The sequence below is a fragment of the Ancylobacter gelatini genome, assembly GCF_022601675.1.
Classification (GTDB): Bacteria; Pseudomonadota; Alphaproteobacteria; order Rhizobiales; family Xanthobacteraceae; genus Ancylobacter; species Ancylobacter gelatini.
This window is the reverse complement of sequence record NZ_JAKVIL010000008.1, coordinates 1-57671: the sequence shown is the minus strand read 5'-3', so window position 1 is coordinate 57671 and position 57671 is coordinate 1. Positions and strand designations below refer to the sequence as shown.

General features: G+C 66.0%; 51 protein-coding genes (1 of these 51 running past the window's edge). 24 read left to right on the top strand and 27 right to left on the bottom strand.

The annotated features are described in order from the left end of the window. Nucleotides 1-276, top strand: partial view of a DMT family transporter gene (locus MKI84_RS14630; RefSeq protein ID WP_241620661.1) — the 3' portion only. It extends 672 nt beyond the left edge of the window; the window shows 276 of its 948 coding nt (coding positions 673-948); its start codon lies off the left edge, out of view; the stop codon is at nt 274-276. 7 nt (nt 277-283) lie between these two features. On the opposite strand, the gene MKI84_RS14625 is transcribed toward MKI84_RS14630, so the two are convergent. From MKI84_RS14625 to radA, 5 genes are all read right to left on the bottom strand, one after another. After that, entirely contained in the window at nt 284-1039 is a 756-nt protein-coding gene (locus tag MKI84_RS14625) for an SDR family NAD(P)-dependent oxidoreductase (RefSeq protein ID WP_241620659.1), read from the bottom strand. 10 nt (nt 1040-1049) lie between these two features. Next, nucleotides 1050-1472: a VOC family protein gene (locus MKI84_RS14620; RefSeq protein WP_241620657.1), complete on the bottom strand. Its 423-nt coding sequence runs from the start codon at nt 1470-1472 to the stop codon at nt 1050-1052. Nucleotides 1473-1479: 7 nt separating this feature from the next. Next, nucleotides 1480-2979, bottom strand: a complete 1500-nt coding sequence (gene purF, locus MKI84_RS14615) for an amidophosphoribosyltransferase (protein WP_241620656.1) — start codon at nt 2977-2979, stop codon at nt 1480-1482. A 110-nt stretch (nt 2980-3089) separates the two neighbouring features. Further along, a complete protein-coding gene (locus tag MKI84_RS14610; RefSeq protein ID WP_241620654.1) occupies nt 3090-3668 on the bottom strand; it encodes a CvpA family protein in 579 nt (192 codons plus the stop codon). A gap of 84 nt (nt 3669-3752) precedes the next feature. Then, entirely contained in the window at nt 3753-5189 is a 1437-nt protein-coding gene (gene radA / locus MKI84_RS14605; RefSeq protein ID WP_241620651.1) for a DNA repair protein RadA, read from the bottom strand. 286 nt (nt 5190-5475) lie between these two features. Here radA and MKI84_RS14600 point away from each other — a divergent pair, with 286 nt between their 5' ends. Beyond that, nucleotides 5476-5865, top strand: coding sequence for a hypothetical protein (locus MKI84_RS14600; RefSeq protein ID WP_241620649.1), 390 nt, complete (start codon nt 5476-5478; stop codon nt 5863-5865). Here MKI84_RS14600 and alr read toward each other — a convergent pair. From alr to MKI84_RS14560, 8 genes are all read right to left on the bottom strand, one after another. Continuing rightward, nucleotides 5844-6962, bottom strand: coding sequence for an alanine racemase (gene alr / locus MKI84_RS14595; protein ID WP_241620647.1), 1119 nt, complete (start codon nt 6960-6962; stop codon nt 5844-5846). The two genes, MKI84_RS14600 and alr, sit on opposite strands and share 22 nt — an antisense overlap. Nucleotides 6963-6973: 11 nt before the next feature. After that, nucleotides 6974-8458 carry a replicative DNA helicase gene (locus MKI84_RS14590; protein ID WP_241620645.1) on the bottom strand — a complete coding sequence of 495 codons (1485 nt, stop codon included), beginning with the start codon at nt 8456-8458 and terminating at the stop codon, nt 6974-6976. Between the two features lie 133 nt (nt 8459-8591). After that, a complete protein-coding gene (locus MKI84_RS14585) occupies nt 8592-9851 on the bottom strand; it encodes a cyclopropane fatty acid synthase (RefSeq protein ID WP_241620643.1) in 1260 nt (419 codons plus the stop codon). 242 nt (nt 9852-10093) lie between these two features. Continuing rightward, a complete protein-coding gene (gene rplI, locus MKI84_RS14580; RefSeq protein WP_241620641.1) occupies nt 10094-10660 on the bottom strand; it encodes a 50S ribosomal protein L9 in 567 nt (188 codons plus the stop codon). A gap of 44 nt (nt 10661-10704) precedes the next feature. Next, entirely contained in the window at nt 10705-11664 is a 960-nt protein-coding gene (locus MKI84_RS14575) for a DUF2232 domain-containing protein (RefSeq protein ID WP_241620639.1), read from the bottom strand. 147 nt (nt 11665-11811) lie between these two features. Beyond that, nucleotides 11812-12078 carry a 30S ribosomal protein S18 gene (gene rpsR, locus MKI84_RS14570; RefSeq protein WP_241620638.1) on the bottom strand — a complete coding sequence of 89 codons (267 nt, stop codon included), beginning with the start codon at nt 12076-12078 and terminating at the stop codon, nt 11812-11814. Beyond that, nucleotides 12078-12560, bottom strand: a complete 483-nt coding sequence (rpsF, locus tag MKI84_RS14565; RefSeq protein WP_241620637.1) for a 30S ribosomal protein S6 — start codon at nt 12558-12560, stop codon at nt 12078-12080. The genes rpsR and rpsF overlap by 1 nt, the downstream gene beginning before the upstream one ends. A gap of 220 nt (nt 12561-12780) precedes the next feature. Next, the gene (locus tag MKI84_RS14560) at nt 12781-13638 is read right to left on the bottom strand and encodes a GGDEF domain-containing protein (RefSeq protein ID WP_241620635.1); all 858 of its coding nucleotides are present in this window, start codon (nt 13636-13638) and stop codon (nt 12781-12783) included. A gap of 139 nt (nt 13639-13777) precedes the next feature. Here MKI84_RS14560 and fabD point away from each other — a divergent pair, with 139 nt between their 5' ends. The 7 genes from fabD to gmk all read left to right on the top strand — a co-directional run bounded on the left by fabD (nt 13778) and on the right by gmk (nt 20378). Continuing rightward, entirely contained in the window at nt 13778-14725 is a 948-nt protein-coding gene (gene fabD / locus MKI84_RS14555; protein ID WP_241620633.1) for an ACP S-malonyltransferase, read from the top strand. Between the two features lie 32 nt (nt 14726-14757). Continuing rightward, on the top strand, nt 14758-15495 hold the full coding sequence (gene fabG / locus MKI84_RS14550; RefSeq protein WP_241620631.1) for a 3-oxoacyl-[acyl-carrier-protein] reductase: 738 nt from the start codon (nt 14758-14760) through the stop codon (nt 15493-15495). 232 nt (nt 15496-15727) lie between these two features. After that, on the top strand, nt 15728-15964 hold the full coding sequence (locus tag MKI84_RS14545; RefSeq protein ID WP_013165911.1) for an acyl carrier protein: 237 nt from the start codon (nt 15728-15730) through the stop codon (nt 15962-15964). Between the two features lie 78 nt (nt 15965-16042). After that, a complete protein-coding gene (fabF, locus tag MKI84_RS14540) occupies nt 16043-17305 on the top strand; it encodes a beta-ketoacyl-ACP synthase II (protein WP_241620629.1) in 1263 nt (420 codons plus the stop codon). 212 nt (nt 17306-17517) lie between these two features. Beyond that, nucleotides 17518-18726: an endolytic transglycosylase MltG gene (mltG, locus tag MKI84_RS14535; protein WP_241620627.1), complete on the top strand. Its 1209-nt coding sequence runs from the start codon at nt 17518-17520 to the stop codon at nt 18724-18726. A 105-nt stretch (nt 18727-18831) separates the two neighbouring features. Next, nucleotides 18832-19719 carry a YicC/YloC family endoribonuclease gene (locus MKI84_RS14530; protein ID WP_241620625.1) on the top strand — a complete coding sequence of 296 codons (888 nt, stop codon included), beginning with the start codon at nt 18832-18834 and terminating at the stop codon, nt 19717-19719. 5 nt (nt 19720-19724) lie between these two features. Then, nucleotides 19725-20378, top strand: a complete 654-nt coding sequence (gene gmk, locus MKI84_RS14525) for a guanylate kinase (RefSeq protein ID WP_241620623.1) — start codon at nt 19725-19727, stop codon at nt 20376-20378. Between the two features lie 108 nt (nt 20379-20486). Here the strand turns inward: gmk and rsmA are convergent, their stop codons facing one another. From rsmA to lptF, 6 genes are all read right to left on the bottom strand, one after another. Further along, nucleotides 20487-21341 carry a 16S rRNA (adenine(1518)-N(6)/adenine(1519)-N(6))-dimethyltransferase RsmA gene (gene rsmA / locus MKI84_RS14520; RefSeq protein ID WP_241620621.1) on the bottom strand — a complete coding sequence of 285 codons (855 nt, stop codon included), beginning with the start codon at nt 21339-21341 and terminating at the stop codon, nt 20487-20489. Then, nucleotides 21341-22366, bottom strand: a complete 1026-nt coding sequence (gene pdxA, locus MKI84_RS14515) for a 4-hydroxythreonine-4-phosphate dehydrogenase PdxA (protein WP_425353848.1) — start codon at nt 22364-22366, stop codon at nt 21341-21343. The genes rsmA and pdxA overlap by 1 nt, the downstream gene beginning before the upstream one ends. 10 nt (nt 22367-22376) lie before the next feature. After that, nucleotides 22377-23273: a SurA N-terminal domain-containing protein gene (locus tag MKI84_RS14510; protein ID WP_241620619.1), complete on the bottom strand. Its 897-nt coding sequence runs from the start codon at nt 23271-23273 to the stop codon at nt 22377-22379. Nucleotides 23274-23488: 215 nt separating this feature from the next. Next, complete coding sequence (locus MKI84_RS14505; RefSeq protein ID WP_241620617.1) at nt 23489-25792, bottom strand: LPS-assembly protein LptD; 2304 nt, start codon at nt 25790-25792, stop codon at nt 23489-23491. 161 nt (nt 25793-25953) lie between these two features. Beyond that, nucleotides 25954-27039, bottom strand: a complete 1086-nt coding sequence (lptG, locus tag MKI84_RS14500) for an LPS export ABC transporter permease LptG (protein WP_241620615.1) — start codon at nt 27037-27039, stop codon at nt 25954-25956. A 40-nt stretch (nt 27040-27079) separates the two neighbouring features. Then, nucleotides 27080-28237 (bottom strand): LPS export ABC transporter permease LptF, encoded by a 1158-nt coding sequence (gene lptF / locus MKI84_RS14495; protein WP_241620613.1) that lies wholly within the window; start codon nt 28235-28237, stop codon nt 27080-27082. Between the two features lie 208 nt (nt 28238-28445). Between lptF and MKI84_RS14490 the strand changes: the two genes are divergently transcribed. The 3 genes from MKI84_RS14490 to MKI84_RS14480 all read left to right on the top strand — a co-directional run bounded on the left by MKI84_RS14490 (nt 28446) and on the right by MKI84_RS14480 (nt 32020). Next, nucleotides 28446-29951 carry a leucyl aminopeptidase gene (locus MKI84_RS14490; protein WP_241620610.1) on the top strand — a complete coding sequence of 502 codons (1506 nt, stop codon included), beginning with the start codon at nt 28446-28448 and terminating at the stop codon, nt 29949-29951. A gap of 58 nt (nt 29952-30009) precedes the next feature. Further along, the gene (locus MKI84_RS14485) at nt 30010-30456 is read left to right on the top strand and encodes a DNA polymerase III subunit chi (protein ID WP_241620608.1); all 447 of its coding nucleotides are present in this window, start codon (nt 30010-30012) and stop codon (nt 30454-30456) included. Between the two features lie 322 nt (nt 30457-30778). Further along, nucleotides 30779-32020 carry a porin gene (locus MKI84_RS14480; protein WP_241620607.1) on the top strand — a complete coding sequence of 414 codons (1242 nt, stop codon included), beginning with the start codon at nt 30779-30781 and terminating at the stop codon, nt 32018-32020. Nucleotides 32021-32316: 296 nt separating this feature from the next. Here MKI84_RS14480 and MKI84_RS14475 read toward each other — a convergent pair whose 3' ends face one another. Both MKI84_RS14475 and MKI84_RS14470 read right to left on the bottom strand, forming a co-directional pair. Further along, nucleotides 32317-34182 carry an ATP-binding cassette domain-containing protein gene (locus MKI84_RS14475; RefSeq protein WP_241620605.1) on the bottom strand — a complete coding sequence of 622 codons (1866 nt, stop codon included), beginning with the start codon at nt 34180-34182 and terminating at the stop codon, nt 32317-32319. A gap of 55 nt (nt 34183-34237) precedes the next feature. Further along, nucleotides 34238-34795: a DinB family protein gene (locus MKI84_RS14470; protein WP_241620603.1), complete on the bottom strand. Its 558-nt coding sequence runs from the start codon at nt 34793-34795 to the stop codon at nt 34238-34240. Nucleotides 34796-35799: 1004 nt separating this feature from the next. Between MKI84_RS14470 and ndk the strand changes: the two genes are divergently transcribed. The 5 genes from ndk (at nt 35800) to MKI84_RS14445 (ending at nt 41293) form a co-directional block, all read left to right on the top strand. Continuing rightward, complete coding sequence (gene ndk / locus MKI84_RS14465) at nt 35800-36222, top strand: nucleoside-diphosphate kinase (RefSeq protein ID WP_241620601.1); 423 nt, start codon at nt 35800-35802, stop codon at nt 36220-36222. Nucleotides 36223-36596: 374 nt separating this feature from the next. Continuing rightward, nucleotides 36597-37298, top strand: a complete 702-nt coding sequence (locus MKI84_RS14460) for a TerC family protein (protein ID WP_241620599.1) — start codon at nt 36597-36599, stop codon at nt 37296-37298. Nucleotides 37299-37471: 173 nt separating this feature from the next. Further along, entirely contained in the window at nt 37472-38215 is a 744-nt protein-coding gene (locus tag MKI84_RS14455; RefSeq protein ID WP_241620597.1) for a TerC family protein, read from the top strand. 70 nt (nt 38216-38285) lie between these two features. Continuing rightward, entirely contained in the window at nt 38286-40388 is a 2103-nt protein-coding gene (locus MKI84_RS14450) for a molybdopterin-containing oxidoreductase family protein (protein ID WP_241620595.1), read from the top strand. 74 nt (nt 40389-40462) lie between these two features. Then, nucleotides 40463-41293, top strand: a complete 831-nt coding sequence (locus MKI84_RS14445) for a transglutaminase-like domain-containing protein (RefSeq protein ID WP_241620593.1) — start codon at nt 40463-40465, stop codon at nt 41291-41293. 10 nt (nt 41294-41303) lie between these two features. Here the strand turns inward: MKI84_RS14445 and MKI84_RS14440 are convergent, their stop codons facing one another. The 4 genes from MKI84_RS14440 to MKI84_RS14425 form a co-directional block, all read right to left on the bottom strand. Then, nucleotides 41304-41786: a DUF6790 family protein gene (locus tag MKI84_RS14440; RefSeq protein WP_241620591.1), complete on the bottom strand. Its 483-nt coding sequence runs from the start codon at nt 41784-41786 to the stop codon at nt 41304-41306. A gap of 118 nt (nt 41787-41904) precedes the next feature. After that, nucleotides 41905-42558, bottom strand: coding sequence for a phosphoribosylglycinamide formyltransferase (gene purN, locus MKI84_RS14435; protein ID WP_241620589.1), 654 nt, complete (start codon nt 42556-42558; stop codon nt 41905-41907). Further along, entirely contained in the window at nt 42555-43637 is a 1083-nt protein-coding gene (gene purM / locus MKI84_RS14430; RefSeq protein ID WP_425353844.1) for a phosphoribosylformylglycinamidine cyclo-ligase, read from the bottom strand. Before purM ends, purN begins: the two co-directional genes overlap by 4 nt. Nucleotides 43638-43711: 74 nt before the next feature. Next, nucleotides 43712-44857 carry a benzoate/H(+) symporter BenE family transporter gene (locus MKI84_RS14425; RefSeq protein ID WP_241620585.1) on the bottom strand — a complete coding sequence of 382 codons (1146 nt, stop codon included), beginning with the start codon at nt 44855-44857 and terminating at the stop codon, nt 43712-43714. A gap of 230 nt (nt 44858-45087) precedes the next feature. Here MKI84_RS14425 and MKI84_RS14420 point away from each other — a divergent pair, with 230 nt between their 5' ends. Genes MKI84_RS14420 through MKI84_RS14405 form a run of 4 tightly spaced genes read left to right on the top strand, consistent with a single transcriptional unit; the run spans nt 45088 to nt 50735 of the window. Then, nucleotides 45088-46176: an AI-2E family transporter gene (locus MKI84_RS14420; RefSeq protein ID WP_241620584.1), complete on the top strand. Its 1089-nt coding sequence runs from the start codon at nt 45088-45090 to the stop codon at nt 46174-46176. Then, entirely contained in the window at nt 46176-46901 is a 726-nt protein-coding gene (locus tag MKI84_RS14415; RefSeq protein ID WP_241620583.1) for a P-loop NTPase family protein, read from the top strand. Before MKI84_RS14420 ends, MKI84_RS14415 begins: the two co-directional genes overlap by 1 nt. A gap of 23 nt (nt 46902-46924) precedes the next feature. Next, nucleotides 46925-49216, top strand: coding sequence for an RNA degradosome polyphosphate kinase (locus MKI84_RS14410; RefSeq protein ID WP_425353843.1), 2292 nt, complete (start codon nt 46925-46927; stop codon nt 49214-49216). 4 nt (nt 49217-49220) lie between these two features. After that, nucleotides 49221-50735 carry a Ppx/GppA family phosphatase gene (locus MKI84_RS14405; protein WP_241620582.1) on the top strand — a complete coding sequence of 505 codons (1515 nt, stop codon included), beginning with the start codon at nt 49221-49223 and terminating at the stop codon, nt 50733-50735. Nucleotides 50736-50845: 110 nt separating this feature from the next. On the opposite strand, the gene rnd is transcribed toward MKI84_RS14405, so the two are convergent. After that, nucleotides 50846-52009: a ribonuclease D gene (gene rnd / locus MKI84_RS14400; protein WP_241620581.1), complete on the bottom strand. Its 1164-nt coding sequence runs from the start codon at nt 52007-52009 to the stop codon at nt 50846-50848. 142 nt (nt 52010-52151) lie between these two features. Between rnd and MKI84_RS14395 the strand changes: the two genes are divergently transcribed. The 3 genes from MKI84_RS14395 (at nt 52152) to aspS (ending at nt 55324) form a co-directional block, all read left to right on the top strand. Then, a complete protein-coding gene (locus MKI84_RS14395; protein ID WP_241620580.1) occupies nt 52152-52619 on the top strand; it encodes a DUF992 domain-containing protein in 468 nt (155 codons plus the stop codon). Nucleotides 52620-52707: 88 nt separating this feature from the next. Continuing rightward, nucleotides 52708-53421 (top strand): MgtC/SapB family protein, encoded by a 714-nt coding sequence (locus MKI84_RS14390; RefSeq protein WP_241620578.1) that lies wholly within the window; start codon nt 52708-52710, stop codon nt 53419-53421. A gap of 130 nt (nt 53422-53551) precedes the next feature. Further along, the gene (aspS, locus tag MKI84_RS14385) at nt 53552-55324 is read left to right on the top strand and encodes an aspartate--tRNA ligase (protein ID WP_241620576.1); all 1773 of its coding nucleotides are present in this window, start codon (nt 53552-53554) and stop codon (nt 55322-55324) included. A gap of 63 nt (nt 55325-55387) precedes the next feature. On the opposite strand, the gene MKI84_RS14380 is transcribed toward aspS, so the two are convergent. Beyond that, nucleotides 55388-57388 carry a hypothetical protein gene (locus tag MKI84_RS14380; protein WP_241620574.1) on the bottom strand — a complete coding sequence of 667 codons (2001 nt, stop codon included), beginning with the start codon at nt 57386-57388 and terminating at the stop codon, nt 55388-55390. Nucleotides 57389-57671 lie beyond the last annotated feature (283 nt).

The following is a 57671-nucleotide window of genomic DNA, read 5'->3' as shown; positions in this document are numbered from 1 at the left end:
GTGCTGGTAACATCCTTCCTGGGCTGCTGGTTCGCCACGCTGTGCTGGATGGTGGCCTCGAACCGCCTGCCGATGGTGCTCACCGCCCTGCTGATCGTCGCAGAGACCGGCTTTGGCCTGCTTTACGGGCTGATCTTCGAGCAGAGGCTGCCGACGACGCCGGAGGCGGTCGGCATAGCGATGCAGCTCTCCGGCGTGATCCTCGCCATTCTGAGCTTTACGAGGCGCCCGGCGGCGATCGAGACGATCGCCATCGGCGAGATTGCCCCCCGGTAAAGGCGGCTCACGCCGGCGGCTGGAAGCTGAGCAGCTTGCGCGAGGGGAAATCGTAGAGCCGGCCGGTGTCCTCGAAGGAGGGCAGGCACAGCGCGAGAATAGCCTGCGCCACGTCTTCCGGGGCCGGCAGCGTCTCCGGGTCCTCGCCGGGGAACGCCTTGGCGCGCATGCGGGTGCGCACCGGGCCGGGGTTCAACAGGTTCACGCGCAGGTTCGACAGGTTCATGGTCTCGGCCGCCCAGGTGCGGCCAAGCACTTCCAGACCGGCCTTGCTGGTGGCGTAGACGCCCCAATAGGCCCGCGCCTTGGACGCCGCGCCGGACGACACCAGAACCGCGCGGCCAGCGGTGGAGAGCCGCAGCAACGGGTCCAGCGAACGAATGAGACGCCAGTTGGCGGTGAGGTTCACCGCGATCGCGTCGTCCCATTCCTTGGGCTCTACCTGCGAGAGCGGCGTCATCGGGCCGAGCACGCCGGCATTGCCGACGAACACGTCGAGCCGGCCGAAGCGCTCATAGAGCGCGCCGCCCAGCCGGTCGATGCCCGGGCCATCCTTGATGTCGAGCGGCACCAGCGTGGCGGTGGAGCCCGCCTTCTGGATGGCGTCGTCCAGCTCTTCCAGCGCGCCGGCGGTGCGGCCGGTGGCGATGACATGCGCACCGGCTTCCGCGAGGGCGAGGGCGGTCGCCTGGCCGATGCCGCGCGTGGCGCCGGTGACGAGGGCGTAGCGCCCGGAAAGCGGGCGCGCGGGCGTGTCGGTCATGGCGGGTTCCTCAAGCCTGGGAATCGTCCGTCAGCACCACGGACGGCGCGGAGCGTCGCGCCGGGCCGTGATACACGGCTTCGATGTTATTGCCTTCGGGGTCGAGCACGAAGGCGGCGTAATAGCCGGGATGATAGTCGCGAAGCTCCGGCGCGCCATTGTCGCGCCCGCCGGCGACCAGCGCCGCCGCATGAAAGCGCTGCACCATGCTTTCGTCGGCGGCCTGGAAGGCGAGATGCGCGCGGCCGGTGAGCGGGGTGCCGGGCGTGACGAACAGCTCATCGGCGAAGAAGTAGCCCTCGCCCTCCACCAGCGGCACGCCCAGCACATCGAGGATCGCCGCGTAGAAGCGCTTGCACGCCTCGAAATCGGCGACCACGAGCTGGATGTGGTCGATCAGCCGGCCACGATGCCACTGGTTGAGCTCGACCATCCGTCGTTCAGCTCGCCTCGGCCAGCAGCGAGAGCTGGCGAGGCGAGACTTCGCCCAGTCGGTCGGTCAGCGGCGTCGGGTATTCGCCGGTGAAGCAATGGTCGGTGAACTGCGGGCGGACCGGATCGCGGCCCTCATAGCCCATCGCCTTGTAGATGCCGTCGATGGACAGGAAGGCGAGGCTGTCGGCGCCGATATAGCGGCGCATGCCTTCGAGGTCATGGGTCGCGGCCAGCAGCTTGTCGCGGTCCGGCGTATCGATTCCATAATAGTCGGGATGCGTGATCGGCGGGGAGGAGATGCGGAAATGCACCTCGCGCGCGCCGGCCTCGCGCATCATGCGCACGATTTTGACGGAGGTCGTGCCGCGCACCAGGCTGTCGTCGATCAGCACGATGCGCTTGCCCTCGATCACCGAGCGGTTGGCCGAATGCTTCATGCGCACGCCCTGATCGCGCACCGCCTGGGTGGGCTGGATGAAGGTGCGGCCGACATAATGGTTGCGGATGATGCCGAGCTCATAGGGAATGCCGGCAGCCTGGGCATAGCCGATGGCGGCGGGCACGCCGGAATCCGGCACCGGCACCACGACGTCGGCATCGGCCGGCGCCTCGGCGGCGAGCTGGAAGCCCATATTCTTGCGGACCTGATAGACCGAGCGGCCGCCCACGACCGAATCCGGCCGGGCGAAATAGATGTACTCGAAGATGCAGGGGCGCGGGGGCACGGAGCCGAAGGGACGCAGCGTCTCCACCTTGTCGGAGGAGAAAACGATCACTTCGCCGGGCTCCACGTCCCGCACGTAGCGCGCACCGATTATGTCGAGAGCGCAGGTCTCGGAGGTCAGGATCGGGTGGCCGTCGAGTTCGCCAAGCACCAGCGGGCGGATGCCGAGCGGGTCGCGCGCGCCCACCAGCTTCTTGTTGGTGAGGCCGACAAAGGCATAGGCGCCCTCGATGGCGCGCAGCGCGTCGATGAAGCGCTCGGTGAAGCGGGCGCGCTTGGAGCGGGCGACGAGGTGCAGCATCACCTCGGTGTCGGAGGTCGACTGGCAGATGGCGCCGTCGCGGATGATCTGCCGGCGCAGCGTCAGGCCGTTGGTGAGGTTGCCGTTATGGGCGATGGCGAAACCGCCGCCGTCGAGCTCGGCGAACAGCGGCTGGACGTTGCGCAGAATGGTGGCGCCGGTGGTGGAATAGCGCACATGGCCGACCGCGATGGCGCCCGGCAGCCGCTTGATCGCCTCGCCGTCGGAGAAGGCGTCGGAGACGAGGCCGAGACGGCGCTCGGAGTGAAAACGCTGGCCGTCATAAGTGGTTATGCCGGCCGCTTCCTGTCCACGATGCTGGAGCGCGTGCAGGCCGAGCGCGGTGATCGCCGCCGCATCCGGGTGTCCGTAAATGCCGAACACGCCGCACTCCTCGCGGAGCGTATCCCCGTATTCATCGAAGCTGTCCTCGATGGCAGGGCTCGATTTGAACAGGTCGTCGACGGCTATCTCGGTCATGAGACCTTCGCTCCGCTCTCACGCGGCCATGAGGGCCACGTCCGCTTCACAGGCTGAACATCGAACGAAGCAACCGCCGGGACCAATGAATCCCAGCGGGCGTTCGCACATCACGGCGCCGGAGGCGTCGACGTACCCGGGTTGAACGGTTCCGGCGGCGGCTCGATCGGTTCGGCATCCTTCGGGCTGCGAATGTCGCGTATCAGGCTCTCGGGATCTTCCGGCAGCACGGAGATGAGCCAGTCACCCGCACTTTGCAAGACCACCTTGGAACGCGCGTCGCGAATCCACTCCGGCTGTCCCTGCTCATTCTGGACCAGCCAGTTGAAGAACAGGAACGCCACAACCATTATAAGGAATCCGCGGGCGAGACCGAACAGGAATCCCAGCGTGCGGTCGAGAGCACCGATGCGGCTGTCGAGGATGAGGTCCGAGATGCGCACGGTGATGATCGACACCACCAGAAGCGTGATCAGGAACACGCCGCCGACCGAGGCGGCCATCGCGAAGGTGTCGTTGCTGATGTACTGCTTCGCATAGGGCAGTACATGCGGGTAGGAATAGAGCGTGACCACCGCCGCGATCACCCACGAGGCGATGGCGAAGACCTCGCGCACCAGCCCGCGCACCATGGCCAGCAGGCCGGAAATCACCATGACGGCGATGAGGATGATGTCGAGCAGGGTCAAAATGGCCCACCGTGAGCAAGCGAATCTGCGGTCTGGAAGCTCCCTCGGGAGCCGCGCGAGGTATAGCGCGGCCCAGCGGTGACGTCATCCCTCTTGCGCGGCCTGCGCGGGTCTCTGCGCCCGGCGCGGCGATCTGGCGGCGATCCCGGCGACCAGATCGCCCAGTGACGCAACGGATTCCAGCGCCAGCGCCGACTCCGCGGGGTCGCGGGGAGACGATTTGCCGCCTGTGGATTTAGCCTCGGGCGCAACCGCACGGGTGAAGCCGAGCTTGGCCGCCTCCTTCATCCGTAGCGGGGAATGGGAAACCGCGCGTACGGCGCCGGTGAGGCTGATCTCGCCGAAATGCACCGTGTCCACCGGCAGCGCCGCCCCGCTGAGCGAGGAGACGAGGGCGGCCGCCACCGCAAGGTCCGCCGCCGGCTCGGTGATGCGGAAGCCGCCGGCGACGTTGAGATGCACGTCATGGCCGCCGAGCTTGATGCCGCAGCGCGCCTCCAGCACCGCGAGCACCATGGACAGCCGGCTCGGGTCCCAGCCGACCACGGCACGGCGCGGCGTGCCCAGCGAGGTCGGCACCACCAGCGCCTGGATTTCCACCAGAACCGGCCGCGTGCCCTCCATGCCGGCATAGACCGCCGTGCCCGGCGCGCCGCGATCGCCCTGCGAGAGGAAAAGCTCGGACGGATTGGCGACCTCGCGCAGGCCGAGGCCTGTCATTTCAAACACGCCGATCTCGTCGGTCGGCCCGAAGCGGTTCTTCTGCGCCCGCAGGATGCGGAACTGGTGGGCACCATCGCCCTCGAAGGACAGCACGGCGTCGACCATGTGCTCGACCACGCGCGGGCCGGCGATCTGGCCGTCCTTGGTGACATGGCCGACCAGGATCACCGCTGCGCCGGCGCGCTTGGCGTAGCGGATCAGAATCTGCGCCGAGGAGCGCACCTGCGTGACCGTGCCCGGGGCGGATTCGGCGGAATCCGTCCACATGGTCTGTATCGAGTCGATCACCACCAGCGCAGGTGTGCGCCCCTCCGCCAGCGTCGCCACGATGTCCTCGACATTGGTCTCGGCGGCGAGTTCGACCGAGGAGCCCGACAGGCCGAGCCGTTCGGCGCGCAGCCGCACCTGCGCCACCGCCTCTTCGCCCGAGACATAGATGACGCGGTGGCCGGCATCTGCCAGCGCCGCGGAGGCCTGGATCAGCAGGGTCGACTTGCCGATGCCGGGATCACCGCCGATCAGCAGCACCGAGCCTGCCACCAGTCCGCCGCCGGCCACGCGGTCGAGTTCCTCAATGCCAAAACGGGTGCGCGGCGCGTCGGGCGAGCTGCCGGACAGCGCCTCCAGCGCAATGAGGCGACCCTTGCGGCCGGCGCGCTGCGAGGACGGCACCGAGCCGGTGACGGTCTCCTCCTGCGAGATGCTGTTCCACGAACCGCAGGAATCGCAGCGGCCCTGCCAGCGCGCATGGACCGCGCCGCAGACCTGGCAGACGAAGGACGTGGCACGTTTCGCCATTGAGGCACTCCAACCAAATTTCGACATTCCGTCACGCGGAGTGGCGAGATACCTACTGGTTCAATCGGGCAAAAAGGTAGACGGGTAGGCGCAATAGAGGTATCTTGGTGCCATTGTCGTGTCGCGTGGGCCGGCTGTCTGAAGGATCGGGCGTCATCAAAAGGTCGCGTTCCGAGAGGGAGAATCGACAGAAAGGACGGGCTGAATGAGATGGTCCGTATATTGCTTTCGAGTTTGAAACGATTTTTTGCCTTTTAATATTAGAACGAATTTTAAGTGGAAAATAATGGCAAATATTCAGGCACGTCCAAACGGACGATTCACAACGTTTATTTTGATATTGGCACCGCTTACGCTGGGTATCGGCAGCGTTGCCCTATGGTTTTGGCATCGGTCTTTTGTCAAATCCATCGACGAGAGCGGGATTACACTCGTGTCCGGGCGCAGGGTTCCCTGGAATAAGGTTCTTAGCTTCCACTCTCGTAAGAACCACAGCAGCAATGATGGCGAACGCAAGGTCACCCGCCTCGACATACAGCTCGAAGAGGGCCACGCCCTCATTCTGCCGAACTGGCTCGAGAATGGCGAGGAGATGATCGAGGCGATCAAAATCGGCGCCCGCGAGGCGATGCCGGCCGATGCCCGCATGCGGGTTCAGTACACCCAGCGCCGGTGATAGCGCCGGCCGAGCGAGGTCAGCACCTCGTAGCCGATGGTCTGGGCCTGGCGGGCAAGGTCATCGACCTCCAGCCCATCGCCCAGAAGCGTGGCCCAGCCGCCCGGCACCACGGCCTCTTCCGGCAGGTCGGTCACATCGACCGCCATCAGATCCATCGAGATGCGCCCAACCATCGGGCAGCGGTGCCCTGCGATGATGACCTCGGCGCCGCGCCGTTCATTGGATGATCCCACCAGACGGGGAATGCCGTCGGCATAGCCGCCGGAGAGGATAGCGATGCGGCTCGGCCGGTCCATGACCTGCGCGCCGCCATACCCCACGCTCTCGCCGGTATGGACCTCGCGGGTCTGAACGATCCTCAGTTCCAGCCGGATCACCGGCCGCAGTGGCTCGACATCGGCCTTGGCACGGGCGCCGTAGATCGCGACACCCGGCCGCACAAGGTCGAAATGCATCTCTGGATCGCTGAACACTCCGGCCGAATTGGCGAGCGAGGCACGGATGCCGGGGAACAGCGCGGCCACGGCGCGGAAATCCTCCAGCTGGCGCGCGGTGAGCGGGTGGCCCGGTTCGTCGGCGCAGGCGAAATGGCTCATCACCAGCACCAGAGGAAAGCCGAGCTCATCCAGGCCCTCGGCGATGTTCACCGCCTCGGTCGCGGTCACCCCGAGCCGGTTCATCCCGGTGTCGACATGGAGCGCGGCGGGAAGACCCGTGCCGCAAGCCTCGCAGAAGGCCTGCCAATGCGCGACATCGGCCGCGCTGCCCAGGACCGGGCGCAGGTCGAACTCGCGATAGATATCCCCCGTCCCCGGAAACACGCCGTTCAGCACGAAGATTTCCGCCTGCGGCAGCAGATTGCGCAACTCGCGCGCCTCGCTCAGCAGCGCGACGAAAAAGGTCCGCGCGCCGGCCTGCCAGAACGCGGTCGCCGCCTGCGGCAGGCCGGTGCCATAGGCATCGCCCTTCAGCACCGCGGCGCAACTCGCCGGCGCGACGCGAGCGGCGATTTCAAGGTAGTTCTCGGCCAGGGCCTTGAGGTCGATGGTCAGCCGGCCGCCGGCCTCGTTAAGCGGAATGGACGCCTCGGTCATGTCACACAAACTCACCGCGTGGGAAGGTGCTCGTCTCTCGCCAGCGAGGAGAAGCGCGTGAATTGCGGCTCAAAGGCGACCTTGACGGTGCCGGTCGGGCCGTGGCGCTGTTTACCGATGATGACTTCCGCGACGCCGTGCGCGGCTTTCATCTCGGTATCCCACTTGAACCATTCCTCCGTGCCTTCTTTCGGCTCTCTGCTTTTGAGATAGTATTCCTCGCGATACACGAACATCACGACGTCCGCGTCCTGCTCGATCGAGCCGGATTCGCGAAGGTCGGCCAGTTGCGGGCGCTTGTCGTCGCGTGCTTCCACCTGACGCGAGAGCTGCGACAGCGCCATGATCGGCACGGCGAGCTCCTTGGCGAGCGCCTTGAGGCCGGTGGTGATTTCGGTGATTTCCTGCACGCGGTTCTGCGACGCCTTGGCGGACGAGCCGGACAGCAGCTGGAGATAGTCCACCACCATGAAATCCAGCCCGCGCTGGCGCTTCAGCCGGCGCGCGCGGGCACGCAGCTGGGCGATGGAGATGCCGCCGGTATCGTCGATATAGAGCGGAATGGTCTGCATGACCTGCGCGCCGGCGGCGAGCTTATCGAATTCGTGCTCGCTGATGTCGCCGCGGCGGATCTTGTAGGACGGGATTTCAGTCTGCTCGGCGAGCACGCGGGTTGCGAGCTGCTCGGCCGACATTTCCAGCGAGAAGAAGCCGACCACGCCGCCGTCGATCGGGCGGATCGAGCCGTCCGGCAGGGTCTCGGAGCGATAGGCGGCCGCGACGTTATACGCGATGTTGGTCGCGAGCGCGGTCTTGCCCATGGCCGGGCGGCCGGCGAGCACGATCAGATCGGAGGGCTGCAGCCCGCCCATCATGTGGTCGAGGTCGTCCAGCCCCGAGGCGAGGCCCGACAGATGGCCGTCGCGCTGGAAGGCGCGACTTGCGACGTCCACCGCTTCTTTCAGCGCGTTGCCGAAGGACAGGAAGCCGCCGTCATAGCGGCCGGTCTCGGCCAGTTCGTAGAGCCGCTTCTCGGCCTCCTCGATCTGCTCCTGCGGGGTGGAATCGATCGGGGCGTCATAAGCCTCGTTCACCACCTCCTCGCCGATCGCGATCAGGTCGCGCCGCACCGACAGGTCATAGATGGTGCGGCCGTAATCCTCGGCATTGATGATGGTGGTGGCTTCCGCGGCGAGGCGGGCCAGATATTGCGGGGCGGTCAGCCCGGCGATGTCGATCCCGGCCGGCAGGAACGTCTTCAGTGTGACGGGGGTCGCGACCTTGCCGGCGCGGATCAGGGCGCTGGCGGTCTCGTAGATTGCGGTGTGCACGGGCTCGAAGAAATGGCGCGGCTCCAGAAAGTCGGAAACGCGATAGAACGCCTCGTTGTTGACGAGGATCGCGCCCAGCAATGCCTGCTCGGCTTCGACATTGTGCGGAGCCGTGCGGTAATGCGGTTCGGACGCCGCCGGTTGGCGGGCGGAGGAATCGAGCATGGCTTTTCCGGGCGCTGTGTTGGCCAACAGCTAACGGCACAAGGGCGCGCGAGTCCGCAGCGAATCGTGTCGCGTCATCTTTGTCCTGTGGACCGCCTGTGGAAAGCTGAATCTGGCTTGACGGCTTTTGGCCCTATTCGCCCGCCAGCCGAAGCCCCGGCCGATTGGCTTTCTCCATCGCCTTGAGATCGCTCTCGGCCTTGGCGATGTAGTTGCGGGTCATCGGCACCACGCCCTCGCGCTTGGCCAGCTGAATCTGGAAGACCATCATGCCCTGATGGCGGAACGCCATTTCGGAGGAGGCGAGGTAGAACTCGAACATCCGCACGAAGCGCCGGTCATAGAGCCGCTCCACCTCCTCGCGATGGGCGAGGAAGCGCTCGCGCCAGGCCTTCAACGTCTCGGCATAATGCAGGCGCAGGATCTCGATATCGGTGACGAGCAGCCCCGCCTTCTCGATCGCCGGCAGCACCTCGGACAATGCCGGGATATAGCCGCCGGGAAAGATGTATTTGGCGATCCACGGATTGGTGATGCCTGGCCCTTCCGAGCGGCCGATGGCGTGGATCAGCGCGACGCCGTCATCCTTCAGCAACTCGGCGATGCGGTCGAAATAAGTGCCGAAATGGCCGACCCCGACATGCTCGAACATGCCGACCGAGACGATGCGATCGAACGGACCCGGGGTGAGCCGGTAATCCTGCAGCCGGAACTCGGCACGTGAGGCCAAGCCGCGCTCCTCCGCGCGGCATTGCGCGACGCCGAGTTGCTCCTGCGAAAGCGTGATGCCGGTGACGCGCGCGCCGGTATTCTCGGCGAGATAAAGCCCCATGCCACCCCAGCCGCAGCCAATGTCGAGCACGGAGAGGTCTGGCCGGTCGAACAGCAGCTTGGCGGCGATGTGGCGGCGCTTGGCGAGTTGCGCGTCGTCCAGCGTCTGGTTCGGCGTCTCGAAATAGGCGCAGGAATATTGCCGGTCGGCGTCGAGGAACAGCGAATAGAGACGGCCATCGAGATCGTAATGATGAGCGACGTTGCGCTGCGAGCGGTCCGGCGGATTGAACTGCGCGAGACGGCGGACCAGATAGCGCAGCCGCATGAAGGTCTTGGCGGTGAAACTCGGCACCATGAGGCCGACCTGGGCCATCAGCAGGGCAAGGACATCGGCGATGTCGCCGGTCTCCACCACCATGCCGCCTTCCATATAGGCCTCTCCGAGCTTCAGCTCGGGGTCGAGCGCCACCTGACTTTGCCAGGATGTCGAGGTGAACCGGATCGCGAGAGGGGGAGCGCTGCCGTCGCCCAAGGACACACGCCTGCCGGAGGCCAGAACAACGTCGAGCGAACCCTGTCGCACGACGCGTTCAAGTACACGCTGTAGCAACCCTTCCATCAGGCCTCCTCCACGATGCGGGCAGCCTTGCGGTTGAGGGCTGCGTGCGTAATGACGGGGCAGTTCTCATTGTGATGAAAGCGATTGCATCACAACATCGAAGGGTCGGCAACCTGCCGATTTCGTGAAGGCATCACAAAAAAGCCCGGCCGTTACCGGCCGGGCCTGGAAATCGGGAGTATTCCCAAAGGGAATATCTCAATCGGGAGCACACCGCATAGAAGGCGGTGGCAGGAGCCTGATCAGGCCTCTTCTTCCTCGGTGGCCTCGACGGCCTCCTCGACGACTTCTTCCTCGATCTCGTCTTCGTCATCGTCACGGGCGACCGAGAGATCTTCGCCGCGGGACTGGCGCACGGCTTCCTCGGCGCTGCGGGCGACGTTCGCCTTCACGGTGACTTCGACTTCCGGGTGCAGGGTCACCGGGACATCGTGCAGGCCGATGTTCTTGATCGGGTGGTTGAGGACGATCTGGTGACGGGCGACGCTGAAGCCCGATGCGGTCAGGGCGTCGGCGATGTCGCGGGTCGACACCGAGCCATAGAGATGGCCGGTCTCGCCAGCCTGGCGGACCAGGACGACTTCGGTGCCGTTCAGCTTCTCGCCGACCTTGGCGGCTTCGGTCTTGAGCTCGAGGTTGCGGGCCTCAAGCTGGGACTTCATCGAATCGAAGCGGGTCTTGTTTTCCTTGGTGGCGCGCAGGGCCTTGCCCGACGGCAGCAGGAAATTGCGGGCGAAACCGTCCTTGACGCGGACCACTTCGCCCATCTGGCCGAGCTTGGCCACGCGTTCCAGCAGAATGACTTCCATTTGAGTTCTCCGTTTGATCGTTCGATAGCGGGATTGGTGAGGCGTCAGCCGTCATTGGCGGCCGGCGGGCCGCCGGCGGGGCGGCTGCCGCGTGGAAAGCGGCGGCGGACGCCGAACAGGGTTTCGATAAGGCCGAGCAGCGCGAGGGCAAGAAACGGCCAGCCCAGCGCCAGCGCAGCGATCCAGACCGTGCTGATGACCAGCGTGCGCCCGGCCGCGCCGCGCGTGACCCAGTGGATCACCGCCAGCCCGATAAAGCCGAACGCCACGATCAGCGTCGCGCCAAGCAACTCGGCGAGCAGGCCGACAAAGCCGGAGGTGAGCATGGCCCCGATGACGGAGCCGGCCAGCAACGCGGTTGCGGCGCGCGGCAGTTCGACCGCGGCCAGATCGGGCCAGGGTCGCATCAGCCGGCCGGAAATCCGCGCGATATGGGCGGCCAGCCACAGATTGGCGATCTGCGTCAGCATGGTGATGATCGCGGCCGCCGGCGGCATCACCGCTACCAGCAGCGTGACCAGGCGGTCGGTGTCGCCACTGGTGGGTGCGCCGTTCTCGGCCAGCATGGCCTGGAACAGGCCGCGCAGAGCATCCTGATAGCCTTCGAGATCGCCCGCGATCAGCGGGATCAGCGCGACAACGCCCAGGCAGCCGAGAAGCGCCGCGGCGATCAGCACCCGGCCGACCGGGAACCACTCTACCTCACCGTCGGGTCCGGTCTGGCGGGCCATCAGCGCGAGATAGGCGAGGACATAGGCGGGAAGGCCCACGCCGGCGACATAGGCCACCAGCAGTTCCATCCCGAAGAACACGCCGATCAGCACGCCGGCCGTGGAAGCGGCGACCAGCGCGATCAGATGCGACCAGCCGAGGCCGGCAATGAGGATAGGAAGCGGCGCAAGATAGAAAAGCGGCAAGGCGAAAGCGTTGCCCGACGCCACGGAGGCGACCAGCAGGGCGGACGCCGCACCGGCGCCAAACGCTATAAGCCAAGACTGTATCATCGACGAGCTGTCCCGCGCATGAAGCGGTTAGAAGCGGATCATGTCCGCCTCAACGACCGGCCGGGCCAATCCCGGAAGGTCTGTCGGCAAGGAATTAAGGCGAAGAACGTCCCCGGCGCGGGGCCGGGGACGGCATTCAACGCGCGATCAGCGGATCACGAAGGGCAGCAGGCCGAGGAAGCGGGCGCGCTTGATGGCCTGGGCCAGCTCACGCTGCTTCTTGGCGGACACCGCCGTGATGCGGGACGGAACGATCTTGCCGCGCTCGGAAATGTAGCGCTGCAGCAGACGCACGTCCTTGTAGTCGATCTTCGGCGCATTGGCGCCGGAGAACGGGCAGGTCTTGCGACGACGGAAGAAGGGACGGCGCGCGCCGCCGCTTGCGGACGGGCCGCCAGTACCACCGAAAGCCATCACTCAGTCTCCACGTTGGCAGGGGCCTCATCACGGTCACGGCGCGGGCCGCGATCGCCACGGTCGCGGTCACCGCCGAAGCTGCGCCCGCCGCCGCCGAAGCCGCGGTCGCCGCCGAAGCCGCGATCACCGAAGCCGCGCTCGCCGCGGTCGTCGCGGTCGCGCTTCTGCAGCATGACCGACTGGCCCTCTTCGAGCTCTTCCACGCGGATGGTGAGAACGCGCAGGACGTCCTCGTCGATCCGCTGCTGGCGCTCGAGCTCGGCCACCGCCGCCGCCGGGGCGTCGATGTTGAGCAGCGAGAAGTGCGCCTTGCGATTCTTGCGGATGCGGTAGGTAAGCGTCTTCACGCCCCAGTACTCGGCCTTGGTGACCGAACCGCCATTCGCCTCGATAATGCCCTTGAACCGGGCGGTGAGTTCCTCGACCTGCTGCGCCGTAACATCCTGGCGCGCGAGGAACACGTGCTCATAAAGAGCCATGTCTCGTGACCTTTCCTTGTCGTTTCCGCATGATTGCGGGCCATCTTCCCGGCGACGAGCCCTTCGAGCCTTGCGGAAAGGCCCGAAACATTCTCGAAGGCGGGGACACGGGACGAGCGGAAATCCGAAAATTTCCTGAGCTGCAGCAAAGCGCAGCCGTCCGTTCAGCCCCCGGCCGGGACAGACAGTGCGCGGGCTTATACGCGCAATGCGTGGAAAATCAAGAGGAGACGGGCCTTGGGCCGGTGGCTTCGACCACCGTCAGACGGGGCAGTTCGAGGCAGCCCCGGTTCCGCCCCAACTCCTTGGCGCGATAGAGCGCCGCGTCGGCTCGGGCCAGCAATGTCGCGAGATCATCCTCCGGCCGAAGCTGGGCGACGCCCAGGCTCACAGTGATGGGGATGCGGAGGCCTTTCTTCTCCATCACGGTGTGCTCAATGGTGAAGCGCAGCCGTTCGGCGAGCGCGCCGCCCTGTTCCAGCGGCGTGTGCGGCGCTACCACGACGAACTCCTCGCCGCCGATGCGGAAGGCCATGTCCTCCTCGCGCTTGTGGACATCCAGCAGGCGGCCGATATGGCGGAGCACTTCGTCGCCCCATTCATGCCCATAGCGGTCATTGACGCGCTTGAAGTGATCGATGTCGAGCATGACCATGGTCAGCGCCTGCTTGCGCCGGCGAGCGAGTTCCATCCGGTCCGGCAGCTGCATGTCGAAGCGGCGGCGGTTGGGCAGGCCGGTGAGCGCATCGGTAAACGCCGCGACTTCCAGTTCGGCATTGAGCAGGACGTCTTCGGCGGTGAGGCGCGACAGAAGCGCGACGGCGAAGATGAACACGGCGCCGGACAGGTTGACCAGGGATTCGATCAGCACCACCGAGCTGAACGCGATCTCCATGTATCGATCGACGGTGGTGTAGGCGCCAAGCACCAGTGTCACCAGGAGCGCCCCCGCCATGGCGGTCCACGCGACGCGTAACCGCGGCCGCGGCGCGATACGCGCCAGATGGCGAACATGATGGATGGCGCCACCGACCAGCACGAGGCCCAGCGCGCGGAAAAACAGGATGATGATTTCCATCTGCGTGCTCTCGAATACCCAGGATCGGCGGCGGCGGAACCGGCGGCGCACACAGGCGCGGACGGCGTGCAACTTGACACGAGGCGCGCAGCGGTGTTCCTGCGCCCGCCAATTCTTAGCGGATGGGTTTCGTTACGTCATGAGCAATGCGTTTGTTTTTCCGGGGCAGGGCAGCCAGGCCGTCGGCATGGGCAAGGCCCTTGCCGGCAATTTCGCCGTGGCGCGCGCGGTCTTCGAGGAGGTCGACGAGGCGCTCGGTGAGAAGCTGTCCGTCATCATGTGGGACGGCCCTATCGAGACGCTGACGCTGACCGCCAATGCGCAGCCGGCACTGATGGCGGCCTCGCTGGCGGCGGTGCGCGTGCTGGAGGCCGAGGCTGGCCTCGATCTCACGCGCGACGCGGCCTTCGTCGCTGGCCATTCGCTGGGCGAATATTCGGCGCTGGCCGCTGCCGGCGCTCTCTCGATTGCCGATACCGCCCGGCTGCTGCGCCTGCGCGGCACCGCCATGCAGGCCGCGACCCCGGTCGGCACCGGGGCGATGGCAGCGATTCTCGGCCTCGACGCCGACAAGGTCGCCGAAATCGCCGCCGAAGCCGCCGCCGGCGAGGTCTGCGATCTCGCCAATGACAATTCCCCTGGCCAGGTCGTGGTTTCCGGCAATGCAAGCGCCGTCGAGCGCGCCTGCGAGATCGCCAAGCGTGAGGGCGCCTCGCGCGCCATCCTGTTGACCGTCTCCGCGCCGTTCCACTGCAGCCTGATCGCCCCGGCCGCCGAGGTCATGCGCGAGGCGCTCGCCGGTGTTGCCGTGGTGTCGCCGGTGGTGCCGGTGGTCGCAAATGTGACCGCGGCGCCGGTGACGGACCCGGACGAAATTCGCGCGCTGCTGGTGCGTCAGGTGACGAGCACGGTACGCTGGCGCGAATCTGTTGCGTTCATGGCGGATGCCGGGGTGACGCGTCTGGTGGAAGTCGGCTCCGGCAAGGTGCTGTCGGGTCTCACCAAGCGTATTGTCCGTACGCTGACCGCCACCAGCGTGGGCACGCCCGAGGACGTGGCGGCCTTCGCAGCCGTCGCGACGGCCTGAGTGCCAGAGGCGAGAGAGCCCAAGGAGATTTCATGTTCGATCTGACAGGTAAGACGGCCCTCGTCACCGGCGCGACCGGCGGCATCGGCCGGGCCATCGCCGTTTCCCTGCATGCGCGGGGCGCCAGCGTCGGCATCTCCGGCACGCGCCGCGAGGTTCTGGAAGAGCTGAAGGCTGAACTGGGCGAGCGCGCCTTCGTGCTGCCCTGCGACCTTTCCAACACCGAGCAGGTCGAAGCGCTCGTGCCGCAGGCCGAGGAGGCCATGGGCTCGGTCGACATCCTCGTCAACAATGCCGGCATCACCAAGGACGGGCTGTTCGTGCGCCTGACCGACGAGATGTGGGATCAGGTGATCGCGGTGAACCTTACCGCCGGCTTCCGTCTGACGCGCGCCGCTGCCCGCTCCATGATGCGCAAGCGCTATGGCCGTATTATCGGCATCACCTCGATCGTCGGTGTGACTGGCAATGCCGGGCAGGGCAACTATGCCGCGGCCAAGGCTGGCATGATCGGCATGTCCAAGGCGCTGGCCAAGGAAGTGGCGGCGCGCGGGGTGACGGTGAACTGCATCGCGCCCGGCTTCATCGCCACGCCGATGACGGATGTGCTGAACGCCAAGCAGAAGGAAGCGATTCTTTCCGCGGTCCCCGCTGCCCGACTTGGCACCCCTGAAGATATCGCGGCGGCGGCGGTTTATCTCGCCTCCGACGAGGCCGGCTATGTCACGGGGCAGACGCTCCATGTGAATGGCGGAATGGCGATGATCTGAGCCAAAGCCGCGGAACTCCGGCCTTTCAGCGTCTCGTCGAGCGCTGGTTTTGCCGGATGAAGTGTGCTAACGACCGCCTCGGCTCACAGGGTCGGACGACGCCAACAACATGTGGCTGACATCCGGTGCTTCCTGTAATCGGGGCATGAAAACAGGCCGCCGACCGTGCCCTAGGGTGCGGGGGCAGAGTGAAACAACGTAGCAACCTCCGGATACGGACGAGGGTGGACCTATGAGCGATATTGCCGAGCGCGTGAAGAAGATTGTGGCCGAGCATCTGGGCGTGGAGCCCGAGAAGGTTACCGAGAACGCGAGCTTCATCGACGACCTCGGCGCGGACAGCCTCGACACCGTCGAGCTGGTCATGGCCTTCGAGGAAGCCTTCAACTGCGAAATCCCCGATGATGCCGCCGAAACGATCCTGACCGTCGGCGATGCCATCAAGTTCCTTGAGAAGAACGCCGCCTGAGGCGGTTTTCGTGCAGCTGCGACGGCAGATTTCCGTCGCAGCTTGCCCTGCTTGCCCTAGTTTCCCGGAGTGTTTTCGATGAGGCGCGTCGTCGTTACCGGCCTCGGCATGGTGACGCCGCTCGGATGCGGCGTTGAAGCCACCTGGACGCGGCTTCTCGCCGGTCAGAGCGGTGCCAATCGCATCGAGAATTTCGATGTTTCCGACCTGCCCGCCAAGATCGCCTGCCAGATTCCGCGCGGCGACGGCACCGACGGCACTTACGATCCCGACCAGTGGATGGAGCCGAAGGAACAGCGCAAGGTCGACGAGTTCATCGTCTATGCCATGGCCGCGGCCAAGCAGGCGCTGGACGACGCGAACTGGCATCCCACCTCTTATGAAGACCAGTGCGCCAGCGGCGTGCTGATCGGCTCGGGCATTGGCGGCCTTCAGGGCATCGCCGAGGCCAGCCTGCTGCTTCAGGAACGCGGCCCGCGCCGCATCTCCCCCTTCTTCATTCCCGGCCGCCTGATCAATCTCGCGGGCGGCTATGTGTCGATCGCCCACGGGCTCAAGGGTCCGAATCACGCCGTGGTCACCGCCTGCTCGACCGGTGCGCATGCCATTGGCGATGCCGCGCGGCTGGTGGCGTTCGGCGATGCCGACGTGATCGTCGCGGGCGGCACCGAATCGCCGATCAACCGGCTCGCTCTTGCCGGCTTCGCCGCCTGCCGCGCACTGTCGACAGGCTATAACGACACTCCCGAAAAGGCCTCGCGTCCCTATGACAAGGACCGCGACGGTTTCGTCATGGGCGAGGGCGCCGGTGTCGTGGTGGTCGAGGCGCTTGAGCACGCGCTGGCGCGCGGCGCCAAGATTTACGGTGAAGTGGTCGGCTACGGCCTCAGCGGCGACGCTCACCACATCACGGCTCCCTCCGAGGACGGCGATGGTGCCTATCGCTGCATGCAGGCGGCGCTGAAGCGCGCCGGTATCACGGCGTCCGAGATCGACTACATCAACGCCCACGGCACCTCGACCATGGCCGATACGATCGAACTCGGCGCCGTGGAGCGGCTGCTCGGCAACAACACGGCGCGAGCCTCGATGTCCTCGACCAAATCGGCGATCGGGCATCTGCTGGGCGCGGCTGGCGCGGTGGAGGCGATCTTCTCGCTGCTGGCGATTCGCGACCAGATCGCGCCGCCGACCCTCAACCTCGACAATCCCGACGTCGAGACGTCGATCGACCTGGTTCCGCACACGCCGCGCGCGCGCAACATCGAGTACGCGCTGTCGAATTCCTTCGGCTTCGGTGGCACCAACGCCTCGGTGGTGTTCAAGCGCTACGCGAACTGATCGCCACGCGCCTCGGGCCGGGAAAACGCCGTGTTTCTCCGGTCCATGACTTCCCGCTTTCGCCATATTTGGCGGTAGTCTGCCTGTGCGTTGCGCGGCCCTGCGGACGCCGGCAGCCCCGTCGCCGGATGGGGTTTCTGGATGCAACACAATGAGGCCGGTATCCGCCGATGTGTCACGCATCGACGGGCGGGCCTCCGGCGAGGCACCCGATGACCGACCAGACCCCTCCGGCCACGGAAACTCCCGTTCCGGCTACCCCTGCCGAACCTGCCGCCGCCGCGCCGCCCCCGCCTGCGGCCGCTCATGCCGCGCCTCCTCCTCCTCCGCCGCCGCCCAAAAAGCCGGTTCGCAAGTCCTCGCGCTGGGCCAACAACGCCTTCGTGGTAGGGTTGAGCTGGGTGTTCACCCTCGTGACCGTGGCGATCATCGTCGGCGGGGGCGCATTATGGTTCGGCAAGGCCGAATATGATGCCCCCGGCCCGCTGGCGCAGGACACCGCCGTGGTGATTCCCGGCGAGTACGGACTGATGGATATCGCCGACCTGCTGGTGAAGAAGGGCGTGATCGGCGAGAAATGGGTGTTCGTCGGCGCCGCGCTCGGCACCCGCGCCTCGGGGAAGCTGAAGGCTGGCGAATATGAGTTCCCGCAGGCGTCGAGCCAGCGCCAGGTGCTCGCCAAGATCGTCTCGGGGGACGTGATCGAGTACAGGGTCACCATCCCCGAGGGGCTGACCAGCGACCAGATCGTCGAGCGCCTCGCCGAAGTCGCGGAACTCTCCGGCGCGGTGCGCCAGGTGCCCCGCGAGGGCAGCCTGATGCCGGACACCTACAAGATCACCCGCGGGACCTCGCGCGAGGACATGCTGCGGCGCATGGCGCGCACCCAGCAGGCCACGCTTCAGGAAATCTGGGCCAAGCGCGATCCGGACCTGCCGCTGAAGACCCCGGACGAACTCGTCATCCTCGCCTCGATCGTGGAGAAGGAGACCGGGCAGGCGAGCGAGCGGCCGGAAGTGGCGGCGGTGTTCGTCAACCGTCTCAACAAGAAGATGCGCCTGCAGTCCGACCCGACCATCATCTATGGTCTGGTACGCGGCAAGGGCCGGCTCGACCGGCCGATCACCCGCACGGACATCACCACGCCGACGCCGTTCAACACCTATACCATTCCCGGCCTGCCGCCCGGACCGATCGGCAATCCCGGCCGCGCCTCTCTGGAGGCCGTCGCCAACCCGGCCAAGTCCAAGTCGCTGTATTTCGTCGCCGACGGCACCGGCGGGCACGCCTTCGCCGAAACACTGGATCAGCACAACCGCAATGTTGCGCGCTGGCGCCAGGTCGAACGCGAGCAGAAGATCGACCCGACCCGGGCGCCCGCTGGTGTCTCCGGCACGACCGGCGCCACGGCGATCGATTGATGCGGCCCGTGCTCCCTATCGCGGCTTGAGGCCGGCGCGCGCGGTGTCTATGGTCCGCGCCGTCGGCGGCGATGTGTGATCGGGGCCGCGTGGGGGATTGAATAGATGGCACTTGCCAGCATGACGGGCTTTGCCCGGGCCCAGGGCGTAAGCGGCGCCTGGAGCTGGGCTTGGGAGCTCAAATCGGTCAACGGCAAGGGCCTCGACGTCCGACTGCGGCTTCCCATCGGGTGGGACGGGCTGGAAGCCGGGCTGAAGCAGTCGGCCTCCCGCCTGCTGGCGCGCGGCAACGTCAATGCCAGCCTCACCATGACCCGTACGGATGCTGGCGTCAGCGTCCGCGTCAACGAAGACATGCTGCGCGCCATTGCGACCTCTCTCCGTAGGGTCGCCGCCGAGCTGGAGGCACCGCCGGTGCGGCTGGAGGGGCTTCTCAATCTCAAGGGTGTGCTCGAAATCGCGGAGGCCGAGGAAACGACGGCTGAGCGCCGCACCGCCGAGCAGGCGGTGGCCGCGGGCTTTGAGCAGGCGCTGGCCGAGCTGGTCACGATGCGCGCCAGCGAGGGCGCGGCGCTGGCCGGCGTTCTCGGCGACCGGCTCGATGCCATCGCAGCTTTGACGGCCGCGGCAGAAGCCAATCCCGCCCGCCGGCCGGAGGCGATCCGCGCCAAGCTCGCCGAGCAGATCCGCGTGCTGACCGAGACCAGCACGAATTTCGACCCGGACCGCCTGCACCAGGAAGCCCTGATGATGGCGACCAAGGTCGATGTGCGCGAAGAACTCGACCGGCTGGTCGCCCATGTCGCCGCGGCCCGCGTCATGCTGGCGGAAGGTGGCCCGGTGGGGCGGCGGCTGGATTTCCTCGCGCAGGAATTCAACCGAGAGACCAATACGCTGTGCTCCAAGGCCAATGATGTCTCGCTGACCGCCATCGGGCTGGAGCTTAAAGGCGTGGTCGAACAGTTCCGCGAACAGGTTCAGAATATCGAGTAGGGCGCATGAAACACTCCAATGTCGACCGTCGCGGGCTGATGCTGATCCTTTCCTCACCCTCTGGCGCGGGGAAATCGACTCTGGCGCGCCTGCTGCTGGAGCAGAACCCGGACATCTATCTGTCGGTTTCCGTCACGACGCGTGGCCGCCGCCCGAGCGAGGTGGAAGGCGTGCACTACCACTTCCTCACCCGCGAGCGCTTTGAGCGCATGCGCGATGCCGGCGACCTGCTGGAGCACGCCGAAGTGCACGGCAATTTCTATGGGACACCGCGCGATCCTGTGGAGGCGGCGCTGGCGAGCGGGCGCGATGTGCTGTTCGACATCGACTACCAAGGCGCCGAGCAGCTCTACGCCAAGATGCGCGAGGACATTGTCGGCGTGTTCATCCTGCCTCCGTCGGCCGCTGAGCTGAAGATGCGGCTGGAGCGCCGCGCGGAGGACGCCTCGGGCGTGATCGAGAAGCGGCTGAAGAACGCCCGCACCGAGATCGCGCACTGGGAGGACTATAATTACGTCCTGGTCAACGAAGACCTGAACAGCACGTTCGCCAATCTGCGCAACATCCTGCTGTCGGAACGGCTGCGGCGTGAGCGGCAGATCGGCCTGCAGCCGATCATCGCCCGGCTCGACGAGGAACTGAGCGCGCTTACAGTGTAAGTCGGGATCCTCGTCACACCGCCGGGCCTGACGCGGTTATCGTGGCCGGTGCCGGCGTAAATGATCCTCTGGATCGCGCTTGGGGATGACGTCCGGGAGGCGGATCGCTCACCCGCCCCGCGCGGCGATCCATGCATTGGCCAGCGCGACGAAACCTTCCACCGGCACGCGTTCGGCGCGCTCGGTCGGCTCGATGCCGGCGGCTTCCAGCAGCGGCAGCGGATCGGTACCCAGGCTCTTCAGGCTCTGGCGCAGCATCTTGCGGCGCTGGCCGAACGCCGCCTCCGTCACCCGCTCCAACGCGGCGAGCGGGCAGGGCAGGGGCGTCGCGCGCGGGACGATATGCACGACCGAGGACGTCACCTTTGGCGGCGGCACGAAAGCGGATGGCGCGACGTCGAAGGCGATATGCGCCGTGGCGCGCCAGCCGGTGAGCACGGCGAGGCGACCGTAATGATCCTCGCCGGGCGCGGCGACGATGCGCTCGGCGACCTCGCGCTGGAACATCAGCGTCAGGCTCTTGTACCAGGGCGGCCAAGGGTCGTTGGAGAGCCAGCCGACCAGCAGCGGCGTCGCGATGTTGTAGGGCAGGTTGGCGATGATCGCGGCCGGCGTGCCGTCTGGCACCAGCGTGGCGAAGTCCGTCTCCAGCGCATCGCCCTCGACGATGTCGAGCGTGCCGGGATAATGCGCGGCCACCTGTTCCAGCGCCGCGATGCAGCGCCGGTCGCGCTCGATGGCGATCAGCTTGTGCGGCCCGAGCGCGAGGATCGCGCGCGTGAGCCCGCCCGGCCCGGGGCCGACTTCCACCACCGTCACCCCGTCCAGCCGCCCGGCGGTGCGCGCGATGCGCGAGGTAAGGTTGAGGTCCAGCAGGAAATTCTGGCCGAGCGATTTCAGCGCGGAAAGCCCGTGCTCGCGAATGACCTCGCGCAGCGGAGGCAGGTCGTCGATCGCGCCCATCAGGCGGCTTTGTCGTGGCCGGCGCGGTCGCGATCCGACAGCCGCCGGGCAAGGCGCAGCGCCTCGATCAGGCTGGCAGGATCGGCGCGGCCGGTGCCGGCGATATCGAAGGCGGTGCCGTGATCCGGCGAGGTGCGCACGAAGGGCAGCCCCAGCGTCACATTCACCGCCCGGTCGAAGGCGAGCGTCTTCACCGGGGCGAGGACCTGATCGTGATAGGCGCCGATAACCACGTCGTAATTCGGCCGCGCCGCCGCGTGGAACAGCGTGTCCGCCGGGAACGGGCCGCGCGCGTCGATGCCCTCGCGGCGCAGCGCCTCCACAGCGGGCCGGGTAATCTCCTCGTCCTCCCGACCGATCGTACCCTGTTCGCCGGCATGCGGGTTCAGCCCGCAAAAAGCCAGGCGCGGGCGTGCAAGGCCGAAACGATGGACAAGATCGTGGGCGGCGATGCGGCCGGTTTCGACCAGCAACTCCTGCGTCAACGCGCGGGAAATATCGGCAACGGGAATATGGATCGTCGCCGGAATTACCGCGAGCTCCGGCGACCAGATCATCATGACCGGACGCGGCGCCGGATCGCCGGCCAGATGCGCCAGATATTCGGTGTGCCCGGGGAAATTGAAGCCGGTGGAATAGAGCACCGCCTTGGAAATCGGATTGGTGACCACGGCGGCGGCCTCCCCCGACTGGGTGAGGCGCACCGCAGCATCGATCGCCGCACGCGCGGCCGGTCCGCTGGTGGCGTCCGGCGCGCCCGGAGCTGCGGTGGCGCGTGGCCCGGCCGCCACCACGGGGAGGGCGGTCGCAAAGGTTTCGGCGGCCTGTGCCGGGACGGTGCCGCGAATGTCGACCGACAGGCCCAGAAGCCGCGCGCGCTCACGCAGGCAGTGCTCGTCGCCGGTAACGAAGAAGGCCGGCAGTTCGGCTTCCACGCGGCGGGCCCATGCCATGAGCGCGATGTCGGGACCGATGCCGGCCGGCTCGCCGAGCGAAAGCGCGAGGACAGGCGCACGCGAGGAGATCATGGGGTTCTCAGCGATGCTGGATCATGGCGGCCTTGCGGGCCTCGTCGAGCAGGCGACGCGACAGGCTCTCGAACTGTTTGCTCTGCAGTTCGTTGCGCACCTCGCGCTTCTTGGCGCTCTCGCCGACAATCTCCCGCTTGGCGCAGATCGCGACCAGTTCGACGCCGACCTGGGTGATTTCCGGCGGGGTGGTCTGGCCGATCGGTGTATCGTCCATCAGCTTGCGGAGCGGCGCGGACATTTCCGCCGAAGTGCGCAGCACCGGTTCGCGCACCACCGTTTCCCGGAGCTGGCGCGCGGCAGCGATGCCGCTCTCGCAATCGGTGAATGCCTTGCGGAGGTTATTGGCCTCCGCCATGCGCTGGCCGCGCGTGGAATCGGAATCCGTGCGCGAAATCACGAGGACAATCTGCCGAATGGTGTATTCGGTGGTGCGTTGCGCCTTCACCGTGTCTTCGCCCTTGTCTTCCAGCGCCTGGAAGATGTCGGAATCGCGCACCGTCGTTGCTGACGAGAAACGCCCGCGCACGTAATTGTTCCAGACGAAATCGGCGCGCATCTTGTTCTTGAGGATGCGCGCGTCGATACCGTTCTGCCCCAAGGCCTGGGTGAGTTGTTCGGGCGTGCGGCCGGAGCGGCTCGCCATGTTGGTGAACAGCTTGTCCACTTCCTCGGTGTCTGCGGTGATACCGTAGCGCTGCGCGGTGAAGATCTTGAGCCGCTCGTCGATCAGTTCGTCGAGCGCCTGCTTCTGGCTGAGCGTGCGCCGCTCGGTGAGCTGGGCGAGCTTGATGCGCTGGGCGACGTCGAAACTGGTGATCGGGTCGCCCTGCACCATGACCAGAATCTGCTGTGCCGCCGCCGGGACCGGATAGCTCGCGGCGAGCGTCGCGGTGCCAGCCATCAAGAGGGCAAGAGCCAGCGAGCGCCCCAGACCCCCCGCATAATTCCGGCGGTGGTGAAAGCGGGATGTGCTCCTGCTGTGCATTCGTGCCTCTGCTCCCCTTGTCGCCGCCGCCTCCGGCGGCTGCGTTTGTGCTGTCTCAACCGTCGGGCCGTTCTGCTTGGCGCTTGTGGCGTCAATGCGACCAAACATGCGCCGGCGCGCCGGGGGTGCCGTCAGTCCTCGCCGGAGCCGACCTCGGTCGAGAAGCCGGCACCACCGAGCGTGCGCAGGTTGAACGTCAATAGAACCGTATCAACTCGTTCGCGATTGCCGCTCTCGGTGTAGTCGGACTTGTAGCTGAGTGTCAGGCCGAAGCACTCGTCGGCATAGGAAATGCCGAACAGCGTGTAGTCGACTTCATCCTCGTGCAGATTGTAGCGCGCCGCGGCCTGGACGCTCCAGTTCTGGTTGATCGTATAGGCGGCGCGGCCGAGGATGCCCTCGCGGTTCTCGTAATAGCCGAGTTCCGGCTGCGCGGCGTAGAGCCCGTAGATCGCGCTGAGCGACAGCGCCGAAACCTGGGTTCGCGCCTCCAGCTCGTAGCGCTCGACCGTCCAGTCGTCATTGTCGAAGCGGAAGCGGTTGATCACCGCGAAGTTGGAAGTCGGCGCGAACATCGCCCGGGCGACATAGTCGGAGGCGTCGTCCTGAAGGCCGGATTCGGCACCTGTATTGGCCATGTCGACGTAATCATACGAGTTCTTGCCGAACAGATGGTACGACTGACCGAACAGCGCGTTGACAATGCCACCACTGTTCAGGTTGGCCGTGTACTGGATGCCGACATTGGCGCGGCCGCCGCCTTCCACACGGTCGTAACCCGAATATTTGCTGATCTCGAACAGGTTGGTGTCGTCAAAGATCAGGCTCTGCGCGTCTTCGTTCGGGAACTTGCCGATATCGGTCTCGTTCGGACGGGCGATGATCTGCGCGATCGGCTCGATGGTCTGCGTGCCCCAGGAGTGCACGGCGATGAACGGGTAACGATATTCAAGGCCGACCGCCGGCATGGCCCGGATCAGCTGCGCATCGCCGCTGGGCAGCCACGGATAATCCTGAGATTCCGGCTGCACCGACGCGACGTCGACGCGCAGATTGACGAAGGGGGTCCACACCTGACCGACATTGTCGATCAGGCTGCGGCGCCAGGTCGCCTCGCCCGACAGGCGGGTGTAGGAGCCGGCCATGCCGCGCATCAGGCAGTCCTGACGCTGCTGTGCCGCCGAATCCGCACTGATCGCCGCCAGATCGCACTGGTTCATCGGGCCTTCGGTGATCACGGCCGGAACATATTCCTGCGACGTGGCGCGAAGGTCCGCCTGATCACGTGTCAGGCTGGTCAGGTTGAAGGCGTAATTGAACTCGCCGCCGAAAATCGAGTCGCCGAGGGTTTTGCTGTAGTCGAGCACCGGGTGGATGACCGGGAGCTGCTCCTGGTCGTCATAGGACGTCAGGCCGGTGAAGTACTGGGCGCGCAGGTCGAAGTAACTGCGGTCGCCCTGTCCGACGAGGTAGATCTGCGAGGTGACTTCCTTGACCGTGTCGTTGATCAGGTCGTAGTCGTCGAGGAAGGTCTCGTCCGACGTCAGCCAGCCGTCCCAGCCCCAGTACCAGTGCTCGTTGATATTGAACTGGCCGTGGGTCTCGATCATGCCGCGCTGGTCGCGATAGCCCGGCTGGCCCTCGAACGCGTCCTTGTCGAGCTGGTCGATACCCGCGGCGCGGATGCGCCAGGTGCCGGTCTCCAGACGCTGACGGAATTCGGCGTCGAGCATGACGCCCTGCTTGGAGACGAACAGCGGCGAGAACGTCACGTCCATATTGGGCGCGATGTTCCAGAAATAGGGGATCGTGGCGCCGTAGCCGATTTCCGAATTGTTGATGAACTTCGGGGCCAGGAAGCCGGACTTGCGCTTCACGGTCGGATCGGGCGCGGACATGTAGGGCGCCCAGGCGATCGGCACGCCAAGGAATTCGAGGCGCGCGTCCTCGAAATAGATCATCTGCTCTTTTTCTTTATGGATGATCTTGGCGGCCTTGACCTGCCAGAGCGGCGGCTTTTCCGGGTTTGTCTTACAGGGTTCGCAAGGCGTGTAGGCGCCGCTGGTCAGAACCGTGGTGTCACCATTCGAGCGGTCGGCCCGGGCGGCGGCGAAATGCATGTTGTCGACGGTGTCGATGCGCAGCGAATTGACGAAGCCGTCGGTGAACTGCTGCGACAGATCGAGGCTCTCGGCCGAGATGACCTGCCCGTCCTTGTCCTTCAGCCGGACGCCGCCCTCGGCCTTCAGCCGGTTGTTGTTGCGATCATAAACGACGCGGCTCGCCTCAAGGACGGACCCGTCATAGTAGATCTGGACATTGCCGTCGGCGATGACCTCGTTGCGCGTGTAGTCATAGACCAGCTCATCGGCGGTCACGAGCATCTTGGCGTTTGGGTCGACCTGACGATCGCCCAGAAGCTCACGCGCAATCACCGGCGCGCCACCCTCTTGGGCAGACACCTCCTGCGCTGGAACCAGAACGCCCAGCGTGCCCGAAAACACCGTTAAGAACAGCCAACAAGCGAGCTGATTCCGCCGGCGCGAACGCTGGTGAACCTTTGAGCCCGCCTGGCCGGCGTATACGCTGCCGACCTTCATCCGTCCTCCCGGTGAAGCAGGATGAGAACACCCATCAATGCCCCAACGACTGCTGGAAACCACGCTGCGATAATGGGATTCACGATCCCGGCCTCACCGAGGTCTTCGGCGAGCTTGGTCGACACATAAAGCAGAAACCCGGCGGCCACGCCACCCAGAATCGTCTGGCCGATACCGCCGAAGCGAAACACGCGCAGGCTCACCGACGCCGCGATGAGCACCATCGCCAGCAGCAGCATGGGGCGGGCCAACAGGCTCTGGTACTGCAGCCGGTAGCGTTCCGCGCCGAAACCGACGCGTTCGGCGGCATCCACAGCCTGTGGAAGATCCCAGAAGGAGACGGACTCGCTCTGCAGCGTGTCCTGGACCTGGTGGGGGGTGAGATTCGTGGCGACCATGTACGTATGGTAGCTCATCAACCCTATTCCAGGAGTTAAGACGCGCGCGTCGCTTAGCCGCCATGAACCGGATTCGAGCGTCGCGCTACGCGACTCGATGCGCTCCAGCAGCTTTCCATCGTGCCCGAACACGAAAACGTTGACGCCGGAAAGCTCTCGCCCACCGTCGCTCTTGGCGGCCGCCTCGATGATCGCCTCGCCGTCGACGCTCTGCTGGCGAATCCAGAACCCGCTTCCCGTTGAGGAAAACAGGCCGCTCTGGCGGTTGAAAATCTCTGCCTCGATCCGATTCGCGCGTTCCTTGAAGTCCGCCGAGATCGGATTGTAGACCGTGGTGGACAGCACGCCGAGCAGCACCGCCAGAAAGCAGGCTGGCGAAATGAACTGCCATGCGGAAATGCCCGCCGCACGTGCCACCACCAGTTCAAGACGCCGTGACAGGGTCAGAAACGTGCCGATGGAGCCGAACAGCACGGCGAAGGGGAGCAATTGCTCCGTGAAGAACGGGGCGCGGTAGACGATCACCAGCATCAGGGTGAGCGTGTCGATATCGCGCTCGCCCACGCGCCGCGACATCTCCAGGAAGTCGACCAGCATGATCAGGAAGGCGCAGCCGAGGAAAATCCCCAGCACGGAGTTGAGGAAGCGGCGGCCGAAATAGATGGCGAGCGTGCGTCCGATCACAGCCGGACCTCGCTTGCGCGGTGCTGCTGGTCACGCCCGCTCAATTGACCGTCTCGCGAACGACGCGCTGCGCCAGGTTGTCGATGTAGCGACGCATCGCCCGCGGCATGCGCGGCTTGAATCGCCCGGTGAGCGACAGGATGCTGCCGATGATCACCAGTATGGGCACCAGATAGACCAGTGGCACCAGATCGGCATTGTTGCGCACCTGGTTGATGAGGCCGAAGCTCATGACCTGCAGCATGATCACCCACGGCGCCGTGGCGGCCAGCGCGAGGCCGCGGCCCTCGCGTGTGGTGCGCGGCTCCGCCAGCGCGGCAACCGCTATGCCGAAGAAGGCCAGCACATAGAGCGGCAGCGAGAGCCGTCGATGGATCTCTTCGGTGAACCGGCCCGGGTCCTTCTGATAGGCCGGATCGTCCGGCGAGCGCGCCAGCAATTCGCGGAACGAGCGTTCCGGGGCGCGGTACACCGCCATGTCGCTGCTCGACGTGAAGGGCGACAGGTCGAAGGCATAACGCTCGAACTCGACGATGTTGGTGTCGGGCTTGCCGGGCGTGCGGCGGTGGATCGCGCCCTCTTCCAGAATGAGGAAGGTGCCGGTCTCCGTGTCGACGACCTGCCCGCGATCGGCGAGATAGGTGTTCACCTGATCGGGCTCGCGCGCATCATTGATGAAGATGCCGCCGAGAACGCCGTTGGAGTTGCGCTCGCGCACGTTGAACACCATGCCGGGCGCCAGCATCGTGAAGCGCCCGGGCTGGGCGATGAAAGCCACCAGATCCGCGCGCACGCGCGTGATCTCATATCTGAACTGCCGCATCGCGGCCGGCACCATCTCCATCGACAGGGCGGTGCAGCCGGCAGCGACGAGCACGGCGAGGATGATCAGCGGCCGCAGGAAGCGCCAGGTCGAGATGCCGGCGGCACTCGCCACCACGATTTCCGAATCGCTGTTCATGCGGAACAGCGTGTGCGCCACGGCCATGAACAGGGCGGCGGGCGCCAGCGCCAGCACCAGAGCGGGCAAAGCCAGGCTGGTGATGAAGACGAAGGCGAGGATGGTCTGGCCCTGCGTGGTCATGATGTCGAGCTGGCGCAGCGCCTGAGTCACCCAGATCATGCCGGCAAGCACGCCGAGCACACCGACGAAGGCGAAAGCCGCCGAACGAAACACATAGCGGTCGAGCCGGGTCATCAGGCGGTCTTCCTCAACAAGCGTCGCAGAGCGACCGCCCCTCGGCCCTCGATCATCATCTTCGATGCAGATGAATAAGCGGGCCGGGCGCCGCGTGCAAATCATACCCGGCTCAAATGCTGCGGCGCAGCGGTATGCGGCACTCGTCGCGCGCCATGGCATCGGTTAAGAAGGCAGGGAAAACCGACGCCAACCAAGGTGCGAGAGCATGCCCGAGAATGTGAAGATCAGTTTCGCCAAATTGCCGGCGGCCCCTGAAGGCGTGGTGGTCCTGCTGGCCGTCGAGGTGGCGGGCGGCGTTCCCGCGCTGGCGCCGTCCGGCGATGCGGTGCTCGCGCCCGCGGGCGATCTGTTCGTCAGGGCTGCGGGGGCCGACCGCTTCGAGGGCAAGAGCGGCAGCGCGCTCGACCTCATCTCCCCGCCCGGCATCGGCGCCTCGCGCGTCCTCGTCGTCGGTGCCGGAAAGGCCGCCGAGATGAAGGCGCTGGATTGGCTGAAGCTCGGTGGCGCCATCATGGGCCGACTGCCGTCATCGGCGAAGGAGGTGAGCCTCGTTCTCGACCTTCCCGGCCTCGACGTGCCGCCCGAGGCTGCCGCCGAGATTGCGCTGGGCCTGCGCCTGCGCGCCTATGCTTTCGATCGCTACAAGACAAAGAAGAAGCCCGAGGAGGCGACAGCCAAACTCAAAGCCACGCTTTATGTTGCGGATGATGCGGCGGCGAAGCGCGCGTGGAAGAAGCGCGAAGGGGCGGGCGAGGGCATCGTGATCGCCCGCGATCTGGTCAATGAGCCGGCCAACGTGCTGACCCCGACCGAATTTGCCAAGCGCGCGGGCGACCTCGCCAAGGTGGGCGTCGATGTCGAGGTGCTCGGAGAGAAGGACCTCAAGAAGCTCGGCATGGGTGCGCTGCTCGGCGTCGGCCAGGGGTCGGCCGAGGAGAGCCGGGTCGTGGTTATGCGCTGGAACGGCGGCAAGGAGGGCGTTGCCCCGGTCGCCTTCGTCGGCAAGGGCGTGGTGTTCGATACCGGCGGCATTTCCATCAAGGGGGCGGCCGGCATGGAGGACATGAAGGGCGACATGGCGGGCGCGGCCTGCGTGGTCGGCCTGATGCATGCGCTGGCCAGCCGCAAGGCCAAGGTCAACGCGGTCGGCCTGATCGGCCTCGTGGAGAACATGCCCGATGGCAAGGCTCAGCGCCCGGGCGATATCGTGACCTCCATGTCCGGCCAGACCATCGAGATCATCAACACCGACGCCGAGGGCCGCCTCGTGCTCGGTGACGTGCTCTGGTACGCCAAGGAGCGGTTCAAGCCGCAATTCATGGTCGACCTCGCGACGCTCACCGGCGCGATCATGGTCGCGCTCGGCACCGAGCATGCCGGCCTGTTCTCCAATGACGACACGCTGGCCGGCCGGCTGTTCGCCGCGGGACAGAACACCGGCGAGAAGGTGTGGCGCCTGCCGCTCTCTTCCGACTACGACAAGCTGATCGATTCGCGCTTCGCCGACATGAAGAACACCGGCGGCCGATTCGGCGGCTCGATCACCGCCGCGCAGTTCCTGCAGCGATTCGTCGGTGACGTGCCGTGGGCGCATCTCGACATCGCGGGCACCGCCATGTCCTCGCCCGCCAATGAGTTCAACAAGAGCTGGGGCGCCGGCTGGGGCGTTCGCCTGCTCGACGATCTGGTGGCGCGGGACTACGAAGCCTGAGAAACGAAGCGCGAAGGCCGGAACCGGGTTCCGGCCTTCTTCCTTTATGGGGGCCGCCATGTCCGAGGTGTTCTTCTATCATCTGCAGGGCCGTCCCCTGGAGGCGGCGCTGCCCCAGCTTCTGGAGAAATGCCTGGAGCGCGGCTGGCGCTGCGTGGTGCAGGCCTCCTCGCAGGAGCGGGTCGAGGCGCTCGATCAGGCGCTCTGGACCTATGACGAGGCCTCGTTCCTCCCGCACGGCACTGATCGCCAGCCGGAATCGGCCCGTCAGCCGATTCTCCTGACCACCAGCGAATCGAATCCCAATGGTGCCGTGGTGCGCTTCCTCCTCGACGAGGCCGCGATTCCCGACGCGAGCGCCTACACGCGCGTGATTCATATGTTTCAAGGCGAGGAACCCGCCCAGATCGACCATGCGCGGGCGCAATGGCGTGCCGCGAAGGCGGCTGGCCACGAGGTCGCCTATTGGCAGCAAACGGCCGAGGGCCGCTGGCAGCGGCGCTGAGCCCACAGGCCGGAGAAAGGGGCGGCAATGCGGCTCGCCCCGCCATATTTGCCGGATGACCGAGTCGCGCGCGACGGCATTAATCTTTGATTTACCTAGTGTTTTTTCCAATATTACCGTCGATGCCCGCGAAGTGCTCCGGCTTTCGAAATTGTGTCTGGATGGCAACACTTCGCCGCGTAATGCCTTGGAGAGGCCTCAAACGGCCACTTTGCCTTTGCGCATCGGAACCGTTTCCAACAATATCATCAACGGATGCCGCGGTTGCGGTGGGTCCTGACAACCGAAAACCCAACATTGATCCAATTTGGGGGAGAATGAAGTGAAGACGGTCATTAAGAATGTGCTGCTCGGTTCTGTTGCCGGGCTTGCTATGGTCGGGACTGCTGCGGCGGCCGATCTGCCTGTGAAGGCGAAGGCTGCGGAATACGTGAAGATCTGCTCCACCTACGGCGCGGGCTTCTACTACATCCCCGGCTCGGATACCTGCCTCAAGGTCGGTGGCTTCGTGCAGACCGACTACAACTACCAGGATTACTCGGGCACGGATGAGTCGTTCTACGACGACACCTACTTCCTCGCTCGTGGCGCGATCCGCCTCGACGCTCGTACGCAGACCGAATACGGCACCCTGCGTTCGTACATCGAATATCGCATGACCTACGGCGATGACTACTCGGGCAACTTCGGCGAGAGCACCACTCCCGCGCTCGATAAGGGTTACATCCAGTTCGCTGGTTTCACCTTCGGTAAGGTCCAGTCGTTCTTCGACTACTACGCCGACAACAACATCTGGGGTATCGACTCGGTCGAAATCACCTCGGACGAGAACGCGATCGTCGCGGCTTACACCGCTGACTTCGGCAATGGCTTCACGGCCACCTTCTCGATCGAAGACGACACCCAGCGTTCGAACGGCACCGACTTCGGCGGCCTCTACACCGAGACCGACATTCCGGCCTTCATCGCCAACATCAACTACGAAGGCGAGTGGGGCGGTTTCCAGGTGTCGGGCATGGTCAAGGCGCTTGACAGCGACCTGACCGGCTTCGAAGTCAAGGACAACGTGGGTTGGGCCGTCCTCGGCGGCGTGAAGTTCAACCTGCCGTCCTTCGGCGATGGCGACACGCTGTACATCGAAGGCACCTACGGCAAGGGCGCTGCCGAGTACACCGGTATCCTCGGTGGTTACTCGACCCTCGGCGACTACTCGCTGGTCGACCTGTACCTCAACCCGCTCACCGGCGAGTTTGAGGCTTCGGAAGCCTGGACGATCGCGGGTGAATTCACCCACTACTTCTCGTCCAACTTCTACGGCGTCGTGTTCGGTAACTACGGCGAAGCCGAAGTTCCGGTCAGCTACGCTGGTCTGGCGACCCCGAGCTACAACCTCTTCACCGTCGGCGCCAGCCTGAACTGGAGCCCGGTCAAGAACCTGCTGTTCGTCGCTCAGTACACCTACGGCGAGACCCAGTACGACAGCCCGGTTATCGACGAGCTCGGCAACGCCACCAGCTCGACCGACAACAACCAGGTCATCCTGTCGGTTCGTCGCTCCTTCTGATCTCTTCCAAGAGATTGGTTCTACGGAAAGCCCCGGCCTTGTGCCGGGGCTTTTTGCTTTTGCGGCGCCTCTTCACCTGAAGCCCTGCTCCGTCTGACCCCTGCGGTCGTTGAACAGCATGATCCGGTTCACGGCGTTTCGAGGCCGGTGGGTGCGGGCCCGCATGAGCGAAGGGAATGAGGAGATGGAAGGGCCGGGGGCGCGACGGTTTTCATGTCACGCCATCAATGGCAGGGACGTGCCTCTGCCGCCCGACACGCGGCCTCCTGCGCGATGGCCTATCCAGAATGCGGGGCCTAGGCGCTGGCGGCGTCGAGTTCCGACGAAAGCTGCAGCCAGCTTTCTTCCGTGGCTTCAAGAGCGGCGGCGGCCTCGCTGCGCTCGCGCGCCAGGCGCTGTGCGCTGGCAGGGTCGCGCAGATAAATCGACTGGTCGGCGAGCTTGGCGTCCAGAGTTTCAAGAAGCTTTTCGAGGCGATTGATCGCGGCCTCGGCATCCTTGATCTTCTTGCGCAGCGGCGCGGTTTCCGCCCGCTTCTCGGCGGCGCTGCGCCGCTCGCCCGCACGGGACGATGTTTCGCCGCGCTGCGAGGAGGCCGAACGCCCGACCACCAGCGTGCGATATTCGTCGAGATCGCCCTCATAGGGGCGCACCGTCCCGTTCGCCACCAGCCACAAGCGTTCGGCGCAGGCATCGAGCAGTGCGCGGTCATGGCTGACCAGGATCACCGCGCCGGGAAAATCATTGATCGCTTCGACCAGCGCCTGCCGCGAGGCGATGTCGAGATGATTGGTCGGCTCATCGAGAATGAGCAGGTGCGGCCCGTTGAACGCGGCGAGGCCGAGTAGCAGCCGGGCCTTTTCGCCACCCGAAAGCGCGGCAATCCTGGTATTGGCGGTGCCGCCGGAAAAGCCCATTTCGGCCGCTCGCGAGCGTACCTTGGCCTCCGGCGCCTCCGGCATCAGCCGGCGTACATGGTCGTACACCGTCTCCTCAGCCACCAGTTCGTCGAGTTGATGCTGGGCGAGATAGGCAATTTCCAATCCCGCCGCCTTCACCATGTCGCCACCCAGCGCCGGCAACCGGCCGGATATCATCTTGGCGAAGGTCGATTTGCCGTTGCCATTCGGCCCGAGCAGCGCGATGCGGTCGTCGTGGTCGATGCGCAATGTCAGGTTGCGCAGCACCGGCTTGCCGGGATCGTAGCCGGCGGACACGCGATCCAGCGTCAGAATCGGCGGGGAGGGGATGCGCGTCGGGTGGCGGATCGAAATCGCCGCGGCACTCTCCCCAACCTCCTCGCTGATCGGTGCCATGCGCGCCAGCGCCTTCAGCCGCGACTGCGCCTGCCGGGCCTTGGACGCCTTGGCACGAAACCGTTCGACGAACGATTCCATATGTTTGCGCCGCGCGTCCTGCTTGGCGCGCATCTTGGCATCGAGCACCTGCTTCTCGGCGCGCTGGCGCTCGAAGGAATCATAACCGCCCCGCCACAATGACAACTTGGCCCGGTCGAGATGCAGAATGTAGGAGACCGATTCGTTCAACAGTTCACGGTCATGGCTGACGATCAGCACGGTGCGCGGATAGCGCGCGAGATAATCCTGCAACCAAAGCGTGCCTTCGAGGTCGAGATAATTGGTCGGCTCGTCGAGCAGCAGCAGGTCGGGTTCGGCGAACAAGATCGCCGCCAGCGCAACGCGCATGCGCCAGCCCCCGGAAAATTCCGAGCAGGGCCTTTGCTGTGCGGCGTCGTCGAAGCCGAGCCCGGCGAGGATGCGCGCCGCCCGCGCGGGCGCGGCATGTGCGTCTATGTCGACGAGGCGGAGTTCGATCTCGGCGATGCGTGCCGGATCCTGGGTGATGTCGCGCTCGGTGAGCAATGCCGCGCGCTCCGTGTCGGCGGCGAGCACCACGTCGATCAGCCGCTCGGGGCCGGCGGGCGCTTCCTGCGCCACCTGTCCGATGCGCGCACCGCTGGGAATGCGGATATCGCCGCTCTCCAGCGCCAGATCCCCGGTGATGGCGCGAAACAGCGTGGTCTTGCCGGTGCCGTTGCGCCCGACCAGGCCGACCCGCGCGCCCTCGGGGATCGCCACCGTGGCGTGGTCGATCAGCAGGCGCCCGGCAACGCGCAGCGATATGTCGTGGAGAGTGATCACGCCCGCCTTTTGCACGGTCGTGCCGGCGGGGGCAAGGGGGTGGGGGATCGCGCGCTCAGCCGGTCCGCGCGCCGCCCGTGCCGGTCTCGCGCTGGAAATAGATGAGGTCGAGCGAAGGGCCCCCGGCATTGCCGAGAAATTGGGTCAGCAGCGTGTGAGCCTGCCCACGATGATGGGTCTGGTGATTGAAGAAATGGTCGAGGGTAGAGGCCAGCGGCTGCGCGAAGCGCGCGCCGCTCGAATTGGTGTAGCTCAGCTCCGTGGCGAGGTCCGCTGCAGTCAGCCTCCCGACATAGCCGACGATCCGCTCGTCCTCGCGCGCACGCTCACGCCCGAGTTGCTCCAGTTCCTCGCAGATGATCGCGTCGAGACGGCCGGCGGTCGGCCCCTCTCCCGTGAAGCGCGCCATCCATATCCGGTCCGCCGCCAGCAGATGGTTGAGCGTGCCGTGGATGGAGCCGAAGAAGGCGCCGCGTTCCTCGCGATACTCCGCGCGGGAGACCCGGGCGCAGGCGTCCAGCAGCCGAGCGTTCGCCCATCGATTATAGGCGGCGAGATCCCGGTAGCGCGAGAGAAGCGACACCGGGGCGGGCGAGGCGGGAGAAACGACCATATGGGAAATCCTGCGGATCGGCGGTGAGCCGGGCGATGATGCGCTCTCGCTGGGCCCGGCGCCAATTCACAGCGGTGATGACATTGATCGCGCTGGCGCAATGGAAGGCCCCGGCCCTGCGGACAGGGCCGGGGTGCGCAGCACGAGGTCGGCGAAAACCGGCTGCGCTCTCCAGAGGGTCCGGCGAACCGGAACGTCCTGAACATGCCACGCCGCGCCCGCTCGCAGGCTGAACGCGGCGTTGTCTGGTGTTCATCGGAAGGCGACGCAGCCCCAAGGCATAAAAAAGCCCCGGCTCCCTTGGGGGAAAGGAGCCGGGGCACGATAAGCTCGCGTGGGGCTTGGGGGAGTGGGGGATGCCGCGAGCCTATTTCATCAAACCTGTCGAATCCCGTTGGTCGGCCGCCTCAGTAACAAACCGGGCGGTCTACCTTCACCATTCGGCCCGCGTCGCTCATCCAGCGGCTCTGGATAACGCAGTCACCGGCGATTTCCTCTGCAGGCATCTCGACGCTCGCGAGCGTGGGCTGCCGCTTGAAATAGCCACTCGTCGAACTGGCGCCAGCGAATAGGGCGGTAGCGCCCATCACAGTGGCTATGGCGCTTATGAAAACGGTCCTGAGCATGGCATTCACCTTCACCACCTGTTCCGGTGGAAAGTGCCACCGGGCCGTTATGTCGTCATACGTCTGCGCTCGCCTGCGGTTACCCACACCTGGCACATGAACGCCGGTTCGCGCCTACCCCGTGGGGTTCTGCGCGGCAAAGAACGAGACCAGTTCCGTTCCTGCATGTCCGTCGTGTGCCCTGTGCGATCCGTTAACGTGCGATTAACGTGTGGTGTGGCGCGAAAGTTCCAAGGGACTTTCATGAAAACGTGATTAACGCCGCGTCGGCGTGCTTCACTCGTCCATCGCGCAGGCGTCATCTTGTCGGGACGGTAACGCGCCGCTATAAGCCGCTGCGAAATCACTCCCTCCCTAAATCTCCAAGGAACGACCGCCATGGCGCTCGAGCGCACCTTTTCGATCATCAAGCCGGACGCTACCCGTCGCAACCTGACGGGCGCCATCAACGCCACCATCGAGAAGGCGGGCCTGCGCATCGTCGCGCAGAAGCGCATCCTTCTCACCCGTGGCCAGGCCGAGACTTTCTACGGCGTCCACAAGGAGCGGCCCTTTTTCGGCGAGCTCGTCGATTTCATGATCTCCGAGCCGATCGTCGTGCAGGTACTTGAGGGCGAGAACGCCGTCGCCAAGTATCGCGAAGTTATGGGCGCCACCAACCCGGCCAACGCCGCAGAAGGCACCATCCGCAAGGAGTTCGCGCTCTCGGTCGGCGAGAATTCGGCCCATGGTTCCGACAGCCTCGAGAATGCCGCGATCGAAATCGCCCAGTTCTTCTCGGGTAATGAAATCGTCGGCTGAGCTGCATCCGCGGCTCTGACTGCTTGACCTTACGGCGCGCCTCGCTCCAGATGCTGGAGCGAGGCGCTGCTGTTTTTGCGCAGCAATGCAACCCTGTGCGGCCGCAGCATCATTTTGGCAGGAATTTTCCTGGATGGGCTTGGCCACACCATAGATTATTATGTATGTTGCTTGGATATGGGCGCTGCGGGGGTCCGGCCACGGAGAAGTGGCCCGCAGCGGGGATAGCCGTTTTGGCGCGCCACGAGCGCCCGGGAGTGGGCCCGCCGGAGCCACCTCCTCTTGCCTCACCTTAAACCGGCGCGCCAACGCCGACTTGAACCATATCAAAAGCCCGTCCCAACGAGGACGGGTGGTGAGGGGAAACTTGTATCATGAGCTATCTTGAGCCGCTGTTCTGGCTGGCACTTCTGAAGATCATCTGGATCAATATCCTGCTTTCGGGCGACAACGCAGTCGTCATCGCCATGGCCTGCCGGTCGCTTCCCGACCGTCTTCGCCGCATTGGCATGATCATGGGTGCCGCCGTCGCCGTCGGTATGCGTATCGTGTTCACGGCCATCGTGGCCGTGCTGCTCGGCCTGCCCTGGCTGCGCATCCTCGGCTCCATCGCCCTGATGTACATTGCCGTGGATCTCGTGGTTCCCGAGGGTGAGGAAGGCGAGGGCGTCCATGGCCATGAGAGCCTGTGGCGCGCGGTCGGCACCATCGCCGTGGCCGACCTCGTGATGAGCCTCGACAACGTGGTCGCCATCGCGGCCGTGGCTGACGGCAACTGGACGCTGATCATCATCGGCCTCGTCATCTCGATCCCGATGATCGTCGCGGGCGCGGCGCTCATCATGAAGCTGCTGTCGCGCTTCCCATGGCTCGTGTGGGCCGGCGCGGCGCTGCTCGGCTGGGTGGCCGGCGAGATGTTCCTGTCGGACGTCAAGGTGCTGGATTATTTCGGCGAGGCCATGGTGCACCAGTTCGAATACATCGCCGCGGCGGCCGGTGCCGCCATGGTGCTGTCCATCGGGTGGTTGATCGTCCGCTTCAAGAAGAGCGCCCACTCCCCGCACGCGGGTAGCTGACACGCGGCGGTTCCCCTCGCCGGAAAGTGCCCGCGGTTCGCAGCCGCGGGCACTTTCAGTTCCGGGGGGACGGTTTGGTGTAATTTATTATGTATACCAAATCTTCCACCTCCGACCGGCGAGGTTGGCTTACCTCCAGACCCTTAGTCTTTTGAAGGACCAGAGAGGAAACGATGGATTTCTCTAGCCCGATCTTCTGGGTATCCCTGCTGCAGATCATCTGGATCGATCTTCTGCTCTCCGGCGACAACGCGGTGGTCATCGCACTCGCCTGCCGTTCGCTCCCGGAAAAGCAGCGCAAATGGGGCATCCTTCTGGGTGCCGGCGCTGCCGTGGGCCTGCGCATCATCTTCGCGCTCGCCGTCTCCTACCTGCTCGGCGTTCCGCTGCTGAAGGTGGTCGGCGCGCTGCTGCTGTTCTGGATCGCGATCAAGCTCGTCCTCGACGAGGAGGGCGGCGATCATCACGTCGAGAGCGCGGACAGCCTTTGGAAGGCCGTGCGCACCATTGCCATCGCCGATGCGGTGATGAGCCTCGACAATGTGGTGGCGATCGCCGCCGCCGCCCGCGGGCATGCCGAACTGTTCATCTTCGGCCTGCTGCTGACCATCCCGCTGATCGTCTTCGGCTCGCAGCTGATCCTGAAGCTGATTTCGCGCTTCCCGGCCCTGATCTGGTTCGGCGCGGCGCTGCTCGGCTGGATCGCCGGCGAGATGCTGGTCAGCGACAAGATCGTGCTCGAAACCATGCAGACCATGGCGACGGGTCTGGTCGAGGTGGTGGCCGATCCCGAGGATCCGATCGGCCTGAAGCCGACGGCGCTGCCGCATTATCTCGCGGCGGTGATCGGCGCGGCTTTCGTGCTGTCCTTCGGCTGGATCGTGAAGAGCCGCCGCCGCGAGGCCGCCGCTCACTGAGCGCTCCTGTCCGAACGGACAGTGTAAAAGGGAAGGGCGCTCCGCTACGATGGTGGCGGAGCGCTTTTTCATGAATCAACATAACCCGATCCGCACCGGCTATTCCGCCTGTCCGCATGACTGCCCGTCGACCTGTGCGCTGGAAATCGACATTTCCGGCGGGCGCATCGGCCGGGTGCGCGGCTCGAAGGACAACAGCTACACCGCCGGCGTCATCTGCGCGAAAGTCGCGCGCTATGCGGAGCGCGCCAACCATCCGGACCGGCTGACCCGGCCCCTGCGCCGCACCGGGCCGAAAGGCAGCTGCGAGTTCGAGCCGATGGGCTGGGACGAGGCGCTGGACACCATCGCCGCGCGCTTCCGCGCTGCCGAGGCGACGCACGGGCCCGAGGCGGTCTGGCCCTATTACTATGCCGGTACGATGGGGCTGGTGATGCGCGACGGCATCAACCGGCTGACCCACGCTAAGGGCTATTCTCGCTTCTTCTCCACCATCTGCACCAACCCGGCCTGGAGCGGCTTTCTCGCCGGTACAGGGCGCCTTGCCGGCCCCGACCCGCGCGAGATGGCGAAGAGCGACCTTGTGGTGATCTGGGGCACCAACCCGGTCTCGACCCAGATCAACGTCATGGCGCACGCCACCCGCGCCCGAAAGGAACGCGGGGCGAAGATCGCGGTGGTCGACGTCTATCGTTCGCCGACCATGGAGCAGGCCGATATCCCGGTGCTGATCCGCCCCGGCACCGACGGCGCGCTGGCCTGCGCGGTGATGCATGTGCTGTTCCGTGACGGGATGGCGGATCGCGACTATCTCGCGCGCCATACCGACGATGCCGCGGGGCTTGAGGCGCATCTACAGCTCCGCACGCCGGAATGGGCGGCCGCCATCACCAGGCTGCCGGCTGCGGAGATCGAGGCCTTCGCCCACGCGATCGGCGCCACGCCGCGCACTTTCATCCGCGCCGGCTACGGCTTCACCCGCTCGCGCAACGGCGCGGTGAACATGCACGCCGTGACCTGCATTCCGGCCGTTACGGGCGCCTGGAGGCACGAGGGCGGGGGCGTATTTCACACCAATGGCGCGATTTTCGCCTGGAACAAGCAACTCATCGAGGGCACGGGCGGCCCGGCGTCGCGGGCGCGCATGCTCGACCAGTCGCGCATCGGCGCCATTTTGTGCGGCGATGCCGAGGTGCTGGGCGGCGGTCCGCCGGTCACGGCCATGCTGATCCAGAACACCAACCCGGTCTCGGTGGCGCCGGAGCAGGACAAGGTGCGGGCGGGCTTTGCGCGCGAGGACCTGTTCGTCGCGGTGCACGAGCAGTTCATGACCGAGACCGCGCTGTACGCCGACATCGTGCTGCCCGCGACCATGTTCACCGAGCATGACGACATCTATCAGGGCGGCGGAAACCAGTATGTGATCGCCGGCCCCAAGCTGGTCGACGCGCCGGGGGAGTGCCGCTCCAACCATGAGGTGATCTGCGCGCTCGCCGAGCGTCTAGGCGCCGAGCATGAGGGTTTCGCGCTCAGCGCCCGCGCGATCGCCGACCGTACCTTGCAGGCCAGCCGGCGCGGCAGCTTCGCCGAGTTGGAGGAGAAGCGCTTCATCGACGTGCAGCCCGATTTCGAGACCGCCCATTATGGGCGCGGCTTCAACTGGCCGGACGGCAAGTTCCGCTTGAGGCCGAACTGGCCGAAAGTGCCTTATGCCGCGCCGGCGAAGTTCGGCCCGGTCGCCGACATGCCGGAATGGCCCGATCATTGGGGCGTGATCGAGGAGGCGACCGCCGAGTACCCGTTCCGGCTGGTAACGGCGCCGGCGCGCTCCTTCCTCAATTCCAGCTTTACCGAGACGCCGGGTTCTGTGGCGCGTGAAAAGCGCCCGGAGCTGATGATCCACCCGCAGGACGCCGCCGGCCTCGGCATCGCGGCCGGCGATGTGGTGCGGGTGGAGAGCGCGCGCGGCGGGGTGGAACTGCACGCTCGGCTGTTCGACGGCCTGCGACGCGGCGTGGTGGTGGCGGAATCGATCTGGCCGAACGGCGCCCACCGCGGCGGTCGCGGCATCAACGCGCTGACCGGCGCCGATCCGGTTGCGCCGGTGGGCGGCGCGGCGTTTCACGACAACCGGGTGCGGATCATTCGAGAACAGGCGCCCGCGACAGGCTGAACGGTATCGGGCGCATGGAACTTCGCGGCGGTTCAAACGTCTTGTCCGCGACCCGTTCAGCTGCAAGGTGCCCGATGAAATTCCGCGTCTCCTCCCGCCTCGACTATGAGGTCAAGCAGCCCACGCTGTTCATCCTGAACGTCGAGGCCGCGGCGCTGCGCAACCAGCGCATCCTCTCGGAGAGCTTGGTGCTCGATCCTCCGCAGGCGCTGGACCGCCATGTCGCCAGCGAGAGCGGGACGCGTCTTGTGCGCGTCATGGTGCAGCCTGGGCCGTTCTCGGTGAGCTACGACGCCGAGGTCGCCCTCGACATGCACGACGCCGACCCGGCGACGGTACCGGAGGTGCCGATCGCCGAGCTACCGCTCGAACTCGCGCCCTATCTTAATCCCAGCCGCTACTGCCAGTCCGACGTGCTGGCGCGTTTCGCCCACCGCGAATTCGGCGCGCTGCCGCCGGGCCACGGCCGGGTGACGCAGATCTGCAACTGGATCTACGAGCATGTCGATTACCAGAGCGGCACCTCGGATTCGCAGACCTCGGCCTATGACACCATGGTGCTGCGTGCCGGCGTGTGTCGCGACTTCGCGCATCTGGCGATCGCCTTCTGCCGGGCGCTCGGCATCCCCGCCCGCTTTGCCAGCGCCTATGCCTGGCAGCTCGACCCGCCGGATTTCCACGCGGTGTTCGAGGCCTATCTCGGCGATGCCTGGTATCTATTCGATCCGACGCGCAAGGCCGCGCTTCAGGGGCTGGTGCGGATCGGGGTCGGGCGCGACGCGGCGGACGCCGCCTTCGCCACGATCTATGGCGAGGCCGAGATGACAGGCATGAAGGTCGCGATCGAGGCTTCCGATGCGCAGGACGAGGAGCAGCCCACGGTACGGGCGGTCGGGATCGCCTGATCGCGCCCGTTCAGGCGATCTTCCGCCGTGCCAGCAAGTACAGCACGGGCAGCAGCACGGCGTAGATCAGCGTGATGACCAGAAGCAGCCCGAAATTGTTCTTCGAGGTGTCGCCCGCTTCGAACGCCTCGCGGAAATGACCGTAGGCGACCCCGAAGGAGAACAGGCTATAATAGCCGACGACCGGCGCCTTGAAATCCAGCGAGCGCCAGAACGACAAAATCGCGATCACCCCGATGGCGGCGTCGGCGACGCCTATCTCGAACTGGAATGGGCTGACCTCCCAGCCGATGCTCGCCGCCGCCATGTGCGGGAACGCGATGTGGAAGAAGCCGGCCCAGACATAGGCAATGCCGGTTGCCAGCAGCAGCCATTCCAGAAGGCGGGCAGGATAATCAGCGGGCCTTCCGGTCAATGCCGCCATGACGAAGGCGCCGACGAACAGGATGGCCGGCAGATTACCCAATACGAAGGCGATGGCCGTCTGAAACATCGCTTTCCCTTGCCCCCGACGTCAGGTCGATGCGCGACTTCCGCGCGCAGAGGATCGAACGTTGCCACGCGTCCGGCAAGTGGTATCGAAGTAATTCACTGGATGTAGACCAGCGGCCTCAGCCCGCCGGAGGCACCACCAGCGCGGGCGGGACGATCTCGAACTCGTCGATGGCGACACGGTTGCCGTCGACGCGTGCGCGCCCTTCGCTCACCAGTCGCAGAGCCGCCGGGTAGATGACATGCTCCTGCGCCAGCACGCGCGCGCCCAGCGTGTCGGGCGTATCGCCCTCCAGCACCGGCACGGCGGCCTGGATGATGATCGGGCCGACATCCATCTCAGGCGTCACGAAATGCACGGTGCAGCCGTGGATCTTCACGCCCTCGGCCAGCGCGCGCTCATGGGTATGCAGGCCCTTGAAGCTCGGCAGCAGCGCCGGGTGGATGTTGATCATCCGTCCGCGCCATTTCTGCGTGAAACCGGGGGTGAGCAGGCGCATGAAGCCGGCGAGGCACACGATGTCGGCCTGGGCCTCTTCCAGAGCGACGTCGAGCGCGGCGTCGAAGCTCGCGCGGTCGGCATAGGTCTTGTGATCGATCGCGAGCGTGGCGATTCCGGCGGCCTCAGCACGCACCAGCCCATGAGCATCCGGCCGGTTGGAGATGACGCGCACGATCTCGGCCGGGTAATCCGGGTTCGCCGCCGCTTCCAGCAGCGACATCATGTTGGAGCCGCGGCCCGAGATAAGGACGGCGACGCGTTTGCGGGTCACAGCGGCGCGTCCAGCGCCAGCGTGCCGTCATAGACGGTATGCGCCGCGCCCTCGCCGGGCTCGATGCAGCCCAGATGGATGACTTCCTCGCCGCCATCAGCCAGCGCGTCCGCGACTGTCTCGGCGTCCTCGGGGGCGCAGACCACGACCATGCCGATGCCGCAGTTGAAGGCGCGGAGCATCTCCTCGGGTGCGACATTGCCGGTCTGCGCCAGCCAGCGGAACACCGGCGGCACATGGAGCCCGTCGAGATCGATGCGCCCGACCGTGTGCTTGGGCAGCACGCGCGGCAGGTTCTCGGTCAATCCGCCGCCGGTGATGTGGGCGAGCGCCTTCACCTTGCCTGTCGAGCGGATCGCCCCGAGCACCGACTTCACATAAAGCCGGGTCGGCATGAGCAGCGCCTCGCCCAGGGTCTGGCCCTTGTGGAACGGCGCGGGTGCATCCCAACCGAGCCCCGAGACCTCGACGATGCGCCGCACCAGCGAATAGCCGTTGGAATGCACGCCGGAGGAGGCGAGGCCGAGCAGCACGTCGCCGGGGCGCACATTGGGGGAGGGCAGCAATTCGCCACGCTCCACCGCGCCGACCGAGAAGCCGGCGAGGTCGTAATCGCCATCGCTGTACATGCCGGGCATCTCGGCGGTCTCGCCGCCGATCAGCGCGCAGCCGGATTCCATGCAGCCCTTGGCGATGCCGGCGACGATCTTGGCGCCAACATCCGGTGCCAGTTTGCCGGTGGCGAAATAGTCGAGGAAGAACAGCGGCTCGGCGCCCTGCACGACGAGGTCGTTCACGCACATCGCGACGAGGTCTATGCCGATGGTCTCGTGGCGGCCGGTCTCGATGGCGATCTTGAGCTTGGTGCCGACGCCATCTGTGGTCGCGACGATAAGCGGGTCCTTGAACCCCGCCGCCTTCGGGTCGAAGACCCCGCCGAAACCGCCGATATCGGCATCCGCGCCGGCGCGGCGGGTCGCCTTGACCAGCGGCTTGATCAGATCGACCAGCCGGTTGCCGGCATCGATGTCGACGCCCGCATCACGATAGCTGAGGCCTTTTTCCGTACCGCTCATCATTGGCTCCCGAGGATTGAGAGGCGGATTAGCCGCTTATCCGCCGCCTCGCAAGGCGCGGCGCGCGTGCAAGGGTGTCAGCGCCGCCCGGCATGGTCGATGCCGAGTGCGATCAGGCCGGCGGCAAGACCCCAGAATGCCGAACCGATGCCCGCCATCGAGACGCCCGAGGCCGTGACCGCGAGCGTCAGCACCGCCGGGAAGCGGCGGGCCGGATCGCCCATCGCGGTGCCCAGCGCGTTCACCAGCGGCCCCAGCAAAGCGAGGCCGGCGAAGGTGGCAATCAGTGCCGCCGGCAGGGCGGCGATCAGCGCCACCAGCGCCGCGCCGGCAATGGCGAGCAGGATATAGAACAGGCCGTAGCACGGGCTCGCCATCCAGCGCTTGGCCGGATCGGGATGCGCTTCCGGTCCGGTGCAGATCGAGGCGGTGATCGCCGCGAGATTGGTCGTCAGCGAGCCGAAGGGCGCGGTAATCAGCGAGGCGAGACCGGTCACCGTCAGAATCGCGCGGGTCGGGGGCGTGTAGCCGGCCGCCTGAAGCACCGCGAAGCCCGGCAGGTTCTGCGAGGCCATGGTGACGAGATAGAGCGGCAGGCCGATGCCGATCAGCGCCTGGAGGTCGAATTCGGGCCAGATCAGCGTCAGCGTCGGCAGCGGCATATGCTCCGGCAGCGGCGCGACCTCGCCGAGGAAGAAGGCGAAGGCGATGCCGACGCCCAGCACCGCGAGCACCGCGCCGAACGGGCTGATGCGCCGCGCCACCAGAAACAGCACCACCAGCGGCAGCACCAGCATCGGGTCGACCTGCGCGCTGCTGAACACGGCGGTGCAGAAGCGGAACAGCACGCCCGCGAGCATGGCGGCGGCCACCGCGACCGGCAGGCGCTGCACCAGCGCCCCGAGCGGCTTGACCGCGGCGGTAACCAGGATCAGCGCGCCCACCATGAGAAAGGCGCCGACCGCCACATTGATCGAAAGCCCCTGCGAGCCGGCCACGAGCGCCGCACCGGGCGTCGACCAGGCGGTGATGATCGGCAGGCGGTGGCGCCAGCCCAGAAAGGCGCTGGTCGCCGCCATGGACAGGCACAGCCCGACCACGCCCGAGGAAATCTGTCCCGGATCGGCCCCGGCCGCCTGCGAGGCGGCGACCACGATGGCGATGGTTCCCCCGAAGCCGACCAGCGCGGCGACGACGGCGGAGGTGAGGACTGAGAAGCGCATGGAAATCATCGCGGCAGGTACAGGGATCACCGCCTTGTGCCACGCCGCAGCCGCCGCGTCACGGGTCCGAAGGACGGAGCCGCCGGCCGGCGCGGTGAATGAAAGGCGCACGGGCGGGTTGTGCATCGCACACGCGGGATTTTGCTGTATCAATGGCCTCAACCGAACTTCCGCCCTGTCTAGGGTATTGAAGCGGTGGCGGTATCCCTCGGGGACATTCGGACGGTGGCATGATCTGGCACAAGCAGGTGACGTTCTGGCTTTCGATGCTGGCGGTGTTCGTCGTGGCCTGCTGGCTGCTATCCAGCGTGCTGCTGCCCTTCGTCGCCGGCATGGCGCTGGCCTATTTCCTTAATCCGCTGACCACCCGGCTGGAGCGCTTCGGCCTGAATCGGCTGCTGGCCTCGCTGCTCACCATCTCGGTGACGCTGCTGGTCGGCATCGCGCTGCTGCTTCTGGTGTTGCCGATCTTCTCCTCGCAGCTCGCCGCCTTCATCACCAACCTACCCGAATACATCGTGAAGCTGCAAAATCTCGCGACGGGCGAGAAGGCGGACTGGCTGCGCTCGGTGATCGGCGACCGCATGCCGCAGATCCGGCAGGGGCTGAGCGACCTCGCCACCCAAGGCGCGGCCTATCTGCTCACCCTGCTGCAATCGATCTGGACCGGCGGGCAGGCTCTGCTCTCGGTGTTCTCGCTGCTGGTCATCACCCCGGTCGTCGCCTTCTACATGCTGAACGACTGGAACAGCATGATCGACAAGGTGGATTCCTGGCTGCCGGTGAAGCAGCGCCCGCAGCTTCGTGAGCTGGCACTCCAGATCGATCACGCCATTGCCGGCTTCGTGCGCGGGCAGTCGGCAGTGTGCGTCATTCTCGGCGCCTATTACGCGCTGAGCCTCACTCTTGCCGGGCTGAATTTCGGCTTCGTCATCGGCCTCGTCTCGGGAATGATCACCTTCATCCCCTATGTCGGCTCGCTGACCGGGCTGGTGCTGGCGGCTGGCGTCGCGGTGGTGCAGTTCTTCCCGGACTACACCATGATCGTGATCGTGCTGTGCGTCTTCTTCTTCGGCCAGTTCATCGAAGGCTACATTCTCCAGCCCAAGCTGGTGGGCGAGAGCGTGGGGCTGCATCCGGTGTGGCTCATGTTCGCCCTGCTCGCTTTCGGCTACCTGCTGGGCTTCCTCGGCCTGCTGCTGGCGGTGCCACTGGCGGCGGCGGTGGGCGTGCTGGTGCGGTTTGGCATCCAGCAATATCTGGCGAGTCCGCTCTATACCGGCGAGGAGCCCCCCGCCGAAGACGGGCTGGTGAGCTAATGGCCGCGCGCCAGCTGCCCCTAGATCTGCCGCATGCGGAGAGCCGCACGCGGGCCGATTTCCTGCCTGCCCCTGCCAATGAGCCGGCGCTGGCGCTGATCGACGCCTGGCCGGTCTGGCCGGCGCGGCTGGTGGCGCTGAGCGGGCCGGAAGGCTCGGGCAAGTCCCATCTCGCGGCCATCTTCGCCGAGCAGGCCGGCGCGCCGGTGCTGCCGGCGGCAAAGCTGGAAGCGGCGGCGGTGCCTTCGCTGCTGGCCGGCGGGGTGCTGGTCGTGGAAGATCTCGGTGAGGGGCCTTTCGACGAAACCGCGCTGTTCCACCTCATCAACCTCGTCGGCGAGCAGCGCGCGAGCGTCCTCGTCACCAGCCGCCGCCTGCCGGCCGCGCTGGCGCAGGAAGTGGCCACGCCGGACCTCGCCTCGCGACTTCGGGCAATGCCGGCCGTGCAGATCGGCGCGCCGGACGACCGTTTGCTGGCCATGGTGGCGGTGAAACTTTTCGCGGACCGGCAGATTTCCCCGGATGACACGCTGCTGAGCTATCTTCTGCCGCGCGTCGAGCGCTCGATCGGTGCGCTGCGTGATCTGGTCGCGGCGCTCGACCGCGAGGCGCTGGCCCGCAAGCGGCCGCTGACCCGCGCATTGGCGGCCGAACTGCTGCGCGAGCGGGCGCAAACCGGCGAGGCGGAGGGCGACATGCCGTCCGCCGGCTTCCCATTCACCTGAATTGACCTAAGGTTAAGCTCTCAATGTCATCCAGCGGTCATGAAGCGCGGCGAACTTCCCGGCGAACCAAGCGGGTAGCGAGCAAGAGCAGGGGAGCCGACATCGTGGCCGATACCGAGATGCAGCCGGTGCTGGAAGTTGTACCGGAGACGGCGCAGGCGGTGCAGCCCGTGACCCTGGAGGCCGATCTGATGGCCTCGCCGGAGCGCTTCATCAACCGTGAGCTTTCCTGGCTTCAGTTCAACCGCCGCGTCCTGGAAGAAGCGTCGAACAGCGCCCATCCGCTGCTGGAGCAGCTGCGCTTCCTCTCGATCTCGGCGAATAATCTCGACGAGTTCTTCATGGTGCGCGTTGCCGGCCTCAAGGAGCAGGTGCGCGAGGGTTATGGCGGCAAGAGCCCGGACGGTCTCACCCCGGCCGAGCAGCTTCCGCTGATCAGCGACGCCGTGGCCGGGCTCGCCAACGACCAGCAGGCTCGCTGGCGCGAGCTGCGCGTCAAGCTGAAGGAGGTCGGCGTCGTGCTGATCGACGGATCGGACGTGCTCAAGGCCGATCGCGCGGTGCTCGACGAGTTTTTCCTCAGCCACGTCTTCCCGGTGCTGACGCCGCTGGCCATCGACCCGGCCCATCCGTTCCCGTTCATCCCCAATCTCGGCTTCTCGCTGGCGCTTCAGCTGGCGCGCATCACGGATGGGCGGTCAATGAACGCGCTGATCCGCGTGCCCGCCAAGATCGATCGCTTCATCCGGCTGCCGGACGGCGAGAACGGCATCCAGCGCTTCATCACGCTGGAACAGATGATCGGTCTGTTCATCGGCCGCCTGTTCCCTGGCTATCAGGTGAAGGGGCAGGGCGGCTTCCGCGTCATCCGCGACAGCGACCTCGAAGTCGAGGAAGAGGCCGAGGACCTGATGCGCCTGTTCGAGAGCGCGCTGAAGCGCCGGCGTCTCGGGACGGTGATCCGCCTTGAGGTCGATGCCTCCATGCCCGAGGAGCTGCGCAACTTCGTCACCCGCGAGCTCGGCATCAAGGCTGACGAGGTGATGCTGGTCGAGGGCGTGCTGGCCCTGAACGAGTTCAGCCAGCTCGTCGGTGTCGATCGGCCCGACCTCAAGTTCAAGCCGTACAATCCGCGCTTCCCCGAGCGTATTCGCGACCATGCCGGCGACTGCTTCGCCGCCATTCGCGAGAAGGACCTCGTGGTCCACCACCCCTACGAGTCCTTCGACGCGGTGGTCCAGTTCCTGCGGCAGGCGGCGCGCGACCCCAATGTCGTCGCCATCAAGCAGACACTGTACCGCACCTCCTCCGACAGCCCGATCGTCAAGGCGCTGGCCGAGGCGGCGGAGGCCGGCAAATCGGTGACCGCGCTGGTCGAACTCAAGGCCCGCTTCGACGAGGAAGCCAATATCCGCTGGGCGCGCGACCTGGAGCGTGCCGGCGTGCAGGTTGTGTTCGGCTTCCTGGAGCTGAAGACCCATGCCAAGCTCTCGCTGGTGGTGCGGCGCGAGGGCGGCTCGCTGGCGAGTTACTGCCATGTCGGGACCGGCAATTACCACCCGATCACGGCGCGCATCTACACCGACCTGTCGTTCTTCACCGCCGACCCGGTGATCGGCCGCGATGTGGCGCGCATCTTCAACTTCATCACCGGCTATGCCGAACCCGCTGAGCTGGAGGCGTTGGCGATCGCCCCGCTGACGCTCAAGAAGCGCATCATCGACCACATCGACGCCGAGATCGAGTTCGCCCGCGCCGGCCGCCCGGCGGCGATCTGGCTCAAGATGAACGCGCTGGTGGACCCGACGGTGATCGACGCGCTCTATCGCGCCAGCCAGGCTGGCGTGCAGACCGACATCGTGGTGCGCGGCATCTGCTGCCTGCGCCCCGGCGTGCCGGGACTTTCCGAGAACATCCGGGTCAAATCGATCGTCGGCCGCTTCCTCGAACATCCGCGGATCTATGCCTTCGGCAATGGCCACGGCCTGCCGCACGCGGAAGCGGCGGTCTACATCTCGTCGGCCGACCTGATGCCACGCAATCTCGACCGGCGTGTGGAATCGCTGTGTCCGATCACCAACCCCACGGTGCATATGCAGATCCTCGATCAGATCATGGTCGCCAACCTTCAGGACAATCAGCAGAGCTGGCGCGTGTTGCCCGATGGCAGTTCTCAACGCATAGTGCCGGCCGAGGGCGAGGAAGCGTTCAACGCCCAACAGTATTTCATGACCAATCCGAGCCTGTCGGGACGTGGAAAATCGCTCAAGGACTCCTCGCCCCGCAGCCTCGTCCGCCGTCGCGACCGCGCGTGACCGCATGAGCGATATGCTGAGCGGGGCCGCAAACGGCCTCGTTTCCGGGGCGCCGACCGCTGTCATCGACATCGGCTCCAACTCGGTCCGTCTGGTGGTCTATGAGCGCCTCTCGCGCTCGCCGACGCCGATCTTCAACGAGAAGGCCTCCTGCGGCCTTGGTCGCGAGGTGCTCACCACCGGGCGCCTTAATGCCGATGCCGTGGCCAAGGCGCTGGCGGCATTGCGCCGCTTCCGCGTGCTGTGCGACCGCATGGGGGTTGGCAAGGTCTATGTGCTGGCCACTGCCGCCGCGCGCGACGCGTCGAACGGGCCGGAATTCGTGCGCGCCTGCGCTGAAATCTGCCGCACCGAGGTGGAGTTGCTCTCAGGCAAGCGGGAGGCTCAGCTCTCCGCGCTCGGCATCGTCTCGGGCGTCTATCACGCCAATGGCGTGGTGGGCGATCTGGGCGGCGGCTCGCTTGAGTTCGCGGACCTGCACGGCCACAAGATCGGCAGCGGCGTTACCTTCCCGCTCGGCGGGCTGGCGCTTCAGGACACGTCCGGCCGCTCACTGAAGAAGGCCGACAAGATCGTCAAGGATGCCTTCGCCAAGGACAAGCACCTCGAACATCTCAAGGGCCGTACCTTCTACGCGGTGGGCGGCACCTGGCGCGCTCTGGCGCGGCTGCACATGTTCCAGCGTGGCTACCCGCTGCATGTGATGCACGGCTATATCGTGCCGGCCAAGGAGATGCTGGAATTCGTGCGCCTGGTGCGCCGCGTTCCCATCGACACGCTGTCGCGCATCGACACCGTGGCGGAAGGGCGCCGGCCGCTGCTGGCCTATGGCGCGCTGGTGCTGGAGCACATCATTCGTATCGGTAAGCCGGCGAACATCTTTATTTCCGCGCAGGGCGTGCGCGAAGGGCTGCTGTTCGAGCTGCTGCCCGAGGCCGACCGCCCGGTCGATCCGCTGCTGTCCGCCACGTCGGAGCTGAACGAGCTGCGCTCGCGCTCGCCGGTCCATGGTTGGGAGCTGATCGACTGGACCGACCGCTTCATGGCGTCCACCGGCATCGAGGAAAGCGCGGAGGAGAAGCGGCTGCGCCACGCGGCCTGTCTTCTGTCCGACATAAGCTGGCGCGCGCATCCCGATTATCGCGGCGAACAGGCGCTCAACCTGATCGCCCACGCCGCCTTCATCGGCCTCGATCATCCCGGCCGCGCCTTCCTGGCGCTGGCGATCTATTACCGTCATGTCGGGCTGATCGACGAAGATCTGTCGCCGCGCATCCGCGAGCTGGTCTCGACCCGCTTCCTCGACCGCGCGCGCATCCTCGGCGCGGTGATGCGGGTTGGCTACATCCTCTCGGCAGCGATGCCGGGCACGCTGCCGCTGGCGCCTCTGGTCGTGGATCGCGGCAAGCTGACGCTGCATCTGGAAGGCGATCTCGCCCCGCTGGCCGGCGACCGCATCAACAGCCGCCTGCGCACGCTGGCCCGGCTGATCGGCCGCGAACCGGTGGTGGTGACCTGAGCCTGGTCACCGCGGTTCATCGACGCCTGTCGTTGGAAGGCCCGTCCCGCGCCGGTGGTGCCCGGCGCGGAGATTTGCCGCGATCTGCGCAGCAAGAAAGCTGATTCCGTTCAGGCGGGCTTCGCCTCGCGCTCCAGCGCGATCACCCGGCCGCGCTGCATGGCGAGGGCGAGGCGGCCGGATTTCAGCGCCAGCGCCTGCTCGCCGAACAATTCCCGGCGCCACCCATGGAGCGGCTGCACGTTCGGCTCGTCCTCGGCGGCGATGCGTTCAAGATCGTCCACCGTCGCGATCACCTTGGCGGCGACGCCGTGCTGCTCCGAGGTCATGCGCAGCAGCACCTTGAGAAGCTCCACCGTCGCCGAGGCGCCGTTGGAGAGCGGGCGGTCGCGATCGATGCGCGGCAGCGTTTTCGGGTCGCGCGCAAGGCCGGCCTTCACCGCTTCGATGATCTGCTCGCCCGAGCGGGAACGCTCGAAGCCCTTCGGGATCGAGCGGAGCTGGCCGAGCCGTTCCGGGGTGGTGGGGTGCTGGGAGGCGATCTCCCCGATCACGTCGTCCTTAAGGATGCGCGAGCGCGGCATGTCGCGCGACTGGGCCTCGCGCTCGCGCCAGGCGGCGATCTCCATCAGCACGGCCAGATCCTTGGGCTTGCGTGCGCGGGCCTTCAGCCGCTCCCACGCCCGCTCGGGCTCCTGGCGATAGGTCTCGGGCGAGGTCAGCACCGCCATTTCCTCGCCGACCCAGTCGGCGCGGCCGCGCTTCTGGAGGTCGGCGTCGAGCTTGCGATAGACGTCGCGCAGATGGGTGACGTCGGCTTCCGCATAGGCGATCTGAGCGACCGAGAGCGGGCGGCGCGACCAGTCGGTGAAGCGCAGCGACTTGTCGAGCACATCGCCTGTGATGCGCTGCACGAGCTGGTCGTAGGAAATGGAATCGCCATGGCCGAGCACCATGGCCGCGACCTGGGTGTCGAACACCGGATGGGGAATGATGCCGGCGAGGTGCCAGACGATCTCGATGTCCTGCCGCCCGGCATGGAACACCTTCAGCACCTTCTCATCAGCCATAAGGGCGAAGAAGGGCGCAAGGTCGAGCCCGTCGGCGATCGCGTCGATCACCACCGCCTCGTCGGGGCTGGCGAGCTGCACGACGCACAGCTTCGGCCAGAAGGTGGTCTCCCGCAGGAATTCGGTATCAACGGTTACGAACGGGTGGCTGGCCAGCCGTTCGCAGGCCGCGGCGAGGGCGTCTGTCGTTGTGATCATATCCATGGCTACATGCTTCATAACGGAGTCGCGTGCGGGAGACGACAGGCAATTGCGCAGAATTGGTACAGAAGCGTTAACCATGCGCCGCTAAATTCGATGCCGGATTTGAGCCGGCAGAGGGGCCGGCCGAAGTGAGGAAACCACCATGAAGAATGTGCTTCTTGCTGCCGCCTGTGCGGTGGCCCTCGGCGCGCTGCCGGCCTCGGCCGCCGACAAGGTCGATGCTGGCGTGCTGGTTTGCAATGCCGGCACCTCGATCGGGCTGATCGTCACCTCCAAGCAGGAGCTGAGCTGCACCTTCACCCCCGCCGACAACAGCGCGGTGCAGAAATATGCCGGCACCATCGAAACGATCGGCCTCGATCTCGGTGTCACCGGCGGTGGCGTGATGACCTGGGGCGTGCTGGCGGTGGCCAAGCAGGTTCAGTCCGGCGCGCTGGCCGGAAAATATGCCGGTGCCACCGGCAATGTCGCGGTCGGCGTCGGCGTCGGCGCGAATGTGCTGGTCGGCTCCGGCAATTCCTTTGCGCTCAACCCGGTCTCGGTCGAAGGCAATGTCGGCGCTTCTCTGGCGCTCGGCGTCGCGGGCCTGACCCTGCGTTACGTGCCCTGAGAATAAAGCCGGATCATCATCCGGCTGCTGACAGGCGGCCCGGCCCGGTTGGCCGGGCTGGCTTTGGGGAGGGTGCGGGGGAGGGCTCATGTCTCCACTCGTCAATGGCTATGACGCACTGTCGATTGCGCCCAACCTTCTGCTGGCGGTGGCGCTGGGCGGCCTCGTCGGTCTGGAACGTCAGTTTCGCCAGCGCTTCGTCGGGCTGACCACGCACGCGCTGGTCGCCCTCGGCGCGGCTGCCTTCAGTTCGCTCGCTATGCTGATCGAGAGTTCCGTCGATGTTCGCATGGGCGGGCAGGTCGTCACCGGCATCGGCTTCCTCGGCGCTGGGCTGATCATGCGCGACGGCCTCAGCGTGCGCGGGCTCTCCAGTGCCGCGACGGTGTGGGCGACAGGGGCCATCGGCACGCTCGCCGGCTACGGCTTTCGGATCGAGGCAATGGAGACGACCGGCCTCGTCATCGCCATCAATCTCGTGCTACCCCGCCTCGGCGGCCTGCTGGAGCGCTACTCGCCGGAGCGCGAGGCCGTCGAGCGCTTCTACGTTATCGAGCTGAAGTGTTCCGCGAAGGACGAGGCGGAAATCCGCGCGCGCCTTCTGGCGGCGATGCAGGTACACGAATTGCGGCTTCACGCACTGGAAAGCCACGCCCTCGCCGCCACCGGCGCGGTGGAAGTCGAGGCCATCGTCTACAGCGCCCGCCAGGAGGATGAACTGGTCGAGCGCCTCGTCGGCGAGTTGAGCGCGTCGCCGCAGATCTTCGCGGCGAAGTGGACATCGACCGCCCCGCCGGAATAGCGGGCATGCTGCCCGGCCCGGTTGGACATTGACAAACGGCGTGCCGGCATGCACCCCTCCGCGCGCCCCGCGAGAGGGGTGTTGTCCTTTGCCGGCCTGTGATGGCCGGAAGCAGCCTCGGGAATACACCATGCACCGCTATCGCTCGCACACCTGCGGAGCCCTTCGCGCCGGCGATGTCGGCACCACCGCCCGGCTCTCGGGCTGGTGCCATCGCATCCGCGATCATGGCGGCGTCCTGTTCATCGATCTCCGCGACCATTACGGCCTGACCCAGGTCGTGGTCGATCCCGACAGCCCGGCCTTCAAGCTCGCCGAGACCGTGCGCTCGGAATGGGTGATCCGCGTCGACGGCCGCGTGCGCAATCGCCCGGAAGGCACCACCAACGCCGAGTTGCCGACCGGCGAGGTCGAACTCTACGCCACCGAGATCGAGGTGCTCGGCCCCGCCGCCGAGCTGCCGCTCCCGGTGTTCGGCGACATCGATTACCCGGAAGAGACGCGGCTGCGTTACCGCTTCCTCGACCTGCGCCGCGAGAAGCTGCACAAGAACATCATGACCCGCGGCGCCGTCATCGACGCCATGCGCGCGAAGATGAAGGGGCAGGGCTTCTTCGAGTTCCAGACCCCGATCCTCACCGCCTCCTCGCCGGAGGGCGCGCGCGACTTTCTGGTGCCGAGCCGCATTCACCCCGGCACCTTCTACGCGCTGCCGCAGGCCCCGCAGCAGTACAAGCAACTGATCATGATGAGCGGCTTCGACCGCTACTTCCAGATCGCCCCCTGCTTCCGCGACGAGGACCCCCGCGCCGACCGCCTGCCGGGCGAGTTCTACCAGCTCGACCTGGAGATGAGCTTCGTCGAGCAGGAAGACGTGTTCGCCGCCGTGGAGCCGGTGATTACCGGCGTGTTCGAGGACTTCGCCAACGGCAAGCCGGTAAGCAGGAACTGGCCGCGCATTCCCTATGCGGTGTCGATGCGCAAATACGGCACCGACAAGCCGGACCTGCGCAACCCGCTCGAAATGCAGGAAGTCTCCGAGCATTTCCGCGGCTCCGGCTTCAAGGTGTTCGCGCGCATGCTTGAAGACACGAAGAACGAAGTGTGGGCGATCCCGGGTCCCGGCGGCGGTTCGCGTGCCTTCTGCGACCGTATGAATTCGTGGGCGCAGGGCGAGGGTCAGCCGGGCCTCGGCTACATCATGTGGCGCGAAGGTGGGGAGGGCGCCGGCCCGCTCGCCAACAACATCGGCCCGGAGCGCACCGAGGCGATCCGCCAGCAGCTCGGCCTCGGCGCCGGGGATGCGGCGTTCTTCGTCGCCGGCAACCCGGAGAAGTTCGTCAAATTCGCCGGCAGCGCCCGCACCAAGGTGGGCGAAGAGCTGAAGCTGGTCGATTTCGACCGCTTTGAGCTGGCCTGGATCGTGGACTTCCCGTTCTATGAGTGGAACGAGGACGAGAAGAAGGTCGACTTCTCGCACAACCCGTTCTCCATGCCGCAGGGCGGGCTGGACGCGCTGAACGGGCAGGACCCGCTGACCATCAAGGCGTTCCAGTACGACATCGCCTGCAACGGCTACGAGATCGCCTCCGGCGGTATCCGCAACCACCGTCCCGAGGCGATGGTGAAGGCGTTCGAGCTGGCCGGCTATGACGAGGCGACGGTGGTCGAGCGCTTCGGCGGCATGTATCGCGCGTTCCAGTATGGCGCGCCGCCCCATGGCGGCATGGCGGCGGGCGTCGATCGCATCGTGATGCTGCTGTGCGGCGTCACCAACCTGCGCGAAATCTCGATCTTCCCGATGAACCAGCAGGCGCAGGATATCCTGATGGGCGCGCCGGCGCCGGCTAGCCCCAAGCAGCTGCGCGAACTGCATATCCGCACCAACCTGCCGGAGAAGTGAGCGCCGCGCGCGCTCGTCTCCGATCGGAAAGAAGCCCGGCGGTGCTCCCGCCGGGCTTTTGCGTTACGGCGTATCGATGACCTCGACCTCGACCTCGTCGATCAGGCTGGTCGGGTCGTCCTGCAGCGCCTGCACCATGGTCAGCACGGTCAGCGCGTCACCGCGCGGGGTGACGCGCAGCGCGATCGTGCCCATGGGCTTCTGCAGAAAGGCGACCAGCGCCTGCACCGCCGGATCGAGTTCGGGGCGCTCCGAAACGGTCTGCCCGAGCAGGAGTTCCGCAAAGCCGGCGAAGAGCTGGCGCAGCGTCTCCGCCGGAATGCCCTGCTGCTGGGCCGCTTCGTCCAGCTTCTGCTGGTACAGCCCGGAATCAACCAGCGTGACCTCCAGCGAGGCGAGATTGGCCGCCAGCGCCGCAGCTGTCACGCCCTCGGGCTCGTCCGAGAAGATCGTGCTGTCGACGTCGGTAAAGACCGCGCTGGCATTGAGCGAGAAGGCATCGGAAATCTCCAGATAGACCGGCGTTACGCTCACGCTTTGCTCATCCGCGTTCCACTGCGCGTCAATATCGAGCGCGATGCTGGCGCGGGTGATGCCGCCGGGCAGGACCTGCGAGACCGGCTCATCGGATTCGAGCGCGTCAGTCGGGCCGGCGGCGCGCAGCGTGGCGGTGAACTGCGTCGGCAGCGCGCCCTCGGCGGCGGTCCAGGCGAGCTGGAGCTTGTCGATGGTCGCCGGGTCCTTGCCTTTCGTCACGGTCGCCCGGGCATTGAGGAGGTCGAACCGTCCCAGCAGGCCGAAGCCGCGCATGAGGAAGCCGATATCCCCGGTGGCGTGCGGATCGTCCACGCTATCGGCCGCCATGCGCATCATGGCGCCGGGGCGCAGGCCGCCCAGGGTCAGTTTTTCAAAACTCGCCGGCTTGTCGGGACCGTCCGTTCCGGTGAAGTCCTCCAGCGAGATCTGCGAGATCTGCCCGGCATCGAAGGCCCCGACCCGCATGGTCGCGAGTTGCGCCTTCGAACCGTCCGGCTGCGAGGTTTCCAGCCCGGAAAGGGTGGCGCCGCCGATGCGCAGCGCGTCATAGATGTCGGCGACGCCCCGCAGCAGGTCGGCCGTGTCGTCGGCCGAAGCCGGCTCGCCGCGCGCCATCTGAAGCTGCACCCGCTCGGCCGTCGCCAGCAGGCTTTCGGCCGGAACCGCCGAGGGCTTGATCGCGATGTCGCGCAGTTCGATCGCCTTCCAGCTCTGGTGAAGGCCGTTATCGGTGCCGATGTCGTAGCCGTCGACGGTGACCCGTCCGTAGAGCGTGCGAAATTCGCTCTCCGCCTGCCGCCGCGTGGGATCGAGCAGGATCAGGGCGCCGGCGAGGTCGACGCCGGACGCGGTGACGCGGCCGATCCGCCCGCTGCCGGCTTCGGCGCCTGCTCCGGAGATGCGAAAGCTCGACGGCTCCAGCGTGAGGGTTGCGATGAGGCCCTTGTCGAGCGTGTCGACGGTGATCGCGCCATGGGTCATGTCGGTCTCGACGAGATAGGCCCCGCTGCCAGCGTGGCTGGAGCCTTTGGCGCCGGGTATCGCGATCTTGCCGATCGAACTCGCCTCGAGAAGGGCGAGCAGGAGCTGCGCCGGCTCCGGCCCCGAGGCCACGACTTCGGTAGGCCCGTTCACGTCGGTCAGCTCGATCAGCGGCGCGTCATAGCGCCCCGCGACGCCCGGCGAGAACGGCAGCGGGCCGACGAAGCTCACGCCGTGGACGTCGATCCGCTGCGCCCCCATACGGGCCGGCGCCGGCTGGGACAGGCCGTCCGCGGTGACCCCGGCAATTTTCAATGTGCCTCGGCCCGGGACAGAAAACACGAGGTCGTCTATATCAAGCCGGCGGTCGAACAGGTCGAACTCGACCTTGCCGCTGCTTCCGTCGATACCGGCGGCCTTGAGGTTGAGAAAAAACGCGTCAACCTGTTGCCGTGCCTGGTAGCCGACATAAAGTGTGAGCCCGAAATAGCCGCCAACCCCGGCGGCGAGCAGAGCAATCAGCCCGATTAGAAACGTTTTGCGCATGCGATCACGACCTGGAGCGGCACCAGCGATCCGTGCTGAATCGCGCTGCCTCCCGGAAATCTTATTCCAACAGCCCGATCGCGGGCATTACAAAAACCGAGACTCGTTGTACGGCGGGGGCGAACCCCATTTTTCGCCGACAATTCGGGGAAGGAAACGCTATGGCCTCGTATATCTCTGACGACCTGCGCTCGGGTGCGATGATTTATCATCGCCTTCCGCGTCCTGGTAAGCTTGAAATTCAGCCGACGAAGCCTCTTGCGAACCAGCGGGACCTTGCACT

Coding starts and splice junctions, on each gene's coding strand:
- MKI84_RS14625 (WP_241620659.1), bottom strand. CDS start 1,039: ATGACCGACACGCCCGCGCGCCCGCTTTCCGGGCGCTACGCCCTCGTC.
- MKI84_RS14620 (WP_241620657.1), bottom strand. CDS start 1,472: ATGGTCGAGCTCAACCAGTGGCATCGTGGCCGGCTGATCGACCACATC.
- purF (WP_241620656.1), bottom strand. CDS start 2,979: ATGACCGAGATAGCCGTCGACGACCTGTTCAAATCGAGCCCTGCCATC.
- radA (WP_241620651.1), bottom strand. CDS start 5,189: ATGGCGAAACGTGCCACGTCCTTCGTCTGCCAGGTCTGCGGCGCGGTC.
- MKI84_RS14600 (WP_241620649.1), top strand. CDS start 5,476: ATGGCAAATATTCAGGCACGTCCAAACGGACGATTCACAACGTTTATT.
- alr (WP_241620647.1), bottom strand. CDS start 6,962: ATGACCGAGGCGTCCATTCCGCTTAACGAGGCCGGCGGCCGGCTGACC.
- MKI84_RS14590 (WP_241620645.1), bottom strand. CDS start 8,458: ATGCTCGATTCCTCCGCCCGCCAACCGGCGGCGTCCGAACCGCATTAC.
- MKI84_RS14585 (WP_241620643.1), bottom strand. CDS start 9,851: ATGGAAGGGTTGCTACAGCGTGTACTTGAACGCGTCGTGCGACAGGGT.
- rplI (WP_241620641.1), bottom strand. CDS start 10,660: ATGGAAGTCATTCTGCTGGAACGCGTGGCCAAGCTCGGCCAGATGGGC.
- MKI84_RS14575 (WP_241620639.1), bottom strand. CDS start 11,664: ATGATACAGTCTTGGCTTATAGCGTTTGGCGCCGGTGCGGCGTCCGCC.
- rpsR (WP_241620638.1), bottom strand. CDS start 12,078: ATGGCTTTCGGTGGTACTGGCGGCCCGTCCGCAAGCGGCGGCGCGCGC.
- rpsF (WP_241620637.1), bottom strand. CDS start 12,560: ATGGCTCTTTATGAGCACGTGTTCCTCGCGCGCCAGGATGTTACGGCG.
- MKI84_RS14560 (WP_241620635.1), bottom strand. CDS start 13,638: ATGGAAATCATCATCCTGTTTTTCCGCGCGCTGGGCCTCGTGCTGGTC.
- fabD (WP_241620633.1), top strand. CDS start 13,778: ATGAGCAATGCGTTTGTTTTTCCGGGGCAGGGCAGCCAGGCCGTCGGC.
- fabG (WP_241620631.1), top strand. CDS start 14,758: ATGTTCGATCTGACAGGTAAGACGGCCCTCGTCACCGGCGCGACCGGC.
- MKI84_RS14545 (WP_013165911.1), top strand. CDS start 15,728: ATGAGCGATATTGCCGAGCGCGTGAAGAAGATTGTGGCCGAGCATCTG.
- fabF (WP_241620629.1), top strand. CDS start 16,043: ATGAGGCGCGTCGTCGTTACCGGCCTCGGCATGGTGACGCCGCTCGGA.
- mltG (WP_241620627.1), top strand. CDS start 17,518: ATGACCGACCAGACCCCTCCGGCCACGGAAACTCCCGTTCCGGCTACC.
- MKI84_RS14530 (WP_241620625.1), top strand. CDS start 18,832: ATGGCACTTGCCAGCATGACGGGCTTTGCCCGGGCCCAGGGCGTAAGC.
- gmk (WP_241620623.1), top strand. CDS start 19,725: ATGAAACACTCCAATGTCGACCGTCGCGGGCTGATGCTGATCCTTTCC.
- rsmA (WP_241620621.1), bottom strand. CDS start 21,341: ATGGGCGCGATCGACGACCTGCCTCCGCTGCGCGAGGTCATTCGCGAG.
- MKI84_RS14510 (WP_241620619.1), bottom strand. CDS start 23,273: ATGGCTGGCACCGCGACGCTCGCCGCGAGCTATCCGGTCCCGGCGGCG.
- lptF (WP_241620613.1), bottom strand. CDS start 28,237: ATGACCCGGCTCGACCGCTATGTGTTTCGTTCGGCGGCTTTCGCCTTC.
- MKI84_RS14490 (WP_241620610.1), top strand. CDS start 28,446: ATGCCCGAGAATGTGAAGATCAGTTTCGCCAAATTGCCGGCGGCCCCT.
- MKI84_RS14485 (WP_241620608.1), top strand. CDS start 30,010: ATGTCCGAGGTGTTCTTCTATCATCTGCAGGGCCGTCCCCTGGAGGCG.
- MKI84_RS14470 (WP_241620603.1), bottom strand. CDS start 34,795: ATGGTCGTTTCTCCCGCCTCGCCCGCCCCGGTGTCGCTTCTCTCGCGC.
- ndk (WP_241620601.1), top strand. CDS start 35,800: ATGGCGCTCGAGCGCACCTTTTCGATCATCAAGCCGGACGCTACCCGT.
- MKI84_RS14460 (WP_241620599.1), top strand. CDS start 36,597: ATGAGCTATCTTGAGCCGCTGTTCTGGCTGGCACTTCTGAAGATCATC.
- MKI84_RS14455 (WP_241620597.1), top strand. CDS start 37,472: ATGGATTTCTCTAGCCCGATCTTCTGGGTATCCCTGCTGCAGATCATC.
- MKI84_RS14450 (WP_241620595.1), top strand. CDS start 38,286: ATGAATCAACATAACCCGATCCGCACCGGCTATTCCGCCTGTCCGCAT.
- MKI84_RS14445 (WP_241620593.1), top strand. CDS start 40,463: ATGAAATTCCGCGTCTCCTCCCGCCTCGACTATGAGGTCAAGCAGCCC.
- MKI84_RS14440 (WP_241620591.1), bottom strand. CDS start 41,786: ATGTTTCAGACGGCCATCGCCTTCGTATTGGGTAATCTGCCGGCCATC.
- purM (WP_425353844.1), bottom strand. CDS start 43,637: ATGATGAGCGGTACGGAAAAAGGCCTCAGCTATCGTGATGCGGGCGTC.
- MKI84_RS14425 (WP_241620585.1), bottom strand. CDS start 44,857: ATGCGCTTCTCAGTCCTCACCTCCGCCGTCGTCGCCGCGCTGGTCGGC.
- MKI84_RS14420 (WP_241620584.1), top strand. CDS start 45,088: ATGATCTGGCACAAGCAGGTGACGTTCTGGCTTTCGATGCTGGCGGTG.
- MKI84_RS14415 (WP_241620583.1), top strand. CDS start 46,176: ATGGCCGCGCGCCAGCTGCCCCTAGATCTGCCGCATGCGGAGAGCCGC.
- MKI84_RS14410 (WP_425353843.1), top strand. CDS start 46,925: ATGTCATCCAGCGGTCATGAAGCGCGGCGAACTTCCCGGCGAACCAAG.
- MKI84_RS14405 (WP_241620582.1), top strand. CDS start 49,221: ATGAGCGATATGCTGAGCGGGGCCGCAAACGGCCTCGTTTCCGGGGCG.
- rnd (WP_241620581.1), bottom strand. CDS start 52,009: ATGGATATGATCACAACGACAGACGCCCTCGCCGCGGCCTGCGAACGG.
- MKI84_RS14395 (WP_241620580.1), top strand. CDS start 52,152: ATGAAGAATGTGCTTCTTGCTGCCGCCTGTGCGGTGGCCCTCGGCGCG.
- MKI84_RS14390 (WP_241620578.1), top strand. CDS start 52,708: ATGTCTCCACTCGTCAATGGCTATGACGCACTGTCGATTGCGCCCAAC.
- aspS (WP_241620576.1), top strand. CDS start 53,552: ATGCACCGCTATCGCTCGCACACCTGCGGAGCCCTTCGCGCCGGCGAT.
- MKI84_RS14380 (WP_241620574.1), bottom strand. CDS start 57,388: ATGCGCAAAACGTTTCTAATCGGGCTGATTGCTCTGCTCGCCGCCGGG.